This is a genomic window from Rhizobium sp. BK376, assembly GCF_004341625.1.
GTDB lineage: Bacteria > Pseudomonadota > Alphaproteobacteria > Rhizobiales > Rhizobiaceae > Rhizobium.
On sequence record NZ_SLZG01000002.1, the window covers coordinates 678821 to 736491 of the forward strand.

50 protein-coding genes (2 of these 50 running past the window's edge) are annotated in these 57671 nt (G+C 59.4%); 26 read left to right on the forward strand and 24 right to left on the reverse strand.

Going from position 1 to position 57671, the window contains the following annotated elements; translation table 11 throughout:
- Nucleotides 1-454, reverse strand: partial view of a LysR family transcriptional regulator gene (locus tag EV561_RS07780; protein ID WP_132519503.1) — the 5' portion only. It extends 431 nt beyond the left edge of the window; only the first 454 of its 885 coding nucleotides appear in the window; it begins with the start codon at nucleotides 452-454; its stop codon lies off the left edge, out of view.
- Between the two features lie 93 nt (nucleotides 455-547).
- On the opposite strand from EV561_RS07780, the gene EV561_RS07785 reads away from it, so the two are divergent.
- Nucleotides 548-1516, forward strand: coding sequence for an SDR family NAD(P)-dependent oxidoreductase (locus EV561_RS07785; protein WP_132519506.1), 969 nt, complete (start codon nucleotides 548-550; stop codon nucleotides 1514-1516).
- Between the two features lie 550 nt (nucleotides 1517-2066).
- On the opposite strand, the gene EV561_RS07790 is transcribed toward EV561_RS07785, so the two are convergent.
- The 5 genes from EV561_RS07790 to trxB form a co-directional block, all read right to left on the reverse strand.
- Entirely contained in the window at nucleotides 2067-3179 is a 1113-nt protein-coding gene (locus tag EV561_RS07790; RefSeq protein ID WP_132519509.1) for an alkene reductase, read from the reverse strand.
- Nucleotides 3180-3232: 53 nt separating this feature from the next.
- Nucleotides 3233-4393, reverse strand: a complete 1161-nt coding sequence (locus tag EV561_RS07795; RefSeq protein WP_132519512.1) for an MFS transporter — start codon at nucleotides 4391-4393, stop codon at nucleotides 3233-3235.
- A gap of 1 nt (nucleotide 4394) precedes the next feature.
- The gene (locus tag EV561_RS07800; protein WP_132519515.1) at nucleotides 4395-4688 is read right to left on the reverse strand and encodes a metalloregulator ArsR/SmtB family transcription factor; all 294 of its coding nucleotides are present in this window, start codon (nucleotides 4686-4688) and stop codon (nucleotides 4395-4397) included.
- Between the two features lie 562 nt (nucleotides 4689-5250).
- Nucleotides 5251-6147: a LysR family transcriptional regulator VtlR gene (locus tag EV561_RS07805; RefSeq protein ID WP_132519518.1), complete on the reverse strand. Its 897-nt coding sequence runs from the start codon at nucleotides 6145-6147 to the stop codon at nucleotides 5251-5253.
- Between the two features lie 23 nt (nucleotides 6148-6170).
- Nucleotides 6171-7145 carry a thioredoxin-disulfide reductase gene (gene trxB, locus EV561_RS07810; RefSeq protein WP_132519521.1) on the reverse strand — a complete coding sequence of 325 codons (975 nt, stop codon included), beginning with the start codon at nucleotides 7143-7145 and terminating at the stop codon, nucleotides 6171-6173.
- 238 nt (nucleotides 7146-7383) lie between these two features.
- On the opposite strand from trxB, the gene EV561_RS07815 reads away from it, so the two are divergent.
- The 3 genes from EV561_RS07815 to EV561_RS07825 are packed head-to-tail and all read left to right on the forward strand — an operon-like array spanning nucleotide 7384 to nucleotide 9760.
- Nucleotides 7384-7851, forward strand: coding sequence for an Lrp/AsnC family transcriptional regulator (locus EV561_RS07815; protein ID WP_132519524.1), 468 nt, complete (start codon nucleotides 7384-7386; stop codon nucleotides 7849-7851).
- A 4-nt stretch (nucleotides 7852-7855) separates the two neighbouring features.
- The gene (locus EV561_RS07820) at nucleotides 7856-8788 is read left to right on the forward strand and encodes a glycosyl transferase (protein WP_132519527.1); all 933 of its coding nucleotides are present in this window, start codon (nucleotides 7856-7858) and stop codon (nucleotides 8786-8788) included.
- A gap of 60 nt (nucleotides 8789-8848) precedes the next feature.
- Nucleotides 8849-9760, forward strand: a complete 912-nt coding sequence (locus tag EV561_RS07825; protein ID WP_132519530.1) for a glycosyltransferase family 92 protein — start codon at nucleotides 8849-8851, stop codon at nucleotides 9758-9760.
- Between the two features lie 6 nt (nucleotides 9761-9766).
- Here EV561_RS07825 and EV561_RS07830 read toward each other — a convergent pair whose 3' ends face one another.
- The 3 genes from EV561_RS07830 to EV561_RS07840 form a co-directional block, all read right to left on the reverse strand.
- On the reverse strand, nucleotides 9767-10834 hold the full coding sequence (locus EV561_RS07830; protein WP_165927771.1) for a glycosyltransferase family 4 protein: 1068 nt from the start codon (nucleotides 10832-10834) through the stop codon (nucleotides 9767-9769).
- Between the two features lie 30 nt (nucleotides 10835-10864).
- Nucleotides 10865-11341 (reverse strand): transcription elongation factor GreA, encoded by a 477-nt coding sequence (greA, locus tag EV561_RS07835; RefSeq protein WP_132519536.1) that lies wholly within the window; start codon nucleotides 11339-11341, stop codon nucleotides 10865-10867.
- 216 nt (nucleotides 11342-11557) lie between these two features.
- Nucleotides 11558-12628 carry a serine hydrolase gene (locus EV561_RS07840; RefSeq protein WP_132519539.1) on the reverse strand — a complete coding sequence of 357 codons (1071 nt, stop codon included), beginning with the start codon at nucleotides 12626-12628 and terminating at the stop codon, nucleotides 11558-11560.
- Between the two features lie 79 nt (nucleotides 12629-12707).
- Here EV561_RS07840 and EV561_RS07845 point away from each other — a divergent pair, with 79 nt between their 5' ends.
- The 3 genes from EV561_RS07845 to EV561_RS07855 all read left to right on the forward strand — a co-directional run bounded on the left by EV561_RS07845 (nucleotide 12708) and on the right by EV561_RS07855 (nucleotide 16526).
- Nucleotides 12708-13940, forward strand: coding sequence for a putative DNA modification/repair radical SAM protein (locus tag EV561_RS07845; protein WP_132519542.1), 1233 nt, complete (start codon nucleotides 12708-12710; stop codon nucleotides 13938-13940).
- Entirely contained in the window at nucleotides 13940-15391 is a 1452-nt protein-coding gene (locus tag EV561_RS07850) for a UdgX family uracil-DNA binding protein (RefSeq protein WP_132519545.1), read from the forward strand. Before EV561_RS07845 ends, EV561_RS07850 begins: the two co-directional genes overlap by 1 nt.
- Before the next feature lie 154 nt (nucleotides 15392-15545).
- Nucleotides 15546-16526 (forward strand): GGDEF domain-containing protein, encoded by a 981-nt coding sequence (locus tag EV561_RS07855; protein WP_245512611.1) that lies wholly within the window; start codon nucleotides 15546-15548, stop codon nucleotides 16524-16526.
- A gap of 19 nt (nucleotides 16527-16545) precedes the next feature.
- Here the strand turns inward: EV561_RS07855 and EV561_RS07860 are convergent, their stop codons facing one another.
- The 5 genes from EV561_RS07860 to EV561_RS07880 all read right to left on the reverse strand — a co-directional run bounded on the left by EV561_RS07860 (nucleotide 16546) and on the right by EV561_RS07880 (nucleotide 24452).
- Complete coding sequence (locus tag EV561_RS07860; protein ID WP_132519548.1) at nucleotides 16546-17784, reverse strand: DUF2235 domain-containing protein; 1239 nt, start codon at nucleotides 17782-17784, stop codon at nucleotides 16546-16548.
- A gap of 103 nt (nucleotides 17785-17887) precedes the next feature.
- Complete coding sequence (gene carB / locus EV561_RS07865; protein WP_132519551.1) at nucleotides 17888-21385, reverse strand: carbamoyl-phosphate synthase large subunit; 3498 nt, start codon at nucleotides 21383-21385, stop codon at nucleotides 17888-17890.
- Between the two features lie 188 nt (nucleotides 21386-21573).
- Nucleotides 21574-22740: a glutathionylspermidine synthase family protein gene (locus EV561_RS07870; RefSeq protein WP_132519554.1), complete on the reverse strand. Its 1167-nt coding sequence runs from the start codon at nucleotides 22738-22740 to the stop codon at nucleotides 21574-21576.
- Nucleotides 22741-22755: 15 nt separating this feature from the next.
- On the reverse strand, nucleotides 22756-23337 hold the full coding sequence (locus tag EV561_RS07875; protein ID WP_132519557.1) for a DUF1190 domain-containing protein: 582 nt from the start codon (nucleotides 23335-23337) through the stop codon (nucleotides 22756-22758).
- A 95-nt stretch (nucleotides 23338-23432) separates the two neighbouring features.
- On the reverse strand, nucleotides 23433-24452 hold the full coding sequence (locus tag EV561_RS07880; protein WP_132519560.1) for a zinc-dependent alcohol dehydrogenase family protein: 1020 nt from the start codon (nucleotides 24450-24452) through the stop codon (nucleotides 23433-23435).
- Nucleotides 24453-24807: 355 nt separating this feature from the next.
- Here EV561_RS07880 and EV561_RS07885 point away from each other — a divergent pair, with 355 nt between their 5' ends.
- Both EV561_RS07885 and EV561_RS07890 read left to right on the forward strand, forming a co-directional pair.
- Nucleotides 24808-25788: a phosphatase PAP2 family protein gene (locus EV561_RS07885; protein ID WP_165927766.1), complete on the forward strand. Its 981-nt coding sequence runs from the start codon at nucleotides 24808-24810 to the stop codon at nucleotides 25786-25788.
- 141 nt (nucleotides 25789-25929) lie between these two features.
- Nucleotides 25930-26868: a neutral zinc metallopeptidase gene (locus EV561_RS07890; RefSeq protein ID WP_132519566.1), complete on the forward strand. Its 939-nt coding sequence runs from the start codon at nucleotides 25930-25932 to the stop codon at nucleotides 26866-26868.
- A 247-nt stretch (nucleotides 26869-27115) separates the two neighbouring features.
- On the opposite strand, the gene EV561_RS07895 is transcribed toward EV561_RS07890, so the two are convergent.
- The gene (locus EV561_RS07895) at nucleotides 27116-28111 is read right to left on the reverse strand and encodes an aldo/keto reductase (RefSeq protein WP_132519569.1); all 996 of its coding nucleotides are present in this window, start codon (nucleotides 28109-28111) and stop codon (nucleotides 27116-27118) included.
- Nucleotides 28112-28226: 115 nt separating this feature from the next.
- Between EV561_RS07895 and EV561_RS07900 the strand changes: the two genes are divergently transcribed.
- From EV561_RS07900 to EV561_RS07910, 3 genes are all read left to right on the forward strand, one after another.
- Nucleotides 28227-29165 (forward strand): LysR family transcriptional regulator, encoded by a 939-nt coding sequence (locus EV561_RS07900; protein WP_132519572.1) that lies wholly within the window; start codon nucleotides 28227-28229, stop codon nucleotides 29163-29165.
- Nucleotides 29166-29293: 128 nt separating this feature from the next.
- Nucleotides 29294-30535: a TCR/Tet family MFS transporter gene (locus EV561_RS07905; protein ID WP_132519575.1), complete on the forward strand. Its 1242-nt coding sequence runs from the start codon at nucleotides 29294-29296 to the stop codon at nucleotides 30533-30535.
- 149 nt (nucleotides 30536-30684) lie between these two features.
- The gene (locus EV561_RS07910; RefSeq protein WP_132519578.1) at nucleotides 30685-32082 is read left to right on the forward strand and encodes an MATE family efflux transporter; all 1398 of its coding nucleotides are present in this window, start codon (nucleotides 30685-30687) and stop codon (nucleotides 32080-32082) included.
- A gap of 18 nt (nucleotides 32083-32100) precedes the next feature.
- Here EV561_RS07910 and EV561_RS07915 read toward each other — a convergent pair whose 3' ends face one another.
- Both EV561_RS07915 and carA read right to left on the reverse strand, forming a co-directional pair.
- The gene (locus tag EV561_RS07915; protein ID WP_132519581.1) at nucleotides 32101-32412 is read right to left on the reverse strand and encodes an antibiotic biosynthesis monooxygenase; all 312 of its coding nucleotides are present in this window, start codon (nucleotides 32410-32412) and stop codon (nucleotides 32101-32103) included.
- A 174-nt stretch (nucleotides 32413-32586) separates the two neighbouring features.
- Nucleotides 32587-33792 (reverse strand): glutamine-hydrolyzing carbamoyl-phosphate synthase small subunit, encoded by a 1206-nt coding sequence (gene carA / locus EV561_RS07920; RefSeq protein WP_132519933.1) that lies wholly within the window; start codon nucleotides 33790-33792, stop codon nucleotides 32587-32589.
- A gap of 312 nt (nucleotides 33793-34104) precedes the next feature.
- Between carA and EV561_RS07925 the strand changes: the two genes are divergently transcribed.
- Nucleotides 34105-34557 (forward strand): GatB/YqeY domain-containing protein, encoded by a 453-nt coding sequence (locus EV561_RS07925; RefSeq protein WP_132519584.1) that lies wholly within the window; start codon nucleotides 34105-34107, stop codon nucleotides 34555-34557.
- On the opposite strand, the gene EV561_RS07930 is transcribed toward EV561_RS07925, so the two are convergent.
- Nucleotides 34538-35458 (reverse strand): hypothetical protein, encoded by a 921-nt coding sequence (locus EV561_RS07930; protein WP_245512613.1) that lies wholly within the window; start codon nucleotides 35456-35458, stop codon nucleotides 34538-34540. The genes EV561_RS07925 and EV561_RS07930 overlap by 20 nt on opposite strands.
- 264 nt (nucleotides 35459-35722) lie before the next feature.
- Complete coding sequence (locus tag EV561_RS07935) at nucleotides 35723-35989, reverse strand: DUF1344 domain-containing protein (RefSeq protein ID WP_132519587.1); 267 nt, start codon at nucleotides 35987-35989, stop codon at nucleotides 35723-35725.
- Between the two features lie 595 nt (nucleotides 35990-36584).
- Here EV561_RS07935 and dnaG point away from each other — a divergent pair.
- Both dnaG and recQ read left to right on the forward strand, forming a co-directional pair.
- Entirely contained in the window at nucleotides 36585-38600 is a 2016-nt protein-coding gene (gene dnaG, locus EV561_RS07940) for a DNA primase (RefSeq protein WP_132519590.1), read from the forward strand.
- Between the two features lie 505 nt (nucleotides 38601-39105).
- On the forward strand, nucleotides 39106-41010 hold the full coding sequence (gene recQ, locus EV561_RS07945) for a DNA helicase RecQ (protein ID WP_132519593.1): 1905 nt from the start codon (nucleotides 39106-39108) through the stop codon (nucleotides 41008-41010).
- A 29-nt stretch (nucleotides 41011-41039) separates the two neighbouring features.
- Here recQ and EV561_RS07950 read toward each other — a convergent pair whose 3' ends face one another.
- Nucleotides 41040-42077, reverse strand: coding sequence for an acyltransferase (locus EV561_RS07950; RefSeq protein ID WP_165927767.1), 1038 nt, complete (start codon nucleotides 42075-42077; stop codon nucleotides 41040-41042).
- Nucleotides 42078-42127: 50 nt separating this feature from the next.
- The gene (locus tag EV561_RS07955; RefSeq protein ID WP_132519599.1) at nucleotides 42128-43171 is read right to left on the reverse strand and encodes an SGNH/GDSL hydrolase family protein; all 1044 of its coding nucleotides are present in this window, start codon (nucleotides 43169-43171) and stop codon (nucleotides 42128-42130) included.
- A 371-nt stretch (nucleotides 43172-43542) separates the two neighbouring features.
- Between EV561_RS07955 and EV561_RS07960 the strand changes: the two genes are divergently transcribed.
- The 8 genes from EV561_RS07960 (at nucleotide 43543) to panE (ending at nucleotide 52161) form a co-directional block, all read left to right on the forward strand.
- Entirely contained in the window at nucleotides 43543-44730 is a 1188-nt protein-coding gene (locus EV561_RS07960) for a glycine C-acetyltransferase (RefSeq protein ID WP_132519602.1), read from the forward strand.
- Between the two features lie 36 nt (nucleotides 44731-44766).
- Nucleotides 44767-45804: an L-threonine 3-dehydrogenase gene (gene tdh, locus EV561_RS07965; RefSeq protein ID WP_132519605.1), complete on the forward strand. Its 1038-nt coding sequence runs from the start codon at nucleotides 44767-44769 to the stop codon at nucleotides 45802-45804.
- An 11-nt stretch (nucleotides 45805-45815) separates the two neighbouring features.
- Nucleotides 45816-46163 (forward strand): GFA family protein, encoded by a 348-nt coding sequence (locus EV561_RS07970; RefSeq protein WP_132519608.1) that lies wholly within the window; start codon nucleotides 45816-45818, stop codon nucleotides 46161-46163.
- A 466-nt stretch (nucleotides 46164-46629) separates the two neighbouring features.
- Entirely contained in the window at nucleotides 46630-48690 is a 2061-nt protein-coding gene (gene rpoD / locus EV561_RS07975; protein WP_132519611.1) for an RNA polymerase sigma factor RpoD, read from the forward strand.
- A gap of 311 nt (nucleotides 48691-49001) precedes the next feature.
- On the forward strand, nucleotides 49002-50321 hold the full coding sequence (locus EV561_RS07980) for a DUF930 domain-containing protein (RefSeq protein WP_165927769.1): 1320 nt from the start codon (nucleotides 49002-49004) through the stop codon (nucleotides 50319-50321).
- 121 nt (nucleotides 50322-50442) lie between these two features.
- Nucleotides 50443-50604, forward strand: coding sequence for a hypothetical protein (locus tag EV561_RS37095; protein ID WP_165927770.1), 162 nt, complete (start codon nucleotides 50443-50445; stop codon nucleotides 50602-50604).
- A 143-nt stretch (nucleotides 50605-50747) separates the two neighbouring features.
- Nucleotides 50748-51038, forward strand: coding sequence for a GYD domain-containing protein (locus EV561_RS07985; RefSeq protein ID WP_132519617.1), 291 nt, complete (start codon nucleotides 50748-50750; stop codon nucleotides 51036-51038).
- A 184-nt stretch (nucleotides 51039-51222) separates the two neighbouring features.
- Nucleotides 51223-52161 (forward strand): 2-dehydropantoate 2-reductase, encoded by a 939-nt coding sequence (gene panE, locus EV561_RS07990; protein ID WP_132519620.1) that lies wholly within the window; start codon nucleotides 51223-51225, stop codon nucleotides 52159-52161.
- Between the two features lie 46 nt (nucleotides 52162-52207).
- On the opposite strand, the gene EV561_RS07995 is transcribed toward panE, so the two are convergent.
- A complete protein-coding gene (locus EV561_RS07995) occupies nucleotides 52208-53185 on the reverse strand; it encodes a zinc-binding dehydrogenase (protein WP_132519623.1) in 978 nt (325 codons plus the stop codon).
- 98 nt (nucleotides 53186-53283) lie between these two features.
- On the opposite strand from EV561_RS07995, the gene EV561_RS08000 reads away from it, so the two are divergent.
- Nucleotides 53284-54219 carry a LysR family transcriptional regulator gene (locus EV561_RS08000; protein WP_348633726.1) on the forward strand — a complete coding sequence of 312 codons (936 nt, stop codon included), beginning with the start codon at nucleotides 53284-53286 and terminating at the stop codon, nucleotides 54217-54219.
- Between the two features lie 93 nt (nucleotides 54220-54312).
- Nucleotides 54313-55539 (forward strand): MFS transporter, encoded by a 1227-nt coding sequence (locus EV561_RS08005; RefSeq protein WP_132519629.1) that lies wholly within the window; start codon nucleotides 54313-54315, stop codon nucleotides 55537-55539.
- On the opposite strand, the gene EV561_RS08010 is transcribed toward EV561_RS08005, so the two are convergent.
- A complete protein-coding gene (locus EV561_RS08010; protein WP_132519632.1) occupies nucleotides 55531-56457 on the reverse strand; it encodes an AraC family transcriptional regulator in 927 nt (308 codons plus the stop codon). The two genes, EV561_RS08005 and EV561_RS08010, sit on opposite strands and share 9 nt — an antisense overlap.
- Before the next feature lie 166 nt (nucleotides 56458-56623).
- Between EV561_RS08010 and EV561_RS08015 the strand changes: the two genes are divergently transcribed.
- Complete coding sequence (locus tag EV561_RS08015) at nucleotides 56624-57403, forward strand: SDR family oxidoreductase (RefSeq protein ID WP_132519635.1); 780 nt, start codon at nucleotides 56624-56626, stop codon at nucleotides 57401-57403.
- A gap of 91 nt (nucleotides 57404-57494) precedes the next feature.
- Here EV561_RS08015 and EV561_RS08020 read toward each other — a convergent pair whose 3' ends face one another.
- Nucleotides 57495-57671, reverse strand: the final stretch of a protein-coding gene (locus tag EV561_RS08020) for a VOC family protein (protein ID WP_132519638.1). Its footprint extends 276 nt past the window's final position; 177 of the gene's 453 nt are visible here — the last part of the coding sequence; its start codon lies off the right edge, out of view; the stop codon is at nucleotides 57495-57497.

A 57671-nucleotide genomic window follows, 5' to 3' on the forward strand; every position in this document is an offset into this window, starting at 1 on the left:
ATGGCTCGACCATGCGCACCGCGATATCAGCCTCGCGCTGCAGGAGGTCTTCAAGATTGTCGGAGGCCGACAGTTCGATCGTCAGGCCTGGATGCGCTCTCTGCAGCTTTGCCAGGATGGGCGGCAATATTTCGACGCCGACCACTTCGCTGGCGCTGATGCGGACGGTCCCGCCGATCCCTTCATTGCCGCCGGATGCAGCCCGCAACAGCGCGGCGGTCGTGCTTTCCAGCATCTCGGCATAAGGCTTCAGCGCAAGGGCGGCATCGGTCGGAAGCAATCCCTGTTGCGAGCGGGTGAAGAGCTCGGTTCCGAGTGCTTTTTCAAGCGCCTCCACGTGGCGGCCGATGGTCGGCTGCGTCAGACCGAGGTCACGTGCCGCACCCGACAGCGAGCCTTGCCGCAGCACGGCGAGGAGGGTGCGATAATAGTCCCAGTTCGGTTCGTTGATCATACATTTTTGTATACTTACTGCACGCATTTCGTCAATTTCGTTTATCGGGCGCGTACGGCATAGTCTGCTCATCGATTTACCAAGGAGTTGATCATGACCGATACGGCAGAGAAGACGGCATTGATACTGGGCGCGACCGGCGGCATCGGCGGGGCGATTGCTCGGAAGCTGCTGGCCAAGGGATGGCGCATCCGCGCGCTCAATCGGGACGCAGCGAAGGCGGCGCAGAAGGCGCCTGATTTCGAATGGATCCAGGGCGATGCCATGAATGCCGGCGATGTTCTGAGGGCTGCGCAAGGCGCGGAACTAATCGTCCATGGGGTCAATCCGCCCGGCTACCGGGATTGGGAGAAGCTGGTTCTGCCGATGCTCGACAACACGGTTGCCGCCGCTCGCGTTGTCGGCGCGCGGATCGTTCTTCCCGGCACGGTCTATAATTTCGGCCCCGACGCCTTTCCCGTTCTGACGGAGGAAAGCCCGCAGCATCCCGTGACCAAGAAGGGGAGGATCCGCGTCGAGATGGAGAAGCGGCTGAAAGTAGCCGCCGAGAATGGCAATAGCGTCATCATCGTGCGGGCCGGCGATTTCTTCGGTCCCGGCGCCACGGGCAATAGCTGGTTCTCGGCGATGGTGACGCCGGGCAAGCCGGTCAAGACGATCAAGAACCCGACGCGCTATGGCATCGGCCATCAATGGGCCTATCTGCCTGATGTGGCAGAGACGGTGGTGCGGCTAGTCGAACGGGCCGATCAACTGCCTGCCTTCGCGGTCTATCACATGGACGGCCATTTCGATCACGACGGCAAGCAGATCGTCGAGGCGATCAAGAGGGTGACCGGTAGCACAGCAAAGATCACTGCCTTTCCCTGGTGGATCGTCCCCTTGGCAGCGCCCTTCGTCACGTTGATGCGCGAGGTCAAGGAGATGCGCTACCTCTGGACCGAGAAGATGCGGATGAAGAACGATCGTCTAGTGGCGACGCTCGGAGAGGAGCCTCATACCGATCTCGACGAAGGCGTGCGCCAGGCGCTCATTTCGCTCGGGTGCCTTCCGGCAAGGTGAGGCGCCGATAGGAGAGGGCGGCACACAGGCCCCGCTACCACGAAAGGCTTCTAGTTTTCACCCGATGCGAAATCGAATAACATCCCGTCGTCAGAGATTGTAAAAGAGGGCAATAGGGATGTCGTTGCAGCCGATTCACCACGGGCTCACGAGGGCAGTTGCCTTGGGCATCCTGATTATTCTTCCGGCTGTCGTCTTGGTGTCCTGCTCGACGGCCAGCCGCCAATCAACTGCGGCTGCAAGCAAATCGACCGAAACCGATAAAGAAAAAGCCGCCGCCCGTCAGCGATGGGCAGACAGGGTGCAGCGAGACAACAGTTTGGATTCGAGCGGATCGCAACCGGGTTACTACGGGTCGTCTTTCGGCCCACGAATCACCTGGTGATCAAGGCTGAGCCGGCCCCAGTGGACGCTCGATGCTCTGAGATGTCTTCCTTAGAAACGCTCCCAATAAAATCGCCGGCAACGCTTGCGTTGCCGGCGGCTGTTGATCGCCGCCCGATCAGAGGCTGAACCGGGAGGCGACTTTGTGTCTTGGTGGGCGCGCAGATCAGGCCGCGTCCAAAGCCGGATAGTCCGTATAGCCCTTGGCGCCTTGACCACCATAGAGGTTGGCCGAGTCCACCGCGGTCAGCGGTGCATTTTCCTTCAGGCGACGGACCAGATCCGGATTGGCGATGAACGGCTTTCCGAAGGCGACGACGTCGGCCTTGCCGCTGTCGATGGCAGCAACCGCCATGTCCTTGTCATAGCCATTGTTGGTCATCCAGGCGGCCTTGCCGCCGGCTGCCTTGTAGGCTGCGTGGAGCGCGTCATAATCGAAGGGCAGGAAGTCGCGTGCGCCGCCGGTCTGGCCTTCGACGATATGGATGTAGGACAGGCCGTATTTGGCCAGGCCTTCGACGACATAGGTGAAGAGCTGCTGCGGGTCGGCGTCGGAAACATCGCCCGATGGCGTTACCGGGGAGATACGGATCGCGGTGCGGCCTGCACCGATCTCCTTCGTGACGGCATCGACGACCTCGAAGAGCAAGCGGGCGCGGTTTTCGATCGAGCCGCCATACTGGTCGGTACGGTCGTTGACGTTGGAGCGCAGGAACTGGTCGAGCAGGTAGCCGTTGGCACCATGAATTTCGACACCGTCGAAGCCGGCTTCGTCGATCGCCGCACGGGCTGCCTTGCGGTAATCTTCAACGATGCCCGGAATCTCGGAGGTTTCCAGCGCGCGGGGTTCGGAAACGTCAGCGAAGCCGCCGGTGCCGTCGGCGTTGACAAGGTAGGTCTTGGCATTGGCGCGCTTATTGGTCGATGAGACCGGCTTGCCGTCGTTCGGCTGCAGCGTCGTGTGGGAAATACGGCCGACGTGCCACATCTGGACGACGATCTTGCCGCCGGCAGCGTGAACGGCGTCGGTGACCTTTTTCCAGCCTGCCAGTGCTTCCTTGGTGTAGAGGCCGGGAACGTCGGCATAGCCTTGGCCCTGATGCGTGATCGCCGTTGCTTCGGTGATGATCAGGCCGGCCGTTGCGCGCTGGCGATAGTATTCGACGTTCAACTCGTTTGGAACGGCATTCGGGGAGCGGTTGCGGGTCAACGGCGCCATGACGACACGGTTGGTGAGGGAAATATCGCCGAGCATAATCGGCTCGAAAAGCTTGGTCATAAGCTGTCCTTTCAGGTTTTCGATTGGAAGGGGTAGGAGGGGGTAGGAGGTGATCAGGAGGGAAGCGTCGCCTTCGAGCGGACGGTTACGAATGTCAGGCCGACGAAGACGAGCCCGATGACGGCCATAGCGGCGCTGGCGATCGGGACCTCCGAAAGAGAATAGCCGCGGTTCAGAACCGTGCCGCCCACCCAGGCACCGAGCGCATTGCCAATATTGAAGGCGCCGATGTTGATGGTGGAAACGAGGTTCGGCGCGTCCTTGCCGAAAGTGACGACGCTGATCTGTAGCGCCGGCACTGCGGCAAATGTCGCGATGGCCCATATGAAGAGAGTGATCTCGGCCGGGACAACGGCGCGGCTCGTTAGCGTGAAGACGGCGGCCGTCAGGGCCATGGCAGCAAAGACGCCGGCAAGCGTCGCATCCAGCCGCCAGTCTGCGAGCTTGCCGCCGACAAGATTGCCGATCGTCAGGCCGATGCCGATGAGGAACAGGGTCCAGGTAACACCATCCGGAGAGACGCCGGTAACATCACGCAGCAGCGGTGCGATATAGGTGAAGAGCGCGAACATGGCAGAGGAGAAGGACACAGTCGTCAGCAGCGCAAGCAGAAGACCGGAGCCGCGCAGCGCCGAAACCTCGTGCATCAGATTGCGCTGACGGGCTTCCTCGCCCTTCGGCAAGACCAGCATCAAACCGGCGATGGACGCGACACCCAGCAGTGTGACGACCCAAAAGGGTGCACGCCATCCATAGGCCTGGCCGATGGCTGTGCCGGCAGGCACGCCCAGCACGTTTGCAAGCGTCAGACCGGTGAACATCAAGGCGAGGGCACGGGCCTTGCGGTCTTCGGTGACGAGGTTCGCTGCGACAACCGAGCCGATGCCGAAGAAGGCGCCGTGGCAAAGTGCTGTGACCACGCGGGCGATCATCAGGACCCAATAGTTAGGGGAGATCGCACAGAGCAGGTTCCCGAGAATGAACAAGCCCATCAGAAAGATGAGGGTCGTTCGCTGGCGCAGATGCGACGTGGAAATCGCCATGATGGGGGCGCCAATCGCAACCGCGAGCGCATAACCCGTCACGAGCCAGCCGGCCTGTGGAATGGTGATGGCAAGATCGGTGGAGACCTCGGGCAACAGGCCCATGATGACGAATTCGGTTGTCCCGATCGCGAAGGAGCTGAGCGCCAGCACCAGGAGAGCAACAGGCATATCAAAGTTCCTTTTGCAGGCAGGCGAGGAATTCAGCGATGACTTCCTCATTGCGCTTGTAAAAAACCCATTGGCCGACGCGCTTGGTCGTCACCAGCCCGGCGCGGTGAAGGATGCCGAGATGGGAGGACATGGTGGATTGGGAGAGACCGCAGCGCTCGAACTGGCTGGCACAGACGCCCATGTCGAGCGGATGCTCCTGGTCAGCAAAATGCTCTTCCGGGTTCTTGAGCCAGTTGAGGATATCCAACCGCACCGGATTGGAAAGCGCCTTCAGAATTTCGTCCCTGTCCATGGCAAACGTCCATTACATCGAAATTTCTCGATACATGTATCGACGCTTTTCGATATATCAAGGGGCGAAAGCGCGATTGGACGAGAAATTCTTCCGGAGCATAGCTTCGCATAAATTTTGAGCAAAAAAAGAGGGCCACCGGAGTAAACCAGGGCCCTATAGGTATGAAGGTCAAAAACCTCCAGAGGGGAACAGCTGCTGCGGTGGAACTGGGAGGAAAGCCACCATGTGCATCAGCTATGTGCGGTATGATCTTTTATTGTGCAGTGCGCAATGCTTTTTTGTGCAGGGCAGCTATGCATTTGGGCGCTCAGGCCGAAACAGGAAAAAAAAAGGGCCGCTGGAATAACCAGGGCCCGTATAGGTGTGAAGGTTAAAACCTCCAGAGGGGAACAGCTGCTGCGGTGGAACTGGGAGGAAAGCCACCATGTGCATCAGCTGAGTGCGATATGGTGTTTTAATGTGCAGCTAACAATGTCGTAGAATGCATGGCAGCCATGCATTGACTGCAACGCAATGTCGCAGTCACACAAGCCGTTGATATATCAGGATGTTTCTGAGGTCAGAAATTCCAGTTGCGTGCTTTTGCAACGACAAAGTCACGGAAGACCTTGAGCTTCGCCGCATTTTTCATCTCATCCGGATAGCAGAAGTAGGTATCGAAGGATGGGACATCGGCGTTGATTGCAAGCTGGATTAGCCCTGGGTCGCGGCCAACGATGTAGTCCGGCAGGCAGGCGATGCCAATGCCGAGAAGGCAGGCGCGCTTGATCGAGGTCTGGCTGTTGATCTGAAGATGTGGAGGCCGCTTGTTGTCGGACGACCGGCCGGCAATCTCCAGCCAGTTGACGTCGAGCAGGTAGTTCGGCGCAGGTTCGCCGAAGCTGATGATACGGTGATCGTCGAGATCCTCGACCGACTGCGGCTCGCCGTAGCGGTTGATATAGGACGGCGCCGCATAGACGTGCATGTGCACGGTGAAGAGCTTGCGCTGGATCAGGTCCGACTGCTGCGGCTGGCGCAGACGGATGGCGCAGTCGGCATGACGCATGTTCACATCCAGCTCCTCGTTGTCGAGGATGAGCTGGATCTGCATGTCGGGATAAAGCTGCAGAAATTCCTGCACCTTGTCGGTCAGCCAGCCCTGGCCGAGACCGACCGTCGTGGTCACACGCAATTTGCCGCTCGGTTTTTCCGTCGTCTCGGTCAGCTGCATCTTGACCGTCTCGAGCTTCAGAAGAACGTCATGGGCGGTGCGGTAAAGCAACTCGCCCTGTTCCGTTAGGATAAGACCGCGCGCGTGGCGATGAAAGAGCTTGATGCCGACATCCTGCTCCAGGGCGCTGACCTGCCGGCTGATGGCGGACTGGGACAGGTGAAGCTTGTCGGCTGCATGTGTAAACGAGCCTGCCTCGGCAGCTGCGTGAAAAATACGCAGCTTGTCCCAGTCCAACGGCATTCCTGTGCCCCTCATCGTCTATATTACTCCGCTGCGACGGCAACGGGCATATGCCCGGCCAGATAACGTTCTGCTTCGAGTGCGGCCATGCATCCCATGCCGGCTGCGGTGATGGCCTGACGGAACGTGTCGTCCGTCACGTCGCCGGCCGCGTAGATGCCTTCGACGCTGGTCGCTGTCGAATCCGGGGCGGTCCAGAGATAGCCGTTGTCCTTCAGCTTCAGCTTGCCCTTGAAGAGTTCGGTGGCTGGCGCATGGCCGATCGCGACGAAGACGCCGTCGATGACAACATCGGCGACCGCGCCTGTCGTCAGGTCGCGCAGGCGCGCGCCGCTCACGGATGGAGGCATCGGGGGCTTGGCCGGCGTGCCGGTGATTTCGGCAACTTCGGTATTCCAGAGCACCTTGACGTTTGCCTTGGCGAAAAGCCGTTCCTGCAAGATCTTTTCCGCGCGGAAGGAATCGCGGCGGTGAACGACCGTCACCGACTTGGTGATGTTCGAAAGATAGAGCGCTTCCTCGACGGCGCTGTTGCCGCCGCCGACCACGATCACGTCCTTGTTGCGATAGAAGAAGCCATCGCAGGTGGCGCAGGCCGAGACGCCGAAGCCCTGGAAGTGCTGCTCACTCTCGATGCCGAGCCACTTTGCCTTGGCGCCGGTCGCGATGATCAGCGTATCGGCGGTCCAAGTGGTGCCGGAATCCGTGCGCACGACGAAGGGGCGCTGATGTGTGTCGACTTCGGTGACGAGGTCGTTGACGATTTCGGTGCCGACATGCTTGGCCTGCTGCAGCATCTGTTCCATCAGCCAGGGACCCTGGATGGGATCGGCGAAGCCAGGATAGTTTTCCACGTCGGTCGTGATCATGAGCTGGCCACCCTGTTCGAGGCCGGCGATCAGAACGGGTTGCAGCATGGCGCGGGCGGCATAAACGGCAGCCGTATAGCCGGCTGGACCGGAACCGATGATCAGCACCTTGGTATGGCGGGCAGGCATGTCATGTCCTTTCGATGACGCGTTTCGCGAAGGTGGGCGCCTATTTGGGATTCAGCAATCTCGCGATCCGCCGCCCCATTTAGGATTGTCGAGTGCAATTATTCAAGGGCAGCTTTGCATTGCTAACAAAGCAAATGTGTAGCGTGTGTAAGAATCGGTTACCACAATGAAACTTTCTTGCGAATTCTTCCACTTTATATAGAAGGCGCGAGAGGGGAATTAAAGGAAGGCAATCACCGTGCTGCGGGCCGAACTCGACGCCATCGATATAAAAATCCTCCGCGAACTGCAACGTGACGGGCGCATGACAAATGTCGAGCTTGCCGACCGCGTTGGGATCTCGGCTCCACCTTGTTTGCGTCGCGTTCGCAAGCTGGAAGAGGCCGGCGTCATCGAAGGCTATCACGCGATGTTGAACAGCCCCAAGCTGGGCTTCGACCTTGTCGCCTTCTGCATGGTCGGCCTGAAGCACCAGTCGGAGGCCAATCTGAAGGCCTTCGCAAACGCCACCTCGGAATGGCCGCTCGTGCGTCAGGCATGGATGGTGTCCGGCGACAGCGATTTCCTGCTGCATTGCGTTGCGGAAAACCTCACCCGCTTCCAGGATTTCGTTATCGAGGTGCTGACGGCGAACGAGCATGTCGACACCGTGCGCACCATGCTGACCATTCGGCAGGTGAAGAAGTTGGGGCTGGTGGAGCTTTAGAAGCATGGCGCCTTCCGACCGTCCCTGGCATCGATCGCTGGTCAAGACTGGCGCACGTGTCCTGCTTGGCGGTTCGCTTGCTCATATGCAGGATTGGTTTCCCGGGCTGTCCATCGAGCGTAGTGCGGGAACGGGAAGGGGCGAGGTTCGCTACAAGGGCGAGACGGTCGCCTCCCTTCTCGGGGCAGACGCGTTGCGCGAGCGCGCCAACGGCTCGATCTACATCATCGGCTCCGGCCCTTCGGTCAATGATTGCGATCTGACACGGCTTCCAGATGGCAGCGCCATTCTGCTCAACGGCGCGATCAACCTGATCGGGTCGCCGATCGGAACACCGCTTGGCGTCGCCGTCGAGGACGAGCGTTTCATCTGGCGGCATTTCGATCTCCTGAAGCAGAAGGTCGTGCCCGGGACGATCTGCCTGCTCTCCGTGTCAGTGCTTCGCGCGATCTGCGAGAACGATCGCGGCTTTCTCGCCGACAAGCGCGTGATCTTAATAGACGATATCCGCAAACCCTATGGTGCCAAGCGCCTGTCGATGCAGGACTTGCAACGCCTGGACTTCGTGCGATGCAACGATGGCCTGACGGCCGGGTTTTCGTTGCAGCCGGATCGTGGCGTGGTGCTGGGAGGATCGGTCGCGATTTCTGCGCTGCAATTCGCCCTATATTGCCGACCGCGGACCATCGGTCTCATCGGCATCGACATTTCCAACGCGCGTGGCCCGCGCTTCTACGAGAGCGTTGGCGAATCCGCTTTTTCGGGCATCGCCCAGGCCGAGGCACGTATCGTTGACCACATCACGCTTGCTCGCTCGATCGCCGCTGAAATGGGTATCGCGCTCGTGAACCATTCGCCGGTTTCGGTGCTGCTCAAATATGGTTTCGGGTATGACGACCAGTTTGCCCGCGCAAGGGCAAGCGCCGGATCGCATTGAATTTAAAGCCTTTTAGCCGGGCGATACGGCAGGCGTCGGAATGTAGGAAAGGCAGCCTTCATGCGCTGGTTCAAAACCAAGAAATCCGCAATCAAGAAGCTCGCCATTCGGCCGCCGAAACCCGAGCCGGAGCGTCAGGGCATTGCCATTGCCGTCTGCGTCAAAGATGAGGCGAACTATATCGAGGAATGGGTCCGCTTTCACAGGGCTGTCGGCATTTGCCACTTTATCGTTTACGACAATGGCTCTTCGGACCAGACCTGTGCCCTTCTTCGTCAGGCCCTCGACGCCGATATGTTGACCATCGTCCCCTGGGCGGGGCAGATAAGCGATGCCGGAGAGGATCGGTTGATCGACGGGCAGGTCGTGGCCTTCGCCCATGCGATCCTCAATTTCGGTGGCGCCTTTCGCCGCATGGCATTTGTCGATGCCGACGAGTTTCTCCTGCCGATGCGAGGCAAGACCGTCGAGGAGGCGCTTGCCGCGGTCGGCGATTTCCCGAATGTTTCCTTGCCGTGGCACATGTTCGGGACGAGCGGGCACAAGACGAAGCCTAAAGGTCCGCTAGCGCTGAACTACACCAAACGAGCATCGGATCCGCTCAGCAATGAAGAGCATGTCACCAATTTCAAATGCATCGTCGATCCCTGCGAGGTGATCGAAGTCAGCGTGCATCAGTTCAAGACACGTGAATTCGGCGATCTGACTGCCAACGATGCCGGCAAACGCTTTTCGCGCCGTGCGCGCAAGTCGCGTGAGTTCTATTCCAATCGTTTCCTGCAACTCAATCACTACTACAGCAAGTCCGAGGAGGAGTTGCGGGCCAAGATGGCGCGAGGATCGGCCTATGCGGTTTCCAAACAGCAGCTCGAGGAAAAGATGCTGACGACGATGCGGCATATCGAGGCCGATGTCGTCGAGGACCGCGCGATGATCGAATTCCTGGAACGCAACGGAATCGACCTTAGATAATAGCCGTCAGCGGTTTTCGATGAGGCGGGGGCCGAGAAGAGTTTGATAGACTTCTCCGATCGCCATCGCTTCCTTTTCGAGCGCGAAGTTGCTGCGCACGTGCAGGACGGCATTTTCGCCCTGGCGCAAAGCCTCATCGGGATCGGCAAGATAGGTAGCAATCGCCTTCGTCAGCGCCCCACCGTCGTCCGGCGGCACGATGGCGCCGGTTTCGCCGGGAACGATCATTTCGGCATAGGCGCCGGCGGTTGTTGCGACGACGGCCGTGCGCGAGGCCATCGCTTCCAGTGGCGTCAGGCCGAAGCCTTCGTTGCGGGATGGGGCGACGTAGAGCGTGGCGCGGCGATACCAGGGGCGGATATCATCGACCTCGCCAAGAAAACGGATACGGTCGGAAAGGCCCGCGGCGGCGACACTCTTTACCAACTCTTCGCCGAAAGCCCGGTGCTCGGCCGTGACCCTGCCGCAGACGATCGCGGTCCAATCAGGATATTGCGGCAGGAGCTCGATCATCGCCTTGACGAAGAGGTCCGTGCCCTTTTGATGGCGGACGCGGCCGAAGCAGCCGATGAGATATCTGCCCGGCAGTCCCGTCGCGGCCATGCGGTCGTCAGCCGTCTCGGGCGGATGAAACAGTTTCAGATCGACGCCATGCTGGATGACGGTGTGCGGCACCTGCAAGAAGGCGCCCGAGCCTGCGCTGGTTGCGATGACCGCGTCCATGCGACGGATCAACCAACGGGTATAATGTGAGTGCTTGCGTTGCGCGGCCGAGGTGAACAGCAGTTTCAATGGCATGCGCAGCACTGCCTTCATGAGCCACCCGGCAAGCATCTCGTTGTTGCGACGCGCATGCCAGACGCGGACGCGATGGCGGCGCGGATGCATCCAGAGGCCGGGCAGCCGGCTCCAGCCGAGCTTGGGCAGGTTTTCCGGCAGACCGGGGCCGAGGGTCACGATGCGGCAGCCGAATTCGATCTGTTTCGGGATCAGCTGCACGATCGTAGAGGTAACGCCGGATAGCCGGCGCTTGAAATTGGGCGCGATGACTTCGATTTCGCTGATGTCGCCCAAGTGCGACGGATCGCGATCACGCACGGACAATCAACCCCAGGAGACGGAGAGGATCTCGTAAGCCTTGGCGCCGCCGGGCGCATTGACCTCGATGGAATCGCCGACTTCCTTGCCGATCAGCGCGCGGGCGATCGGGGAGGAAATGGAGATGCGGCCCTGCTTCACATCGGCCTCCTGGTCGCCGACGATCTGATAGGTCTTTTCTTCTTCCGTGTCCTCGTCGACCAGTTTCACCCTGGCGCCGAACTTGATCTTATCGCCGGACATCTTGGAAAGGTCGATCACCTCGGCACGGGCCGTCAAGTCTTCCAGTTCACTGATGCGGCCTTCGTTATGGCTCTGAGCTTCCTTGGCGGCATGGTACTCAGCATTTTCCGAGAGGTCGCCATGGGCGCGGGCTTCGGCAATTGCCTCGATGATTCGCGGGCGCTCTTCCTGCTGACGCCAGCGCAGCTCTTCCTGCAGCTTGACGAACCCGCCCTGTGTCATCGGTACCTTTTCAACCATTTCCTTATCCTTCACTCCCTGTGCTGCGCTCTCGCAGACACAAAAGAAAACAGGTCCCGAAGCGGAACTTCGGAACCGTGCAAATTGGTCATTCGCCGGAATATAGCAGATCGACTCAACCGATTTCCAGAAAATTCGCATTGAGTTCACTGAAGCTCAGTTGGGTACGTTGCTTCTCCAATAAAAGGGATGAGACAAATTTCCTGCTATTCGAGATCATTCCGACTTGCCGGTCAGTGGCCGACTTTCGTGACGGGCCAGCATTTCGGATCCGTAACGCGTTACAGGCCCCTGGATTGGCCTGAGTATCAGCTTGCCACCGAGAAGTTTGTTCTGAAGCGTTTCCAATTGTTCATCCGTTGGGCCGTTGTTCGTATCGGCGACCGTATGGACAATTACGGTGCCCAACAGCGGAAAGACCATCAGATACTGGTTGCCGAGGCCTGATGCCCAATAGAAGGAATGATCCGCGCAGCCTGAGTTATCTTCAGACGAGTCCAGTCGATATTTGCCGATCCACCAGCTGTAACCGTATCCGATAGCCGGCCCCGGATGGGCGTAGGCGGTCGCGCTCGCACGAATCCATTCGGCCGGGATCAATTGCCGATCCTGCCACTGACCCTCTCGCTGAAACAAAAGCCCCACCCTGGCGAGATCGCGCGGCGACATTCGAATTTTGTAGGCTGGATGCAACGATTGCGGACCGGTCTTGAAATAGAAGTGATCGCGACGGAAATCCTGCATCTGCAGAGGTGTCGCGATCCGTTCGTCGAAATCGTCGGCCAATGGAATGCCGGTCAGTTGCCGCACGGCGACGCCCAAGACGTTGAAATCCCAATTGTTATAGAACCAATATTCGCCTCGCTGATATCGTCCCCGAGCCGGGGGAATGGAAGGGCCTTGATCGACCGCAGCGTGGTAGACACCAGATCTTGATGTCAGCAGGTCGGCGATCGTCGCCTGCTTTTCCTGCTGCGTCAGAACGGGTTCGCAATCATCAATGCCAAGCTCCGCTATGGTGGTTCGCAGATCGATCGTTCCTTCTGCGACATGAATGCCGATCAATGCACTCAGAAGGCTTTTGCGCATCGAGGCGATACCGCCGGTATATGACACCGCTCCCCACTCGCTGGCCACGATGCCGTCTTGCACGACGAAGATCGCGCTGGTTCCGATGGTGGCGGCGAAATCATAGGCGGCTTCAAGCTGCGCGCCGGACCAGCCAACGGCTTCGGGCGAGGCGGCATAGGTCCAATTTTCGGCTGGGTATGCGATGTCTGCCGTCACGAATCATCTCCATCCGATTTCCTCCCAACATTATGCTCTTCATTGACTTCCGTATCTGGAACATATAGAGAACATACGCATGAAGAAGTCGCTTAAAGAACGCCTCGCTATTCTTTCGGATGCTGCCAAATATGACGCCTCTTGCGCGTCGAGTGGGACGGAAAAGCGCAATTCCTCGATGTCGGGCGGACTTGGCTCTACGGAGGGTTCGGGCATCTGTCATGCCTATGCGCCGGACGGGCGCTGCATCTCGCTGTTGAAAATACTGCTCACCAATTTCTGCATCTACGACTGCGCCTATTGCATCAATCGATCCTCCAGCAATGTCGAGCGGGCCCGCTTCACGCCGGAGGAAGTGGTCTGGCTGACGCTGGAATTCTATCGACGGAATTATATCGAAGGGCTGTTTCTATCGTCTGGTATCATCCGTTCCTCTGATCACACGATGGAGGAGATGGTGCGGATCGCCCGCGAGCTTCGCACCACCCACAATTTCCGTGGTTACATTCATCTGAAGTCCATTCCCGAAGCGTCGGCCAAGCTGGTCGAGGAGGCGGGGCTTTATGCCGATCGTCTTTCGCTCAATATCGAGCTGCCGACGGACAAGGGAATTGCGCGTCTCGCACCCGAGAAGAAGCCGTCAGGCATTCGCCGCGCCATGGGCGAGCTTCGGCTGAAAATCGAGGAGGCAGGGGAGCCGACATTGAGGAGCAAGAGCCGCAAGCGGTTTGCGCCCGCGGGCCAGAGCACACAAATGATCGTCGGTGCCGACGGTGCCAATGACGCGACCATCCTTGGCACCAGTGCCCGGCTTTATGGCAGCTATGGCCTGAAGCGCGTCTATTACTCCGCCTTCAGCCCCATTCCTGACTCGTCTAAGAACCTGCCGCTGATCAAGCCGCCGTTGATGCGCGAACACCGGCTCTATCAGGCCGATTGGCTCTATCGCTTCTATGGTTTCGGCATCGAGGAGATCACGGCAACGCGGCAGGACGGCATGCTCGATCTTGACCTTGATCCCAAGCTTGCCTGGGCGCTTGGCCATCGCGCGGATTTTCCTGTCGACGTCAACAAAGCCGACCGCGAGAGGTTGCTGCGCGTGCCGGGCCTTGGCACCAAGACGGTCAAGGCCATCCTTTCCGGTCGTCGTTTCCGGCGCCTTCGCCTCGAAGATCTCGCGCGGCTTGGCGTGTCGATCAAGAAGGTACAGTCTTTCATTGCCGCCGAGGGGTGGACGCCGCGTAGGTTGCTTGATCGCTCGGATTTGCGCGCGATGTTCGAGCCGCAGCCCCAGCAGTTGACGCTGCTCTGATGCACAGGATCATGCTGGAGGGCAGGGGAGATTTGGCCGAGTGGCGTGATGCTGCCCGCGGCCTTGCCATGGCGGGCGTGCCTCCCGAGGAAGTGGAATGGGTGGAAAAGGGCGCCGACAAGCAGCTCTTCTGGGAGCACGATGCGGCACCGCCACTGGCCGGCTCGCGACAAATGACGGTGCCTCCGGTCTTTATCGAGCTTGCCGAGTCCGTGATCTGCCATTCTGATCCGGCCCGGTTCGGACTGCTTTATCGCCTGCTATGGCGATTGCAGGTCGATCGTCGCCTGCTCGATGTGGCATCTGACGAGGATGTGTCTCTCGCGCGGCTGATGGCGAAGAGTGTCTCCCGTGATGCGCACAAGATGACGGCTTTCGTTCGCTTCAAGGAGATCAAGGCGGAGGCTGAGAACGGGCGGCGGGGGTTCGCTGCCTGGTTCGAACCTGACCATCATATCGTTGCGCGGAAAGCGCCGTTCTTTCAGCGTCGCTTTGCCGACATGGACTGGATTATCGCCACGCCGAAGGGGTCGGCTGCCTGGGACGGACAAAAGCTGACTGTCAGCACAGAGCCATGCATCAAACCGGATCTCGCTGACGAGACGGATGAACTCTGGCGCACCTACTATGCGAGCATCTTCAATCCCGCGCGGCTGAAGGTAAAGGCGATGCAGGCGGAAATGCCGAAGAAATACTGGAAGAACCTGCCGGAGGCATCGCTCATTCCGGGCCTGGTTGCAGATGCCGAGGCGAAGGTTCTGGACATGGCAAAACGTCAGGCGACGGAACCGTTGCCATTCCATCAGCGATTGCAGGAGGCTGCGGCGCGTGTACCGGCCGCGCCTCAACCCCTTAGCGGGACGCTGGAAGCGCTTCGCGAAGAGGCGCGCCATTGCACGCGCTGCGAACTTTACTGCCACGCGACACAGACGGTCTTCGGCGAGGGACCGGCGGATGCGCAGGTCATGTTCGTCGGCGAACAGCCCGGCGATCAGGAAGATCTGGCCGGTCGTCCCTTCGTCGGCCCGGCCGGCAAGTTGTTCGATCAGGTTCTTTCGGAAACGGGCATCGAACGGCAGGCGCTTTACATAACGGGCGCGGTGAAGCACTTCAAATATGAGCCGCGCGGCAAGCGCCGTATCCACCAAAGGCCGAATTTGGGTGAGGTGAAGCGCTGTCGCTGGTGGCTGAACCTTGAGATCGAGCTGATAAAGCCGAAGCTGGTGGTCGCCATGGGTGCCACGGCCCTATTTGCGTTGACCGATTCCAAAATGCGCCTATCCGACATTCGCGGGAGTACAATTCCTCTGGCCGAGGACAGAATGCTCTTTGTGACGGTGCATCCGTCTTATCTCCTGCGTATTCCGGATGAAGACAGGAAAGCGGAGGAGTTGACGCGGTTTCATGCGGATATGACCGCAGTGCGTCAGCTTATGCAGTCATTCTCGTGAGTAGCTTCTATAGGTAAGATAACAACGTCAGTCGAAACGGATGAAATTTGGAAGGCTTTGCTAGCTGGTATTTCAGTATCATTGAATCGCTCATTTCAGGAACATCTTAATATCTTCACTATAGTCTCGCTTGCGCTGCTGTATCGGGGCTAACATGGAAGACAAGGAAATCATCGAGCCGAGCGTATTGGCATCCATGCTGATGCGGCTATTCGAGTTCGCGCCGATCGCGATGGCAATCACGACCAGCGATACGAAAACTTCCAGCTATGCCAAGGTCAACGATGCCTATCTGAAGCTGACGGGTCTGCGTTGGGAGGATATCTGCGGCAAGAGACTGATTTCCAAGGGATCGGCGATCGACAGCCCGGCGCGCGACCGCAGGCACAGACTGCTTGCGGAGGAAGGTTCCTACGTTCTCGAAGAGGTCGATATCCGTCATGCCGACGGTACGATCATTCCAACGCTCATTTCGGCGCAACGGACGGTCATAGACGGCGTGTCGTTCGATGTGGAAGTGATCCTCGACGTATCGACGCGTGTGCGCCATCAGCGCGAGATGGAGCTAGCGCTCCTGGAATCGGCGCGTACCGATTTTCTTACCGGCCTTCCCAATCGAGCAGGCTTCGAGGTCGAAGTGACGGAGCGCCTCTCGCTGGAGCGGACGGGAACGAGCGACTTGGCACTGGTCTATATCGACTTGAACGGTTTCAAGCCGGTCAATGACACGATGGGACATGCCGCCGGTGACGAGGTGTTGAAGACGATCGCCAGCCGGTTGCGCGAGAATTTCAGGAGTGGAGACTATATCGCCCGCGTCGGCGGAGACGAATTCGTTATCCTTCTGGATGTCGAAACGCCCAAGATGGCAGGCCTCTTGCACGACCTTGAGGTTGCGGCAGAACGGATATTCAAGCCAATTGCGGTCGAAGGTCTTGTTGCTGACGTTGGCGCCGCCGTCGGCGTTGCTTTCCTGCAGCCGGACGATACGAGCGTCTCCTTCACCAAGCGCGCCGACAGCTACATGTACATTGCGAAGTCGACCCGCCAACGTATCGCAATCGTTGCTCTCGGTGCCGCCATGAGCGAGATGGCGACAGCGGTGCTCGCGGAGCGCCGTTCTGACGTCGCCTGATCTTTCCGGCGCCGGCTCATCAATAAGGTTCCACCTCGTATTGTTCCGGCAGGTTCGGCGGCTTGTAGGGATCGCCGACGTAGTTTTCATCGAGGCGATCGACCACGGATTGGTGGATTAGCGCGCCGTCAGGAATGAAGCGATGGTCGGCCATCGGCAGGTAGATGCCTGTCGTGTCGCCGCGCTTGCGCCATGAGGTGATCGGCGTCCGGCGCGGCACATATTCCAGCAACCGCCAGGCCCAGTTCATGGCATCGTGCAGCGCCGCGCCGATGCCGGGCTGGACATAGGGCTTGGACGGATCCTTGCCGAGGACGACCTGATCGACGGCATCGTCGTCGTAGTGGAGGCCGCAGGGCTTGGTTTCCTGGATCATCCAGACGAGCGGTATCTTGATCTGCCGGCTCTCAGCCTCTGGATAGCCGCCACCGACATCGCCATGGACGCCGGCGAACCAGACTTGCTTCAGATCCTGCGGCGGCGCTGATGTCGCCGGTCGGAAGGGGCCGCCCCAATATTCCTGGCCAGGCGTCCATGGCAGCGGAGTGAACATGGTCCGCCGCTCGTCGATGGCGAAGGCCTGCCGAACGATCCCGACGCTCGGGTTCTTGTTGGTAAAGGGCAGGGTTTCCAATTGCGGCGCCCATTTGCCCGCTTCGATAACGGAGGAAACCGTATCGAAGAGCCCGAGCAACTTGATCGGCGGGCGAAAAGTCTGCAGCGTCCGCTCGTAGAGTCGCATGGCCTCGAAGGCTGACGGCGCCTTGTGCAGTTTCGCCGAGAAATCCCCGCCGCCGCGATGCTGCTCGGCCTTCGGGATACCCTTGTAGGCACGGTAGGCATAATCGACGAGATTGAGGTGGTAGGGGTTCATAAGCCCCAGCGCGTGGATAAAACCCGCCAGCACCCGGGCGGTATAGGCGCCGCGACTGAAGCCGAAGATATAGAGGCGGTCATGATCGGGCGTATGGCCCTCGGCGTCGACAGGATTGTGCCGATAGTTCTCGACGATGAAACGATAGGCTTCCTTGACGTTCTGATCGATGCCCCAGCCGGTCGCAAGGCCCCAGATTTCAACGGTCTTGCGATAGGCGTTCGACCAGGAATCGGCTGCGCCGAAGGTGCCTACACCGGGGTCGTAATAGACGATTTGTTCCTCGTCGCGCTTCAGAACGCCGAAGAGCCTCAGAATATTGGTGCGATCCCTCGAGATTTCGTTCGACGTTCCGTCGAACAGAATGACGATGTTTTTCGGCATGCTGCTCCCCTCGGATAAACCTCGGGTAGAAGTTTAGCATGGTCTGGAGCGCGTTGTAATTTGGGGTCGTGGATTGTGGGGGGCGCAGCGCGCCCCAGCCACATCAGAAATAGGCCTGCAACGGCTGCACTTCGAGATTGCCGGCCTTCAGCGCCTTGATCGCCATGGCTGCAGCTTCGGCGCCGGCCATGGTCGTGTAATAGGGCACCTTCTGCATCAAGGTGGCGCGACGCAGCGACTTGGAGTCCGAGATCGCCTTGTTGCTGTCGGTCGTGTTGATGACCAGCTGGACCTGACGGTTGCGGATGGCGTCCTCGATATGCGGGCGGCCTTCGAGCACCTTGTTGATCTTGGTGGCTGCGATGCCGTTTTCGGCGAGGAAGCGCTGTGTGCCGCCGGTTGCGAGAACCTTGAAACCCAGCTCGGTCAGCATACGGATCGCCGGCAGGACGCGCGGCTTGTCGTCGTCGCGGACTGATACGAAGACCGTTCCGTCGCGCGGCAGTTCGACGCCGGCGCCGAGCTGGCTCTTGGCGAAGGCCAGCGCGAAATCCGTGTCGAGGCCGATGACTTCGCCGGTTGAGCGCATTTCCGGGCCGAGCAGCGTGTCGACGCCGGGGAAGCGGGCGAAGGGGAAGACGGCTTCCTTGACGGCGATGTGCTTCAAGTTGCGGGGATCGGGCTTATTGCCATAGGCGGCGAAGGCCGCATCCAGCTTTTCGCCGGCCATTGCGCGTGCTGCGATCTTGGCGATCGGCGCGCCGATGGTCTTGGCGACGAAGGGCACGGTACGGGAGGCGCGGGGGTTGACTTCCAGCACGTAAACGGTGCCGTCCTTGATTGCGAACTGGACGTTCATCAGGCCGACGACGTTCAGTGCCTTGGCCATGGCCTTCGCCTGACGCTCGAGTTCATCCAGCATCTCCTTCGACAGCGTGCGTGGCGGCAGCGAGCAGGCGCTGTCGCCGGAGTGAATGCCGGCTTCCTCGATATGCTCCATAATGCCGGCGACATAGGCGTCCGTGCCGTCGGAGAGGCAGTCGACGTCGACTTCGATGGCGTTGCTCAGGTAGCTATCGAAAAGCAGCGGGTTCTTGCCGAGAAGCGTGTTGATCTGACCGGTCTTGTCGTTCGGGTAGCGCTGCTTGATGTCTTCAGGCACCAGCTCCGGAACCGTGTCCAGAAGATAGGTCTGCAGCATCGATTCCGAGTGGATGATCTGCATGGCGCGGCCGCCGAGAACGTAGGAGGGGCGAACGACCAGCGGGAAGCCGATTTCAGTCGCGACAAGGCGGGCCTGCTCGACGGAATAGGCGATGCCGTTATTCGGCTGGTTGAGGTCGAGCTTCATCAGGAGCTTCTGGAAGCGGTCGCGGTCTTCGGCCAGGTCGATCATATCAGGCGCGGTGCCGAGGATCGGAATGCCGTTCTTTTCCAGCGCTTCCGCGAGTTTCAGCGGAGTCTGGCCGCCGAACTGGACGATGACGCCGACGACTTCGCCATTTTCCTGCTCTGCGCGCAGGATCTCGATGACATCTTCGGCCGTCAGCGGTTCGAAGTAAAGGCGATCGGATGTGTCGTAGTCGGTCGAGACCGTCTCCGGATTGCAGTTGATCATGATTGCTTCATAGCCAGCGTCGCGCAGCGCGAAGGCGGCATGGCAGCAGCAGTAATCGAACTCGATGCCCTGGCCGATACGGTTCGGACCGCCGCCGAGGATGACGACCTTCTTGCGGTCGGAAATCTGTGCTTCCGAGCGCGCGGCGCCGAGGAAGGGCGTCTCATAGGTCGAGTACATATAGGCGGTCGGCGAGGCGAATTCGGCGGCGCAGGTGTCAATGCGCTTGAAAACGGGGCGAACGTTCAGGCTGTTGCGCAGCTCGGCCACTTCCTTCGGGCGCTTGCCGGTGAGGGTCGCGAGGCGGGTGTCGGAGAAGCCCATGGCCTTCAGCATGCGCAGGTTTGCGGCATCGGTCGGCAGGCCATGCTCGCGGATGCGGGCTTCCATGTCGACGATCGCCTTGAACTGGGCGAGGAACCAGGGGTCGATCTTGCAGCCCTCATGCACCTCTTCAATCGAGAGACCCATGCGCAGCGCCTGGGCGACCATGCGCAGACGGTCCGGCGTCGGCGTGCCGATCGCGGCGCGGATGGCATTCTGGCTGCCTTCGCCTTCTTCCATGCCGGGGATCTCGATCTCGTCGAGGCCGGTCAGGCCGGTTTCGAGACCGCGAAGGGCCTTCTGCAGCGACTCGGCAAAGGTGCGGCCGATCGCCATGACTTCACCGACCGACTTCATCGCTGTCGTCAGGACAGGCGAGGCGCCCGGGAACTTCTCGAAGGCGAAGCGCGGGATCTTCGTCACGACATAGTCGATGGATGGTTCGAAGGAGGCCGGGGTCGCGCCGCCGGTAATGTCGTTTTCAAGTTCGTCCAGCGTGTAGCCGATGGCGAGCTTGGCCGCGACCTTGGCGATCGGGAAGCCTGTTGCCTTCGAGGCGAGAGCGGACGAGCGCGAGACGCGTGGGTTCATTTCGATGACGACGAGGCGGCCGTCCGCCGGGTTGACGGCGAACTGGACGTTCGAGCCGCCGGTCTCGACGCCGATCTCGCGCAGAACCGCGATCGAGGCGTTGCGCATCATCTGGTATTCCTTGTCCGTCAGGGTCAAGGCAGGCGCGACGGTGATCGAGTCGCCGGTGTGGACGCCCATCGGATCGATGTTTTCGATCGAGCAGATGATGATGCAGTTGTCCGCCTTGTCGCGGACGACTTCCATCTCATATTCCTTCCAGCCGAGCACCGACTCCTCGATCAGCACTTCCGTCGTCGGGGACGCATCGAGACCGCCGCCGATGATTTCGAAGAATTCCGAGCGGTTATAGGCAATGCCGCCGCCGGTGCCGCCCATGGTGAAGGACGGGCGGATGATGGCGGGCAAGCCGACGACATCGATCGCCTGCGCAGCGATTGCCATGGCATGGCTGATATAGCGCTGCTTGCGGTCGGTCTCGCCGAGGTTCCATTCGTTTTCGAGCGCATCGAGCGCCTTGTCGAGCTCCTTCGCGTTTTCCGGGCCTGACAGGCTTTCGCGCAGCTTGGCGCGTTCGGCCTCATGGGTCTTGCGGTCGGCGTCCTTGATATCGGTGGCGTTTGCCAGCATCGAGCGCGGTGTTTCCAGACCGATGCGGTTCATTGCCTCGCGGAAGAGGGCGCGGTCTTCGGCCATATCGATTGCGGCGGGCTTTGCGCCGATCATCTCGACATTGTAGCGGTCGAGCACGCCCATGCGCTTGAGGGAAAGCGCGGTGTTCAGCGCCGTCTGGCCGCCCATGGTCGGGAGCAGCGCATCCGGGCGCTCCTTCGCAATGATCTTGGCAACGACTTCAGGCGTGATCGGCTCGACATAGGTCGCGTCCGCCAGGCCCGGATCGGTCATGATCGTTGCCGGGTTGGAGTTGACGAGGATGACGCGGTAGCCTTCCTCTCGCAGCGCTTTGCAGGCCTGGGTGCCGGAATAGTCGAACTCGCATGCCTGGCCAATGACGATCGGTCCCGCGCCGATGATGAGGATCGATTTGATGTCTTGGCGCTTCGGCATGGGCGATATCCGTTTCTAGCTGCGCAGAAAGCCGGCCAGGGTGGGAGATCACCGGGTCGGGTCGCGCATGGAGGGTCTTTTCAGGCTAGAAGCGGCTTATAGGCAAATGTTTTTGCAAACGGAACCCCATAAATTGCGCCGCCGACAGGAATCTGCCTTTGCGCGGCCCTCAATGGCCTCGGCGCGATTTACGCGCCGAGTATATAATGCGGCACGAAACGAGAGCTGTTTTTCGTCACCGGCGTATCGTCCTCGCGAATCCCGATGCCGGCCGACTTGCCGGCGACGATCCAGGATCCGATCACGGCCCAGTCGTCGCCGAAGCGCGGCAGCATGTGGAGCGCCTGAACCACATAGCCTTCTTCGCCATAGGGGCCTTCCACCGAATAGGCGTTCTCGCCACCGCGCACCAGCGTCACGTTTGCACCTTCGCGAGACAAAAGCGGCTTCCGCGCATGGGCATCTCCAAGACGCCTTGCCCGCGGATCATCCTCAAAATAGGCCGGTAGCAGATTGGGGTGATCGGGAAAGATCTCCCAGAGCACCGGCAGCAGGCCCTTGTTCGACAGCGTCAATTTCCACAAGGGTTCCATGATACGCGTCGATGTCAGCGGCAGGTGATGGCCAAAGGGCTCGCGCACCATGGATTCGAGCGGATATAGCTTGAACAGCCGCTTGATCCGTCGCCGGCGAAGATCCCTGAACCAATGGTCGGCATCGACGCCGACCTGCCGCATGTCGATCCTCGTCGTTCTCCAGCCGGCCTGGGTGGCACAATCCATCAGATAGTCGATCGTCACGAGATCTTCTTCGGAATCCAAAATTCCGGCGAAATGCATGCGGCCAAGCCAGGTCTTCACGCTGCGTAGAGCGTTGATCAGTCTCTCATGGATAGAGTTGAACTGGTCTGCCGTCGCCGGCAGATGTCCGCGAGACTTCATGTCCTCGAGCCAACGCCATTGAAAGACGGCGCTTTCGAAGAGGCTCGTCGGGGTATCGGCGTTGAATTCCAATAGCTTCGCCGGACCATTGCCGTCAAAGGCTAGGTCGAAGCGGCCATAGAGATCATAGTCGCGCCGCTTCCACGAGGCGCTCACTGCGTCGTGGTAGTCGTCGGGGATTGCCATTCGGCGCATCAGGCCGCGATCGGCGGAGATGTGATCGACGGCGCGGTAGCACATTGACATCAATTCCTCCGACGGTGCTTCGAGTTCCTCCTCGATTTCCGTCAGGGTGAATTCGTAGGCATGCCGTTCGTCCCAATAGCGCTCGCCGTATATGGAGTGGATGGTGAAGCCACAGACTTCTGCATCGGCCTTCCAGTCAGGCCGTTCCGTCATCTCGACGCGTTTCATAACCGTAACCCCGCCTCACTCGCCGCCGCCGCCGTGGCCGCCACCTTCGCCGCCGCCGAAACCGAAGCCGCCTCTTGCGATGCCAGAGGAGAAGTCGCTATTGCCGCCGCCATATCCTCCGCCAGAGCCGTTATTCCCCGACGACTGATCCTGCTGCAGACTAGCCAACTTTACCTCAACATGGCCGGGCCGGTCCGCGATGAGCGTGCCTGCATCGTCGCGAAAGCTGCTCCGGTTGACTTTCCGATAGAGCGCGCGAGAAGGCAGCGCTTCGCCCTCCTGGGTGTGCGTGCCCATGAGATAGCCGCTGAGTTTCGGGATGAAGAGGCCGCCGGGCGTGTGAGCCGCAGTGACCGGCTGACATTGGTCGATCCCATAATTCGCCTGGCAAGCGTCCAGGCTGGAAAAGGCGGGAGCATTCGTATCATGGTCCTTCAGCGCAACCGCGTAATCAGCCACGCATTTATCGGCATCATATTTGGCGCTGGCAATGCAGTTGTCGGCGTCGACATAGACATCGGATTGCACTTTTTCGCCGCAACTCGTCAGAGCCGCCGTGCCCATCAGCAACAGCGGAACAGTCACAGATCGTTTCATCAAACCCTCATGCGGCGCGCGGTATCGCGTCGACCGCCAATTGCGAGATATGCGCGAATTATTTGGTCATGCGCAATCGATTTTTCAACGGGGGGTTACGGTAGAACGAGTACGCGTATCTCGCCGGACCGCGCAGGACGGCCGATTGCGTCGGGCGCCTCGTCGAGCGAAATAGTGCGCGAGATCAGCGGTGCGACCTGGATCGCGCCCGAAGCGATGAGGTCGGCGGCGCGGGCGTGGGTGAAGGGGTTGACGAAGGAGCCGATGATCTTCAGTTCGCGGAAGAGGATGTCGAAAGGCTCGATCTCGATCTTTGTGCCTTGCGGCATGACGCCCAGGATAACGACGGTGCCGCCGGTTCTTGCCATGCGCACGGATTGCTCGACCGTTTCGCGCACTCCGGCACATTCGATGACGACGTCGGCGCCGCCGGGCAAGAGGCCGCTGGCACCATTGATGGCAGCGATCGGATCGTGTCCGGTGGGATCGAGGGTTGCGGTTGCGCCCAGCCGCTCGGCGAGCGCTCGCTTTTCCGGATGTCGGGTGACGAGGACGACGCGGCTCGCGCCGGCAAGACGCGCCAGTTGGACGACAAGCAGGCCGATGACACCACCGCCGAGCACGACGACGGAGTCTCCCGTCTTGATCTCCGCGAGATCGATGCCATGCAGGCAACAGGCGAGGGGTTCGCAGAAGGTGCCGTGGAGCGGGTCGAGATCGAGCGGCAATTCGACGGCCTGGTTCTGCGGGAGGATGACATATTCGGCAAAGCCACCATCCCGATGGATGCCGATCGCCTGGAGCTTTTCACAGAGGTTGACGCGGCCACGGCGACACTGGCTGCAGCGGCCGCAGGCGATGTTCGGATCGCCGGTGACGCGCATGCCAACCCGAAAATCCGCTACGCCTTCACCGATCTCTGCGACGATGCCCGAGAATTCGTGTCCGAGGGTGACGGGCGGCGCTGCAGGAAATTCACCGAGATAGAGATGCCGATCCGTCCCGCATATGCCGCAGGCCTCGATGCGCACGAGCATCTGGCCCGGACCCGGAGAGGGTTTTTCGATATCGCGCGCAAATAGTTGTCCGACGGCTTCCAGGCGCACGGCTCTCATAGGCTACCTCCCAACTCTCTCCTGACTTCATGGAGATCGAAATTTCGGCGGTGGTCAAGCTCGCGATCGTCTTTATGGTCCGCATGCGCTACCGGTGATGGAGGTGCAAAGCAGTTAAGCCACCATTAATGGTAATGCGTGATACTATATTGCAATCGTAGCGAGATTTTCGTTCAGTCGACGTGAGAATATACGCGATAGATTGAGGGCGAGGGGCTGAATGGGCAATCCAGCGCTATGGCGAAGCCAATTGATGATTTGGGCCAAGGATTGTGTCCGAGAAACTTGGCAGAAGATCCGTGCGGATCTGCCGGCTTATACTTTCATCGCTATTTATACTGTTATCGGGCTGATCTTGCTTGAGACAGCCGGCCATCCGGAATTGTCCGCATATCAGATCTATTTCAATCAGTGGACTACCCTCTTCCTTTTCTCCTTGCCGACGATGACGATCGCTATCGAGCTCGCGGTCGTCATTAAAAGGTTTGACAAGCGCCGCCGACTGGCGCTTCGGCACGCATTTTCGCCGGCGCGCATTGCCCGGCTGTTATCCGGAATGTTGCTTCTCATGGGAATGATGTTTTTTCAGGGCACATTTACGTCTGTGAAGAACATCCTGCCGATTTTGCGTGGCGGTTTCCTCTATGATCGGGTCCAGGCCGACCTGGATAAAATGCTTCACTTCGGCAATGAGCCCTGGCGTCTTCTTTATGCTTTCGGTCGCAGCGATCTCGTCTTGAAGCTCCTGGAATTGAACTATGACGTCTTCTGGTTCATCGTATGTTTCCTGACCCTGTTCCTCGTCGTGACCTCGCCGAAGGCAGAGGCAATCCGTTTCCGTTATATCGCGATGTTTATGGTTGTCTGGGTGGTCTGCGGCAATCTTCTCGCAGCTGTCTTCATCTCGGCAGGACCAGCTTTCTATGGAGACGTGACCGGTGATACGGATCGCTTCGCCGATCAGATGGCATTCCTCGCGACCAGTTCGTCATCGCACTCGGCCGTTGCCGTTCAGAGGTATCTCTGGTCCCTCTATGCCCACGGGGTTGCCGGTTTTGGATCCGGGATATCCGCATTTCCAAGCATTCATGTCGGTCTGGTAACGATGAACGCTTTCTTCGCTGCTGAAGTGTCGCGGCGCTTGGGCATCGCCGCCTTCTGCTATGCGTTTTTTGTGGCGGCAAGCTCTATCTATCTCGGCTGGCATTATGCAATCGACGGATATGTTTCCATGATTGTGGTCGGTCTTTGCCATTTTGCGGTCAAGTGGCTTATGGCACTTCGTTGGCGTGGTCGGTCGGAGGAGACGGCTGCCGCTGTTCGACATGGCATTTGAGATCGGGATTGATATTTTTTCCTCAGGCTCAGCTTGCGAAAAGCCGTCAATCCGATAGGGCTGCTGGAATTCTGTCACCCTCAGGATATATAAGTACCTTCTAAGACCCTTTCGGGTTCAGCACACGCCGGGGAGGTGCAAATGGAATGGAAGGGACGTCGGCAATCCGACAATATTGAGGATGATCGCAGCGTATCGCCTGGCGGCGGGCTGGGGGATGATCCCTTCCGACGCGGCGGTTTCGGCTTTCCCGGCGGCGGTGGCGGAGGAATGCGGCGTGTCGGCGGCGGCATGAGCATCGGCACGATTATCTTCTTCGTCGTCATCTATCTGGTGCTGAAAGCCATGGGTATCGACGTGCTGCAGATCCTCGACGAGGGCGGCGGCACGATCGGCGGCTCCGGCTACGAGCAGAGCAATTCGGTACCGAATAATGGGGCGACGGACGAGACGAAAGCTTTTGTCGCTACGGTTCTGGCGGAAACGGAAGACACCTGGAACGGCATCTTCAAGGCGAGCGGACAGACCTACGAGGAGCCGAAGCTCGTGCTCTTTTCCGGTCATATCGATTCCGCCTGTGGCTTGGCGTCTGCGGCAACCGGGCCGTTCTATTGCCCGAGCGACCGCAAGGTCTATCTCGACATGGCCTTTTTCCAGCAGATGAAGAACCAGCTCGGCGCCGATGGCGATTTCGCCCAGGCCTATGTAGTGGCGCATGAAGTCGGCCATCACGTCCAGAATCTTCTCGGCATCCTGCCCAAGGTCAACCAGATGCGGCAGCGGATGAGCGAGGCAGATTCCAACGCGATGTCGGTTCGTGTCGAACTGCAGGCGGACTGCTTTGCCGGTATCTGGGGCAAATATACCCAGCAGAAGGGCATTCTCGACCCCGGCGACCTGGAAGAGGCGCTGAATGCGGCCCAGCAGATCGGCGACGACACACTGCAGAGAAAGGCTCAGGGCTATGTCGTTCCCGAGAGCTTCAATCACGGCACGTCGGCACAGCGCGTGAAGTGGTTCAAGCAGGGCTTCGATACCGGCAAGGTCAATGCCTGCGATACGTTCTCGAATCCGGTGTAGGCGACCGTCGTTTCGGGGCGAGGGTAGCGAGCTTGTTACGCCGCTGTTCTTGCTCCTGGGCCTTGCTTTTGGCTGGATTCCTGTGCTTGTCACAGGAATCCAGCCACGGCGCGTCTGCGCCGTGAATGACTTTGCCAGATCCTCAAGAGTTTCCCGCGCCCAAGGACTTGGGCGCACTGGATTCCTGTGACAAGCACAGGAATGAGGGGTGGGAGCGGCGCTCCGGGCAAAGCGGCAGAGAAGCCTCCTACTTCTCGCTGTCCATATGTGCGAGCTGCGCATCGGGATAGCGATTGCCGGCTGCGGCATCCCTTGGGACGGCTTTTTCGATTGCGGCAAAATCCTCGGGAGACAGGTGAACAGATTGTGACCCTAGCGCTTCGGTCAGCCGATCCCGGCGGCGTGCGCCGATGAGGGGGATGATGTCATCGCCGCGGGAGGCGACCCAGGCGATGGCGATCTGGGCGACCGAAGCGCCCTTGGCGTCGGCGATCTTTCGCAGCGCTTCGACCAAGGCGAGGTTCTGGTCAATATTGGCGTCCTGGAAGCGCGGGCTGAAGGCGCGGAAATCGCCTTTCTGTTTCCCGTCGCCTTTCTGCCAGTGACCGCTGATCAGACCGCGCGACAGAACGCCATAGGCGGTGATGTCGATGCCGAGGTCGCGGCAGGTCGGCAGGATATTGTCCTCGATGCCGCGGGAGATCAGCGAATATTCTATCTGCAGGTCGACGATCGGATGAACTGCTGCGGCGCGACGAATGGTGTCGGCGCCGACCTCGGAAAGGCCGATATGCCTGATATAGCCGGCCTTGATGAGATCGGTGATGGTGCCGACGGTCTCTTCGATTGGTACATTCGGATCGAGGCGGGCCGGGCGGTAGATATCGATATGGTCGACGCCGAGGCGTTGCAGGGTGTAGGCGAGGAAGTTCTTGATGGCCGCCGGGCGCGAATCGTAACCCGACCAGGCGCCGGCCGGATCGCGCAGAGCGCCGAACTTGACGCTGATCAGGAAATCGTCGCGGTTCAGGCCCTTGATCGCTTCGCCGATCAGCATCTCGTTGTGGCCCATGCCGTAGAAGTCGCCGGTATCGAGCAGGTTGATGCCCGCATCGAGTGCAGCGTGGATCGTGGCGATGCTTTCGGCGCGGTCGGATGGTCCGTACATGCCGGACATGCCCATGCAGCCGAGGCCGATGGCGGAAACCTCAGGCCCGGTCTTGCCCAATCGATGCATCTTCATTTGCCTTCTCCTTCGTTATCGGCGCCACGGCGGCGTCTTTGGAACTGGTTTTACCCCAAGATATTTTGTGCGATAATTCGGATCGAATTGAACGAGTTGTACGGAATTTTGCACAATGAGCGACTTGCCCCTTGCCGATCTCGATGCATTCACCATCGTCGCCCGCGAGCGCAGCTTTCGCGAGGCCGCCCGCAAACGGGGCGTCTCGGCCTCGTCCCTTAGCGAGGCGTTGCGACGGCTTGAAGAACGCCTGGGCGTGCGTCTCCTTAACCGCACGACCCGAAGCGTCACGCCGACGGAAGCAGGCGAACGGTTGATCGAACGGCTTTCGCCCGCCATCGGGGAAATTGCCGCTGCACTCGACGATATCAATAGCTTCCGCGACAGCCTCGCCGGCACATTGCGGCTCAATGTCCCGAATGTCGCGGCCATCGTCTTCTTACCCGATCTCGTCAACCGCTTCCTGAAGGCCTATCCCGGCATAGTGCTGGAGATCGTCGCCGAGGACAGTTTTATCGATGTGCTGGCGGCCGGATATGATGCCGGGGTCCGTTACGACGAGCGGCTGGAGCGCGACATGATTGCGGTGCCGATCGGGCCTCGGCAACAGCGCTACATAACGGCTGCATCTCCGGCCTATCTCGAGGCGAATGGCGAACCCAAGCATCCGCGCGATATCCTCAACCATCGCTGCATTCGTCATCGTTTCGTCAGCGGCAACGTGCTGGCCTGGGAGTTCGAGCGGGATGGGCAGGTGGTGATGATTTCGCCGCCGACCAGCCTAGCCGCCAATTCCGTCGATATCGAGCGCAGCGCCGCGGTCGCTGGACTTGGGATCATCCGCACTTTCGAGGAGTTCCTGGCTCCTGCGCTTGCCAGCGGCGAGCTGGTGCGGATATTGCCGGAATGGGAGACGGTGTTCTCCGGCCCGTTTCTCTATTATGCGAGCCGCCGACATATGCCTGCGCCGCTGCGCGCCTTCGTCGATTTCCTGCGGCTGGAACAGCGCGCTGCCGGCCGGCGTTCTGCGGTCGAGGATCAGCAAAATAACTAGGCCGATCAATAAGTTTGAAATGTTCACGGATTGTTTCTGTGTTCATCTTTCAGTATTGAAGTCTTAACGCGAACCGTTCCCGTTCTGTCTCTTCATGGAGGCGGAGCCCATCAAAAGGCAAAAGCTCCATGATCGATCCGAAATTCGTCCGCCGAGGCCTCTTCCTCGTCTTTGTCATCCTCTTTCTCGACATTATCGGCATCGCCATCATCATGCCGGTGCTGCCGGCCTATCTGGAGCAACTGACAGGCGGCACGATCAGCTCTGCGGCCGTCGATGGCGGCTGGCTGCTTCTGGCCTATGCTGGAATGCAGTTCCTTTGTGCGCCACTGATCGGCAATCTCAGCGACCGCTTTGGCCGCCGGCCGATCCTGCTCGTCTCGGTTCTGACCTTTGCGATCGATAATTTCATCTGCGCCGTCGCGACGAGTTTCTGGATGCTGTTTGTCGGGCGCATTCTGGCGGGCATCAGCGGCGGTAGCTTTGCGACATGCTCGGCCTACATTGCCGACATCAGCAACGAGGAAAACCGGGCGAAGAATTTCGGGTTGATCGGCATCGCCTTCGGCGTCGGCTTCACGCTCGGTCCCGTCATAGGCGGTGTTCTCGGCGAGTTCGGGCCACGCGTTCCTTTCTTCGGCGCGGCGGCGCTTTCCTTCGTCAACTTCGTCGCCGCCTGCTTCCTGCTTCCGGAAACGCTGGAAGCGAAGAACCGCCGCAGCTTCGAATGGAGCCGGGCCAATCCGCTCGGCGCGCTGAAGCAGATGCGCAATTATGTCGGTATCGGCTGGGTTTGCCTGGTCATGTTCCTCTATTGGCTGGCTCATGCGGTCTATCCATCGGTTTGGTCCTTCGTTTCGTCCTATCGCTATGGCTGGAGCGAAGGCGAAATCGGCCTGTCGCTCGGAATCTACGGTATCGGCGCGGCCGTGGTCATGGGGCTGGTGCTGCCCCGGCTTGTCCCGCTGCTCGGAGAGTGGAAGACGGCGGTGCTGGGTCTGCTGTTTTCCGCGGCCGGGCTGACAGGCTATGCTTTTGCCTGGGAAGGGTGGGTCGTCTATCTCGTCATCGTCGGGACAGTCATCGAGAATGTTGCCGACGCCCCGCTGCGCAGTATCGCTGCCGGCAAGGTTCCCGCATCCGCGCAGGGCGAATTACAGGGTGCGCTCACCAGCCTCAGCAGCATCACCACGATTATCGGGCCGCTGATCTTCACGCAACTCTTCGGCTACTTCACTTCGGCAGAGGCCCCAGTCACTTTTGCCGGCGCGCCCTATCTCATGGCGGCGATCTTCATTCTGGCGGCTGTCGCAATCTTTTCGGCCAGGGTTCGAGTGACGCAACAGAAGAGCGAATTCGAGATCGCCTAAAAACACATCAGATTTTTTGATAGCTTGATGAATTCTTCGGCAATTAGCCGCTCCGGACTGGCTTTCGCGGGTTGTTTCAGGTAAGTCCACTATCTTCGCGCGCCACGCGGTGGGGCGATTTGCGCGCACTTTAAAGACGAGATTCCGATATGGATACGCCGGTGGATGCGCGCTTCGTCGCGCAAGACTATAGCAATTCTTGGCCTGCGCATTTCCGCGCCACGCTTGCGCTCGGCATCCCGCTGATCGGTGCGCAGCTGGCCCAGCTCGGTATCAACACGACCGACGTCATGATCGTCGGCCGTCTCGGCGCCGAGCAGCTTGCGGCCATGGTGCTGTCGGCGCAGTTCCTGTTTACGATCCTGATCTTCGGTTCGGGCTTCCCGATTGCTGTTATTCCCATGGTAGCACAGGCCTTTGGCAGCGGCGACGTGACCTCCGTGCGCCGGTCGCTGCGCATGGGCCTCTGGGTCGTGATCGCCTATTGGCTGCTGATGCAGCCGGTATTCTACAATGCCGAATCCATTCTGCTGGCTGTCGGACAGAAGCCCGATGTGGCGAAGCTTGCCGCCGGTTATATCGCCATCGGCCATTACGCCGTGCTGCCGGGCCTGCTCTATAACGTGCTGCGGGCTCTAGTCAGCGCGATCGGCCGGGCAGGGGTCATCCTTTACGTCACGATCGCCATGCTGGTGATGAATGCCGTGCTCGCCTATATCGTCGTGCTCGGTCATTTCGGCCTGCCGAGCTACGGCCTGAAGGGTGCTGCCACGGTTTCGCTTGTGGTCCAGACGGTAGGTTTCCTCTTCATCGTCGCCTTCGTGCAGGCGAGGGCTGAGACTCGTCGCTACGAGATATTCGTGCGGTTCTGGCGGCCGGATTGGCATGCCTTCTGGGAGGTCATCCGGCTCGGCCTGCCGATCAGCGTGACCATCCTTGCCGAAGTCAGCCTCTTTACGGCTGCTTCGCTGATGATGGGACATATCGGCACGATCGAGCTTGCTGCGCATGGTATTGCTCTGCAATGGGCGTCGATCGCCTTCATGATCCCGCTCGGCCTGTCGCAGGCCGCAACGGTGCGCGTCGGCGTCGCACATGGGCGGGGTGATATCGAAGGCCTGACGCGGGCGTCGATTGCGGTCTTGATCGTTTCCTGCGCGGTCACGCTCGGCGGCAGCATCCTCTTTGCGACCAAGCCGGAGTTTCTTGGAAGCTGGTTCCTCGACGTCAACTCGCCGGAGGCGCCGCAGGTCTTGGCCTACGCTGCGCCGCTGATCGTCGTTGCCGGCCTCTTCCAGCTCGTCGATGGCCTGCAGGCGATCGCCAACGGCCTTCTGCGCGGGCTGAAGGATGCGCGCGTGCCGATGATCATGGCGCTGATCGCCTATTGGCCGATCGGCTTCTTCCTGGCTTGGCTGCTGGCTTTTCCGCTCGGCTTCGGGGGCATCGGCATCTGGTTCGGCTTCCTGCTGGGCCTCGCCTCGGCGGCCGTCATGTTGTGCGCGCGCTTTTACATACTCTTGCGCGAGGAGCGTAAGGCCGGCTGATGCCGGCCTTCACGTCGATCAGGCGGCATAGCGATAGTTACCGAGTTCCATGCGGATATCGAGGCGACGGAAGAGTTCCTGCGGATCGCAATTTGCTTGGCGATGTGATGCCATGACCGCCGCCTTGGCGGGCTCCATCACTTCGGCATTCTCCCATTCGGCGATCGTCACGATGTTGAATTCGTCAGGACCCGCATCGTTTTCCAGAATGGCATCCCAAATGAAGCCGCGCTGCTCGCGCAGCACGGAGTGGACCCTGTTGATATTCTTCAGGAACTCATCGCGGGCGGGTGCCGGGACGACGAACCTGTCGAGCCTGTAACGGACGATCTCATTTCATTGCCTTTCGTCATGGGTCACTGCACCTCCGGATGGCGGTTTGCTCTCACGACGAGCGGTCTACTTCCTCAAGTTTGGTTGAGGTCAAGATCATTTTATTCCGCGAATGAAAAAAGCCCGGCGAAGATATCTCCGCCGGGCTTTGTCCGTTCCGAAATCAGATGCTTACCGCTCTGCCAGAGCCGCTTCGCCCTTCTTCTCGCGCACGAGATTGATGAAGCGGCGGAAGAGGTAGTGGCTATCCTGCGGGCCGGGAGAGGCTTCCGGATGATGCTGGACGGAGAAGACCGGCTTGCCGGTCAGGCGAAGACCGCAATTGGAGCCGTCGAAGAGAGAAACGTGAGTCTCCTCAACACCTTCGGGGAGCGAATTCGAGTCGACCGCGAAGCCGTGGTTCATTGATACGATCTCGACCTTGCCGGTCGTGTGGTCCTTGACAGGATGGTTGGCGCCGTGATGGCCCTGATGCATCTTTGCGGTCTTGCCGCCGACTGCGAGGCCGAGCATCTGGTGGCCAAGGCAGATGCCGAAGAGCGGGATGTCGGTCTTGATCAGGTCCTTGATGACAGGCACGGCATATTCGCCCGTTGCCGCCGGATCGCCCGGGCCGTTGGACAGGAAGATGCCATCCGGATTGAGCGACAGCACGTCTTCGGTGCTCGACGTCGCCGGCAGAACGGTCACCTTGCAGTCGAGGCCGGCGAAGAGGCGCAGGATGTTGCGCTTGACGCCGTAGTCGAGGCAAACGACGTGATACTTGGCGTCATCGGATCCAAGCGTCCCGTAACCTTCGTTCCAGACCCACGGCGTCTGTGCCCATTGCGAAGACTGGCCCGAGGAGGCGACCTTCGCGAGGTCGAGGCCCTCGAGACCGCTCCAGGCCTTGGCTTCCGCCTTTAGCGTGTCCAGATCGAAGACGCCGCTCGGGTCATGGGCGATGACTGCGTTCGGCATGCCGTTCTCGCGGATCCAGGCGGTCAGCGCGCGTGTGTCGATGCCGCACATGCCGATGATGCCGCGGGCTTTCAGCCATGCGTCGAGATGCTTGATGGCGCGGTAGTTGGACGGATCGGTCATCTCGGCTTTGAAGATGACGCCGACGGCGCCGTGGCGTGCGGCAGGCGTCAGGTCCTCGACGTCTTCCTCGTTGGTGCCGACATTGCCGATATGCGGGAAGGTGAAGGTGACGATCTGGCCGAGATAGGACGGGTCCGTCAGGATTTCCTCATAGCCGGTCAGCGCCGTGTTGAAGCAGACTTCGGCCTGGACCTTGCCGGTCGCGCCGATGCCCTTGCCTTCGATCACTGTGCCGTCTGCGAGGACGAGCATGGCGGTAGGCTTTTCGGTGGTCCAGGGGGCGGTTGCGGTCATGGTCATCCCGTTTCCGGCGATCGCGGCCGCCTTGCAAAGGTCGGGTTCGTTCGCCATTTTGGTTCGCGGACAGGGGCGCGCAACAATGGTCGCGTGTCGGCCCTGATGTCGATTTTCGTGCAGGTGCCGGTAAATAGCCAAACCTGGCCCGCCGGTCAATTGCTGCTATGCAGATGAAACCGGGTTCCTGTCGATTCAATGCGGCATATTGCGCCATTTTATTTGATTGTGCCGGGCGGGCTGGTCTAAGACGCTCGCAAATGAAAAGCATTGCCGGCTGCTTCGAAGCACGGCCTGCCAAGGAGAACAAGAATGATCCGCGAAACCCTCTCCAACGCCCAGAAGGAAGCGATGAAAGCCAAGGATACGGCGCGGCTTTCCACCGTCCGTCTCATCCTTGCCGGCATCAAAGATCGGGACATCGCCAATCGAGGCGCCGGCAAGGAGCAGGCGAGCGAAGACGAAATCCTGCAGCTGCTGGCAAAGATGATCAAGCAACGCGAAGAGTCTGCCAAGGTCTACACGGATGGCGGTCGGCCTGAGCTTGCCGAAAAGGAGCGCGAGGAAATCACGGTCATCCAGGGCTTCATGCCGGAGCAGCTATCCGACGACAAGGTGCGCGAAATCTGCGCAGCTGTTGTCACAGAGCTCGGGGCACAGGGCCTGAAGGACATGGGCAAGTGCGTAGCGGTTCTAAAAGAGCGCTGTGCAGGGCAGATCGATTTCGCCAAGGCTTCCGCCATCCTCAAGGATCTGCTGAAGTAAAGCGATGCGGACCGGCCTCGTCGGAGGCCGGTCGCACATCCGTGCCATGCGAAGCGTTCGACGTTGCCTCGTAGGCCGCATCGATCACCGCGAATTTTGCGGCCTGATAATTCCAGTATTCGGACACGAAACCGCGCGACAGCCAGAAGCTGCTGCGCCCGGGGGATCCTTCCCAGCCGACGCTTCCCATCTGTGCGGCCTGCTTCAGCAGCCGCTTCAGATGCGTGTTGGAAATCATGAACTGGTCGCGAATGTCCTTCATGGAAATCCGGCCGATGGCGATTCGCTCCAGCGACGGCTCCACGCTCTCGACCTTCGAGACGAGATAATCCATCACCACGCCACCTGAATTCGCCCAGTTGAACAGATTGAACGTCGGGCCCGGATTTCTGATGGCCTGGCTGGCGAATATGGCCGCTGCTATCCGCGGCTGTAGACCCGCGATCATCTGAGGATTTGCCTGAAGATTGTCCGCGCGGTTGCCGCCATCCAGCAAGTCGAGGATAAACAGGTGAGTGCTGATCCATCGCCCGAGGTGCGTTATGGTGTAATCAGTGGGGACCAGCAAGCGCGTGCGCCGGTCCGGAAGATCCTGCAAAGGCTGCAGAAATTTATAGGCCAGCATTTCCTGGACGAAAGCGACGGCCGTGTTGCGGCTGGCGATTCGATGGATGAGAACGGAATCGACGAAGCGGGCTGCATAAAGGCCGGAATTCGGCTCGCCGGGCATGCCGTAATGCAGCGCAAAACCGGCATGGGCCATCAACCAGCGCTGCTGGGCTGCGAAGATGGAAGCGATACGCGGACTTTCATTGTAGATTGCGATCAATTCATGAGCGCAACGCAGAATAGCTGCAAGAAACTTTTCGTTGGAAGCAAGCTCTTCTGCGGCGATCGGCATTGATGTTATTCCAGATGAGAGGCCGAATTCATGATGTGAGGACGGCTTTTATCAACGGATTCGCTTGAAAAGCAACAGATCACTTAAATGCCAAAGTAAACCTGAAAATCAAAGAAGGCAGGAACTGGGGGAGTTCCTGCCTTCTTGCGCTTTGCATGCGTCTGATGACGCAGGGTGGGGCCCAAAATCAGACGTTGATTGCAAAGGCACCCAAGTGAGGCGGCGCCGGGGGTAGGGATGGTGCCTCACTTGGGGATGGGTGAATTACTTGACGATCTTGACGCTATGGGCCCAATCGGTGCCCTTGGATTTCTGCCAAGATATTTGAACTTTATCGCCGGTCTTTACGTCCGGGGTCTTTGCGTTTTTCGGCAGGTGGTAGACCGTGCCGTTGTCGAGTGCGATTGTCATTGCCGATGCGTCGTAAGTCTTGACGGTGCCTGTTGTCGTGTGGCTCGCCATCGCCGCCGAACCGTAGGTCGCGGTGGCAAAGAGGGCTGCGGCAGCAAAGGGTACGAGAAGAATGCGCATCACAACTCTCCTAAACAGTAAGCCCGCATGTTTGGCTTCCAGTTCGGCAGGCTGTCCGGGCATGTCGCGTCGCGAAACCTAAGTAAGTCCCGCCGGCATGTCCCAGCCTGTGAGACAAAAACTATTGCGCCGCAAAATAATATTCAAATTACAAAAAAATAATGTTTAGCCGGGAGCGTCGCCGCAAATGCGCCACCAAAAAATTGGGCTGGCGGCAAGGTCACTCCGATTTGAAGCCTTTTCGGTCGCTGCTTCTGCGGCCAGACCGATGCTGAAGCAACTGTATCCATTTGGTTTTTTGCTACTATTGTTCCGCCGGGCAACGGCGGATTACGCCCGTGGCGCGAGTCTGAAATCTCCTCCAGTTGCCTCGGGAAGACGGGCAACGTTCTGGTCGTGCGGGTCTGGTAAGGCGGTCTTCACGATACGGTGAACGACTAAGGCTTCTGGTTTGGCCTCGCACGTCGCAGAGACTGCGGCGCCCCGGCATATGCGCTACGCCGTAGGTCAACCCTGTGGAAAGCGGTTATCCTGACGCTCATTGATAGCAAAGCACGGCTTTCCTGCTTATATGGATGCTAGCCCAGAGGTATGCATGCGATTTCCCAATTCATTTCTCGACGAGATTCGTGACCGCGTTCCGATATCGGACGTGATCGGTCGTCGTGTGACCTGGGATCGCCGCAAGACCAATGTGCCGCGCGGCGATTACTGGGCCTGCTGCCCCTTCCACGGCGAGAAGTCGCCGAGCTTTCACTGTGAGGATCGCAAGGGTCGCTATCATTGCTTCGGCTGCGGCGTTACCGGAGATCACTTCCGCTTCCTCACAGAACTCGAAGGCCTGAGTTTTCCGGAGGCTGTGCAGCAGATTGCCGATATGGCGGGCGTCGCCATGCCGATCGCCGATCCCGTTGCCGAGAAGCGGGAGAAGGAACGCACGTCGCTGCTCGATGTCATGGAAATGGCGACACAGTTCTTCCAGGATCAGTTGCAGACGGCAAATGGAGCAAAGGCGCGCGCCTATCTTCGCGACCGCGGACTGACCGGCCGCACCATCGAGACTTTTCGTCTCGGTTATTCGCCGGATAGCCGTAATGCGCTGAAGGAACATTTGGCGGCAAAGGGTGCGTCCAAGGAGCAGATAGAGGCCTGTGGCCTTGTCGTCCACGGCCCCGACATTCCTGTTTCCTACGATCGGTTTCGCGACCGCATCATGTTTCCCATTCTGTCGTCGCGGGAAAAGGTCATCGCCTTCGGCGGACGCGCCATGTCTGCGGATGCGCCGGCGAAATATCTCAACTCCAATGAGACGGAGCTCTTTCACAAGGGCAACGTTCTCTACAATTTCTCCCGTGCGCGCCGCGCCGCACAGGATGCCAGCCGTACCGGTTCCGAGGAGAGCTCTGCCGGCACCATTATCGCCGTTGAAGGCTATATGGATGTGATCGCGCTGCATCAGGCGGGCGTCGAGAATGCGGTTGCGCCGCTCGGTACGGCGTTGACGGAAAACCAGCTTGATCTGCTCTGGAAGATGACGCCGCAACCGGTTCTCTGCTTCGACGGCGATGGCGCCGGCGTTCGCGCAGCCAATCGCGGCGTCGATCTGGCGCTGCCGCATTTGAAGCCCGGCAAGAGCGTGCGTTTTGCGTTGCTTCCCGACGGGAAGGATCCCGACGATCTGGTGCGTCACGAAGGCCGCGCACCTTTCGACAAGGTGATGGCGCAGGCGCGGCCATTGGCCGAGATGGTATGGAACCGCGAGATCGGCAGTGGCCGGTTCGACACGCCCGAAGCCCGCGCGGAGCTCGAGGCGCGGTTGAAGCAGATCGTTGCCGTCATCGCCGACGAAAATGTCCGCCGTCACTACCAGCAGGATATTCGCGACCGGCTGAACGCATTCTTCCAGCCGCAGTTTCAGAACCGCGGCGGTCCACGTGGCGGCGGTTTCGAGCGCAGTGGTAGCGGGCGCGGCTTCAACGGTCGCGGCGGTGAGCGGAGTGGAAATCCGCGTGCTCCGGCATCGACGGCTGCATCGGATCGGCTGGTCCGCTCCAGCATGATCAAGGGTCATCAGGATATTCCGGGCCTGCGAGAGAGTGTTTTGGCGCTGACCGTGGTCAATCACCCCCAGCTTCTCCAGGACGAGTATGACGAGATTGCCGCGATCGACTACCAGAGCCGGGATCTCCAGCGCCTGTGGTCTGCGATGCTTGGCACAGTGGCGACGGTGGCTGCGCCGCATCTGACGCGGGAACATCTGCTCGAAAAGCTGGAAGAGCAGGGGTTTGCCACGCTGCTCAGGGGTCTCGAACAGCAGGTGCGCAACGCCCGCCTTTGGACCGCGACGGAAGATGCGGCCATGGAGGATGCGCGCGAGGGCTATCGTCAGTCGCTCGCGCTGCACAAGCGCTCGAAGGCCCTTAGATGGCAGAAGAATGAGCTTGAGCGCGAGATTGCCGAGGCGACCGAAGAAGCCGATGGGGAAAGGATCGAGCAATTGATGCGGGCGCTTCAGGAAGTGCACCTCGAAGGTCTGCGGCTCGAAAACCAGGAAGCCATCATCGATGGCTTCGGCATCATGTCCGGTCGCGTCAAGGTCGCGGGAAAGTGATGCTGGCGCCAGACGCTTTGGAAATCGCGACAGCCGAATACTGCAAGCCGGCCCCGACTTCTTGAAAGTAGTCAAAGGTTCCTGAGCTTGCGAACGCGCAACAGGAAGGCAAATCGCTTAAGGCTGAAGAGCGACAGTGGGGGGCCGAATTCTCGTTCCAGCTGGTAGAAATGCATGCACGGAGCGTAGTGGGAGAAAATCTGCGCAGGGATAGAGCGATCGACGTTCGAATAAACCGCAATTCGGCGTTTTCGATCTTCGACGGCCATCCGACATTGGACCCCGTCAAAATACAGCGCGCGCAAATCGCCCGACTGAAACTTTGCCTTTGCGATGCCCGCGTATTCGATTGTTTTTGGAGACCCCATAAGCGAGATGCTTTAGTGGATTCGGCTATGACGTCAAGATGCAAGGCGATTTCACCTGTGAGCTTGTCGGGTACGGTATCTTCGACCAAGAGGCATCTTGGAAAGTGTGAGGAAACGATTCCTCGTGGAAGGACGGAATGTCAGAGACAGAGAGATACGATCCGAGCTTTTCGGCGGATGATGCGCTTTTCGGCGAATCCCGTCGGGAGGAAAGGAGTTCGGGAACGCGGCGATCCCTTGAGCGCCCCCTGGATGTCCTCAATCGGATTTACGGATATTCCGCCTTTCGTGGAAAGCAGCAGCAGGTGGTCGAGCATGTCGTTGGCGGCGGCGATGCCGTGGTGCTGTTTCCTACGGGTGCCGGCAAATCGCTCTGCTTCCAGATTCCAGCGCTTTGCCGCGATGGCGTCGGCATCGTCGTTTCGCCGCTGATCGCCCTGATGCGCGACCAGGTCGAGGCGATGAAGCAGCTCGGCATCAGGGCTGCGGCGCTCAATTCCTCCTTGTCGCGCGAGGAATTCCTCGATGTTCGCCGAGCAATCTCCAACGGAGCGCTCGATCTGCTTTATGTGACGCCGGAGCGCATCGTTACAGACGGTTTCCGCGAGATGATCGGCGGGGCGAAGATCGCGCTGTTTGCGATCGACGAGGCGCATTGCGTTTCGCAATGGGGGCATGATTTCCGCCCGGAATACCGTGAACTCGGAAAGCTTGCCGAGCTGCATCCGGGCGTGCCGCGTATCGCGCTGACGGCAACGGCCGATCCGCACACGCGTGACGACATTATCGAGCGGCTGGCTCTGGATCGTGCGGCGGTCTTTACGACCAGCTTCGATCGTCCGAACATTGCGTACGAGATTGTCGAGCGCGATCAGCCGCGCCAGCAGCTGTTGCGGTTTCTCAATGGCCATAAGGGTAACAGCGGCATCGTTTATTGCCTGTCGCGGGCCAAGGTTGAGGACACCTCGGAATGGCTGAACGGGCAGGGCATCCGGTCGCTGCCCTATCATGCCGGCATGGACCGGGCGCTACGCGATGCCAACCAGGATGCCTTCCTGAAGGAGGAAGAGCTCTGCCTCGTTGCGACCGTCGCCTTCGGCATGGGGATCGACAAGCCCAATGTGCGCTATGTCGCCCATCTCGATCTGCCTGGTTCCGTCGAGGCCTATTATCAGGAGACCGGCCGCGCCGGGCGCGATGGCCTGCCGTCGGAGGTCTGGATGGCCTATGGCATGGCCGATGTCATCCAGCGGCGGCGGATGATCGACGAAGGTGGCGCTGCCGAGGAAATCAAGCGGGTGGAGCGCGGCAAGCTGAACGCTTTGCTTGCCATATGCGAAACGGCGGGTTGCCGACGCCAGGCGATCCTTGGGCATTTCGGCGAGGCGCATGGCGGCGGCTGCGGCAATTGCGACACCTGCCTGAAACCGGTCGAGACCTGGGACGGCACGGAAGCGGCAATCAAGGCGCTTGCCGCAGTCTATCGCACCGGCGAGCGTTTCGGCACCGGCCATGTCATCGATGTGCTCATGGGAACGGTCAATGAGAAGACTGAACGCTTCGGTCATGTCTCGATGCCGGTCTTTGGGGCGGGCAAGGACATCGCCTCGCGGACATGGCAATCGATTTTCCGGCAGTTGCTGGCGATGGGGCTGATTGCGATCGACCACAGCGCCTTCGGGGCGATGAAGCTGGAGCCGGAGGCGCGCGCCGTCTTCAAACATGAGCGGCAGGTACTGTTTCGCAAGGACCGGCCGACGTCAGGTCGATCCACGAAAAAGATGGAGCGGACCGAGCGCCGGTCGACGCTGTCAGGTGCCGATGGAACCCTTTTCGAGGCGCTGAGGGCGGAGCGCATGTCGATCGCCAAATCGCTCGGCGTGCCGCCCTATGTCGTCTTTCCCGATACGACGCTGATGGCCTTTGCGACCGAGCGGCCGCGTAGCCGCAAGGAACTGCTCGGCATTTCCGGCGTCGGCCAGTCGAAGCTCGAACGCTATGGCGATGCGTTCCTGGACATCATCCTTTCCCACGACGGGTAGGCCTGAAGCGGTCCAAAGCCGCCGGGAATCTAGTCGCTGCCGGATGACACTTCGACGGCGGGCAGAAGCGCCTTCGGTCGAGGTTTGAGCAGGAACCTTTGCGCTGGTCGTTCAACCAGCTGGTAAAGGGCAAGCGATATAGCCACCGTCCAGATAACAGCGGCACATAAAAGCAGGAATACCAGCCCCAGCGAGGCATCTTTGCTGAGCAGCTTCATCGCGGGCTGGATTGTGTAGGGATGCACCAGATAGAGGGAATAGGAAGCGTCGCCCAGGAGGACAAGCGCAAGGATCAGGCGCGTTTTCTGTACCTTCCAGAACAGGCATCCGATCACAACGAGCGCCGAGAAAATGGCCGGCGGCACAATTCCCGGCAAGACAAGCGATGCGGTAAAATAGGCGATCGGCGCGCAGATAATGCTCATCAAAGCAAGGAGCTGGGAACCGTTCCTGAAGTAGTCCGAACCTGAGAAGATCTCCTGCAGCCCCATTCCAAGAACGAACTCGACGAGAATAGGACTGGTATAGAAGCGCCATTCGGCAGGCCCGTCCGGCCATAGGGAATTGAGCCCTACTAGGAACAGGAGGACGCCCGACGCCAGCCAGGACGCCCCGCGTCCGGAGGCCAGCGCGCACAGGCCGTAAATCAGGTAGAAAAACATTTCGTAGCAGAGGGTCCAGCCCAGGAACAACAGGGGCTGGATGGCGCCGTTGCTCTTTTCATAGGGCACGAACAGGAAGGACCTGATGATCGCCTGCTGCGTCAAGACGGTGGAATTGAGCAAATCCGGCTTCGCCAAGGCAATGATGATAACCGCCAGCGTCAGCAGCCAATAAAGGGGTACGACGCGCGCCACCCTTCGGCGGGCGAAGTCGAGGAAGCCCCGTGCGGGGTTGGTCGTGTAGCTGATGATAAAGCCGCTCAGCACGAAGAATATGTCGACGCCGGCAGCGCCAAGGCCGAATGGATTGGTGGTGAGTTGATATTGGATCTGCAGTCCGCTGCCGACATGGAAAAGCACGACGAAGAACGCCGCCGCAAAACGCAGAACCTGTAGCGACGGCAAGTGTTTTTTTCCGCTTCGAGGTGGTGTTGGCACCTGAAGACCTTGGCCGGTCATGGTGCCGCGCTCCAGTTCAAATCCTTACGCAGCCTGTCCGTCAAGATCTGCGCCATAGCGGCGTGCGTCGGGGGGCTGGGATGCCAGTTGCACCCATAGCTTCCGACGGCGACCCTTAATCGCAGATAGTGCAAACGGGTGTCGCCCGCGGCAATCCGGGAATCGACCACGGCTTTGACCGCCGCTTCCCCAGCAGCGAAATCGGGATCCGAAAGCATCGGTCCGAGAGCGGCATAGATCAGCGCGTCCGGGTGCTCCGTCCTCAGCTTTGAGAGAAGCGCCGCATAGTCTTTCACGAAAGTCGGCGGGCGAAGGCCACTTCCGAAATCATTGGTGCCGAGGTTGACGATGATCGCCTGATAGTCCGGATCGCTCAGCGACGGCGAGCCATTCTTGTCGGTGGGTGTCGCTCGATCGATCAAACCGGCCATCACCTCGCCATCGTCATCAGCGCGAGAGACCCCGATGCCGGATTTCGCCAGCGTCGTTACATCTGAGCCGAGCGTCCGGCCCGTGATGGCTTCGTAAGTCAGATATTGGTTTTCGGCCTCGGCGTTGGCGTCGGGTTTACAGCCCGCGATCTTTGCCTCGACGCCGTAGCCTGCCGAGATCGAATCTCCGACGACCAGCAAACGCCGCGGCGACGGTCGAGATTGCAGAAAGCTGCCGTCTGTCTCCGCTGAAAGGAAGCGAGTGTTTCCGAACAGGCCCTCTGTTCGACGCGTCAATCGTACGGAGTGTTGTCCGTTCGGCAGTCCATCGGCAACGACGTAGAGTTTGCTCCCCTTGGCAAGATCGAGCCGCGAGACATGCCCGTCCACATCCAGCATGACGCTGTTGTTGCCGCTATCTTCCAAGCTCAGTTCAAGAGATGTTCCCCGAAACACCATTTCGAGGCCGCTGCCCGGCCACCCAAACTCCCGGCGATCCTCTGCAACCCGACCTATCCAGCGCGAAGGCGCTGATACCTCTTCGGCTACGGCGGACTGAAGCGAGACCAGAAGCAATAAAGGTGCGTACAAACAAGGAAATATACCCATCAGCGAAAATCTATCTCTGTTTGAAATGCTGATCTTCGTCGGCCGGCCGGTGCTCAAGCGCAACAGGCATGCCGTTGTTGCTGAATGCACGAAATCCTACGTCACCTTACGTGATCCAAGCAGCCAAATCGGCAAGGGGCATTATTCAATTTTTGTACGTGAGCATATACGTCGAGCATAACCTGCTCAGACATGTCGGCGTCGACTGAGCTTCGCCCGCCACGGCATTGCTCCCTCCGGACCGTCCGTCCTGGTATATCTTGAGAACGCCGTTTTCTGCCGCTCGCTATTCGCGACATGGTGGGCGATGATATGGTAGTGGCTGTGGTTACCGGAACAGTTGTATCTCATTATGATAGGCGGCCTTCCTCATGACGTCAGCGTTCATCTCTCATCTGAAATCCGAGCTCATGGGCCTCAAGGAGGCCGGTCTCTTCAAGGCCGAGCGGGTCATCACCTCCAAGCAAGCGGGCGAGATCGCCGTTCTCGGCGGCGCGCGGGTTCTCAATTTCTGCGCCAACAACTATCTCGGCCTTGCCGACAATGAAGAGCTGGCCGACGCGGCGAAGAAGGCGCTCGACCGCTATGGCTACGGCATGGCCTCCGTGCGCTTCATCTGCGGCACGCAGGAGGAGCACAAGCAGCTCGAAGCGCGGATCTCTTCCTTCCTGAAAATGGAGGACACCATCCTCTATTCCTCTTGCTTCGATGCAAATGGCGGGTTGTTCGAGACCCTGCTCGGCGAAGAGGATGCCATCATCTCGGATGCGCTGAACCATGCCTCGATCATCGACGGCGTGCGGCTCTCCAAAGCAAAACGCTTCCGCTATGCCAACAATGATATGGCGGCGCTTGAGGAGGAACTGAAGAAGGCCGAGGGCAGCCGCTTCAAGCTGATCGCGACGGATGGCGTCTTTTCCATGGACGGCATCATCGCCAATCTACAGGGCGTCTGCGATCTCGCGGAGAAATACGGCGCGATGGTCATGGTCGACGATAGCCACGCCGTCGGCTTTGTCGGTGATCACGGTCGCGGATCGGTCGAATATTGCGGCGTCGAAGGCCGCGTGGATATCATCACTGGCACGCTCGGCAAGGCTCTCGGTGGGGCGTCCGGCGGCTATACCTCGGCGAAGGCCGAGATCGTCGAGTGGCTGCGGCAACGCTCGCGGCCCTATCTGTTTTCCAATACGCTGGCGCCTGTCATTGCAGCGGCGTCATTGAAGGTTTTCGAGCTGATCGAAAATGGCGATGCGCTGCGGGACCGGCTTTGCGGCAATGCCGAGTTTTTCCGCTCCGAGATGACCAAGCTCGGCTTCACGCTCGCAGGGGCTGACCATCCGATCATTCCGGTCATGCTCGGCGATGCCAAGCTGGCACAGGACATGGCAGCGCTGATGCTGAAGAAGGGCGTCTACGTCATCGGCTTTTCCTTCCCCGTCGTGCCGAAGGGGCAGGCCCGCATCCGCACGCAGATGTCGGCGGCGCATTCCCGCGCGGATGTCGAACGCGCGGTGGCGGCCTTTGCCGAGGCTGGCCGGGAACTTGGAATCATCTGAAACCGAATCATTTGAATCTCTTGGAGACGGCAGATCATGTCGAACATGATGAAGGCGCTGGTTAAGGCAAAACCCGAAGTCGGGCTCTGGATGGAGAACGTGCCGGTGCCCGAGGTCGGGCCGAACGACGTGCTGATCCGGGTGAAGAAATCCGCGATCTGCGGCACCGACGTGCATATCTGGAACTGGGACAGCTGGGCACAGAAGACCATTCCCGTCCCGATGGTCGTCGGTCACGAATTCTGCGGCGAGATCGCGGAGATCGGTTCGGCCGTGACCAAGTACCATGTCGGCGAGCGGGTGTCGGGCGAGGGGCACATCGTCTGCGGCAAGTGCCGCAATTGCCGCGCCGGCCGTGGCCATCTCTGCCGCAACACGCAGGGCGTCGGCGTCAACCGGCCGGGTTCCTTTGGCGAATTCGTCTGCATTCCGGAATCGAATGTCGTGCCGATCCCAGCCGATATTCCCGACGAGGTCGCGGCGATCTTCGATCCTTTCGGCAATGCCGTCCATACAGCGCTCTCCTTCGATCTGGTCGGCGAAGACGTGCTGGTGACCGGGGCAGGGCCGATCGGCATCATGGGTGCGATGGTCGCCAAACGTTCCGGAGCCCGCAAGGTCGTGATAACGGATATCAATCCGAACCGGCTGGCGCTCGCCCGCAAGGTCGGCATCGATTACGTGGTCGACGCATCGAAGGAAAATCTGGCCGATGTGATGAAATCGATCGGCATGACCGAAGGCTTCGACGTCGGTCTTGAAATGTCGGGGGCGGCCGCCGCCTTTCGCGACATGATCGACAAGATGAACAATGGCGGCAAGATCGCCATTCTCGGCATCGCGCCAGCCGGCTTCGAGATCGACTGGAACAAGGTAATCTTCAAGATGCTTAACCTGAAAGGCATCTATGGTCGCGAAATGTTCGAGACCTGGTACAAGATGATCGCCTTCGTCCAGGGTGGATTGAACGTCTCGCAGGTCATCACCCACCGTATCGGGATCGACGATTTTCGCGAGGGCTTCGAAGCCATGCGCTCGGGCAATTCCGGCAAGGTGGTGATGGACTGGAACTAGTGGAGAGCGGAATGCAATACGAGGGAAGCTGTCATTGCGGCAGGATCGCCTTTGATGTGGAGGGCGAGTTTTTAAGTGGAATGGACTGCAACTGCTCGATCTGCCGCAGGCGCGGCTCCATCCTTGCCTTCGTACCGCGTTCCGATTTCCATTTGAGGACGCCTGAGGAGAATGTCTCCACATATACCTTCAATACGCACACGCTGCAGCATCGTTTCTGCGCGACCTGCGGTGTGGCGCCCTATGCCGAAGGCAAGGGGCCTGATGGCTCGCCGATGGCGGCGATCAATTTGCGCTGTGTTCCGGCCGTTGATCTATCCGAATTGCAGATGACTCACTTCGACGGTGCCAGCCGCTGATATCAGGCGCGGCATTTTGCAGCGGGTAGTGCCCGATGGTTGCCAAAGATCCGCACCACTACCGCCGTCGAGAGAAGGTATTGGTATCAGGACCCTTGTCTTTGTCGGGCGCATTCCTAAATGAGGGAAGCAATCGATAGTGGCGGGCAAGCCTGTGGAAAAGGCTTTTTCTCGTCTTTATCAGGCTTTTTTGCTGGAAAAGCTTGACGAGAACAAAAATTGTGGGAATCACCGTTTGTCTTCGGAATACGGTGAACTACTGGGTCAGGCGGATCACACAACCATGGCCGGAAATCCAAACGCAATCCAGCTTTGCTGTCCGGCGCCGGCGATCGTGGTTAATCGGGAATTAAGGTCATTCCGTTAGGTGGATATGGGTGATTCGAAGCCGGCGCGTCGCGCGCCAGGGCATGCGAGGCCATTCACCGTAGCGAAGTTTAAAGCGTCAGGGAAAGCGACGATATAGATGGCAACCAAAGTCAAAGAAAACGAAGAAGCTGAAGTCGAACGCGACGGCGCCTCCGATGGCCCGCTTCTCGATCTTTCCGATGACGCGGTCAAGAAGATGATCAAGGCCGCGAAGAAGCGCGGCTACGTGACGATGGACGAGCTCAACGCCGTCCTGCCGTCCGAGGAAGTGACATCAGAGCAGATCGAAGACACGATGGCGATGCTGTCCGACATGGGCATCAACGTGATCGAGGATGAAGAGGCCGAAGAAGCCGGTGCTGCGCCTTCGGGCGGCGACGACGACGATTCAGGCGGCGACGAGGACAGCGAGGGCGGCGAACTCGCGCCTTCTTCCGGCACATCGCTTGCGACCAGCAAGAAGAAGGAACCGACGGACCGTACCGACGATCCGGTGCGCATGTATCTGCGCGAAATGGGTTCCGTCGAGCTTCTGTCGCGCGAAGGCGAAATCGCCATCGCAAAGCGCATCGAGGCCGGCCGCGAAACCATGATCGGCGGCCTCTGCGAGAGCCCGTTGACGTTCCAGGCGCTGATCATCTGGCGCGACGAACTCAACGAAGGCACCACGCTGCTGCGCGAGATCATCGATCTCGAAACCACCTATTCTGGTCCGGAAGCGAAGGCTGCTCCGCAGTTCCAGAGCCCGGAAAAGATCGAGGCTGACCGCAAGGCTGCCGAGGAAAAGGAAAAGACCCGGCGCATGCGCACCGGCGACGACGACATCACCGATGTCGGCGGCGAAGGCCTGCCACCCGAGGAAGAGGAAGAGGACGAAGACGAGTCCAGCCTCTCGCTCGCCGCGATGGAAGCCGAGCTTCGCCCGCAGGTGATGCTGACGCTCGACACCATTGCCGAGACCTACAAGAAGCTGCGCAAGCTGCAGGATCAGCAGGTCGAGCAGCGTCTGGCTGCTTCAGGTACGCTTTCGTCTGCGCAGGAGCGCCGCTACAAGGAGCTCAAGGACGAGTTGATCAAGTCGGTCAAGTCGCTTTCGCTGAACCAGAACCGCATCGACCTGCTCGTCGAGCAGCTCTACGACATCAACAAGCGTCTCGTGCAGAACGAAGGCCGCCTGTTGCGTCTGGCTGAATCCTACGGCGTCAAGCGCGACAGCTTCCTGGAGCAGTATAGCGGCGCCGAGCTCGATCCAAACTGGATGAAGTCGATCGGCAACCTGGCTGCCCGCGGCTGGAAGGAATTCGCCAAGAGCGAGAACACGACGATCCGCGATATCCGCCAGGAAATCCAGGATCTCGCTACGGAAACCGGTATTTCGATCACGGAATTCCGCCGCATCGTGCATATGGTGCAGAAGGGCGAGCGCGAAGCGCGCATCGCCAAGAAGGAAATGGTCGAGGCGAACCTTCGTCTCGTCATCTCCATCGCCAAGAAGTACACGAACCGCGGCCTGCAGTTCCTCGACCTCATTCAGGAAGGCAATATCGGCCTGATGAAGGCGGTCGATAAGTTCGAGTATCGCCGTGGTTACAAGTTCTCGACCTATGCGACGTGGTGGATCCGTCAGGCGATCACCCGCTCGATCGCCGACCAGGCCCGCACGATCCGCATTCCGGTGCACATGATCGAAACGATCAACAAGATCGTTCGTACCTCGCGCCAGATGCTGCATGAAATCGGCCGCGAGCCGACGCCGGAAGAACTGGCCGAAAAGCTGGCCATGCCGCTCGAAAAGGTCCGCAAGGTCCTGAAGATTGCCAAGGAGCCGATCTCGCTCGAAACCCCAGTGGGCGACGAAGAAGATTCGCATCTCGGCGATTTCATCGAGGACAAGAACGCGCTACTTCCGATCGACGCCGCCATCCAGGCGAACCTGCGCGAGACGACGACCCGCGTTCTGGCATCGCTGACGCCGCGCGAAGAACGCGTGCTGCGCATGCGCTTCGGCATCGGCATGAACACCGACCACACGCTCGAAGAAGTGGGGCAGCAGTTCTCGGTTACCCGCGAACGTATCCGCCAGATCGAGGCGAAGGCTCTGCGCAAGCTGAAGCATCCGAGCCGGTCCAGAAAGCTGCGCTCGTTCCTCGACAGCTGAGGCCAGCAGGCGCATCACCAGATCAAGCCCGGTCAGCCATGCTGGCCGGGTTTTTGTTTGGATGAGGCAGCTCGGCGCTATATCGGCGATTGCGCACCGCCGCGCCGGCTGACACGATGTTCACGCGATCGTCTCTTTCTGGTTGGGTTTTAGAAGACTATATGCGCAGGATTGAGTTTTCGACTTCTCTTATCCGGCATGACCATGATGAGGCCCATATCATACTGCTTAACGCCGCTTTGGATTTCATGGTTGTCTTCTGAGTGATGGAAAATACTCCCGAAAAACGCCGGGGGAAGTTCGGCAGGATCGTGGCTGCGTCCATCGCGGTCCATCTTGTCGTCGCCGCGTTGATCTTCGTGAGGCTGCCGGACCAGCAGACGCCTGAGAAGGAAGACGCCGTCAACGTCGACTTGGTGCCGCCTCCGGAGGAAAAGAAGCCCGAGCAGCAGGTGGCGCAAAAGGCGCCGGAACAGCCACCGGAAAAGAAGGCCGAGAAGGCGCCTGAGCCGCCTCCGCCACCACCGCCGGCTCCAACGCCCGAAAAACAGGAGGGGCAACAGGCACCGCAGCAACAGCCGCCGCAGGAAAAGGCGGAGGAGAAAAAGCCGGAGCCGCCTCCGCCGCCGCCCGAGCCGGAGGAGAAGCCGCCGGAAAAGGCGCCCGAGCCCCCGAAGCCGCCGGAGCAGAAGCCACCGGAAGCGCCTAAGCCGCCACAAGCGCCAAAGCCTCCGGAAAAGCAGCCGGAGCCACCAAAACCGCCTGAGCCTCAGAAAGAAGAGGCCAAGGCTGAGGAGCCGCCTAAGCCGGAGGAAAAGCAACCGCAGCCGCCGAAGCAGGAGGTGGCGCAGGCGCAACCCGAGCCGCCAATACCCACAGAGCTTCCAGTTCATGAGTACACGGACAAGGATGCCGGGCACAAATCCCCGGATGACAATGCGACGGAAGATTCCGGCGATGCTGATGGCAATGCCAACAAGGTCGCCGAAGCTGCTGGTGGGAAGCTACCGTCAAACATCGACGACGCAGCAAAACCAGGCAAGCAGGCGCAATCTGCAAGCCCTGTGGCAAAGGATATAAATTTACCTGAGACTGATGTGAACGATGTTCATTCGGAAAACGACGCCCCGAATTCAGATGGCGATGGCAGTCTGCATACGAGCTTTGCGACCGAAAAAAAGCTGGAGGATGCGAAGCCGCCAACGGACAACTCCAAGCCAGGAGCAAAGACAGTCTCCTCGGCCGACGCTCAAGATGGTACCGGGCTTAAGCTGAAGACAGCCAAAACGCTATTCTCAACAGAGGAGACGTCTGACCCTACCACCGTAAGGGCGCTTCGCAATCTTCCCAGGGGAACGCGATTTGGAACGCTGTGTTACAATCAGTTGGTCGCTCAACTCACGCAGGCTGAGGGACATTTTCCCACGCAAGTTCCGAATTATCCTGGCGTTTCCGGCAACACACTCAACATCAGCCGGGCTGCCTTCCAAGACCCAACGGGCGTTTGGCGCCGCATGATTTTCAAATGCGAGGTCAATAACGATGCGACCAAGGTCGTATCCTTCTCGTTCGATGTTGGCGGTGCCGTCCCGCGTAGTGAATGGAAGAGCCTTCAGATTCGGGGGGATTAGCCGCAAGTTACCGCCGGAGGATAGACGCCGACTGGCATCCATCTCACCAGCCTTGCGCAAGAACCGACCTCTATTTCTAACCCCACTACCGGGGATGGTTCCGGAAATTGGGGGCAATGACGTGTCTGAAGAGCTTATCCGTTTTCTCGAAAACCAGGACGAATCCGTGAGCGCGATGCTCGTCCAGAACATAGGCGACGAGCTGACCGATATATTGGTCGCGGCGCTCGAAGAAGCGCTTGACGTGCTCGCTGCCGGAGAGCTGCCAACTACCCTGCATTGATTAAGCATTTTCGTACCGGTCCGTTTGCTTGTTTGGTTACGGCGGCAGGTCTATAGTTCCTGTTGCGGGGGCGACGGGAGCCATGAGGCGCCGGACCGACGAACGCACACCGGCGTGGGCTATGCCTCCAGGGGAGGTATGCGATGACCACTTATATCGTGCTGATCAACTGGACTGAGCAAGGCATTAAGAATGTTCGCGAATCGCCGAAGCGGCTCGATGCCGCGCGCAAGATGCTCGGCGAATTGGGTGGGAATTTTCGTGAATTCTATCTGACTATGGGCGAGTATGACATGGTCGCCGTTTGCGAAGCGCCGAACGATACCGTCGTTGCCCGGTTTACGCTTTCTCTCGGAGCTGCTGGCAGTGTCAGGACGAAGACGCTGAAGGCGTTTCCCGAGATGGCATATCGCGACATCATCGGCTCTCTATAGGGATAATATAACTTGCGCCGGGTTTATTCCGAGTTGCATCGCCTTCGTTTTTGCGGCGAGGGCTTCAGCTTCTGACGCATTTGTGAACGCAAGAGGTCATCTGCCGGGGCAGGTGACCTCTTGCGCGCATATAAAAATTTCATGATGATCGTCATCTAAGTAAATGTACGGATTGGTGGATATCATGCGCATTCTCGTGGTCGGTGCCGGCGGCATTGGTGGTTATTTTGGCGGCAGACTGGCAGCGGCCGGTCGGGACGTGACTTTTCTGGTTCGTCCGAAACGAGCCGAGCTCCTGCGCGAGAGCGGCCTGAGCATCCGCAGCCCAAAGGGAGATTTGCATATTGCGCAGCCGAAGCTTGTCACCGCCGATAGCCTGACGGAGACGTTCGACCTCGTTCTGCTTGGCTGCAAGGCCTATGACCTTGACGATGCGATGGCGTCCTTCGCTCCGGCTGTTAGCCCTCAGACGATGATCCTGCCGACGCTGAACGGCATGCGGCACCTGGAACGGCTGGAAGCGCGTTTCGGCGCGGAGGCGGTTCTCGGCGGCGCCTGCTTCATATCGTCGACGATCGCGCCCGATGGCGCCATCCTGCACTTCAACGACCTGCATCGCATTGCCTTCGGCGACCGTAGGGGCGGCATGCCGGCACGGATCGAATCGATTGCCGAGACTTTCTCCAATGCCGGTTTCGATATCGACGCAAGCCCCAATATCCTCCAGGCCATGTGGGACAAATGGGCGTTCATCGCATCGACTGCGGGCATGACCTGCCTGATGCGTGCTGCGATCGGCGACTACGTGGCCGCCGGGGCGTCCGATCTGGTGTTGAGGCTGATCGACGAATGTCTTGACATCGCCGCCGCCAACGGTTTCGCCCCCGGCGAAGCCGCCGTCCAGCGCATCCGCAGCTTCCTGACGACAGCCGGCTCGCCGATCACCGCCTCGATGCTTCGCGATATCGAGGGTAACGGCCGCATCGAAAGCGACCAGATCGTCGGCGATATGCTTGCCCGCGCAGCGCCGGACAAGCGCGGATCCTATACGATGCTCAACATCGTTCTCGCTCATCTTAGAGCGTACGAGGCACAGCGCGAAAGACAGGCTGCGCACGGTTAGCGCAGCCTGTCTTGGATGGTTTCCGATTGGCGGCGTTGGCGCCCGGTCAAAGGGTCACGACGAATTTACCCATCGCCTCGTCTGCCTCCATCAGCCGATGCGCCTCGCGGATATCGTGAAAATCGAAGACTCGCGCAGGGTTGGCCTTGTAAAGGCCGGCTTCCGATCGCTCGACGATGGCTTGCAGGGGGACGTCGTCGAGCTCGTAGCCGGGCGCGCCGAACATGAAGCTGGCAAAGAAGCTGAGCTGAACGCCGCTCGGCATATGTGTGAGCGGATCGAAACCTGCAATTCCACTGCCGCCGCCCAGGAAGCCCGCCATGCAGACATGGCCGCCTCTTCGGACGATCTTGAGCGAGTCCAGCAATGTTGATGTGCCGACGATGTCCAGAACGGCGTCGATGCCGGAAGGGTATTCCTGGCGCAAAGTCTTGGCTAGGAGAGGTTCGTCCAAGAGTACCTGATGAGCGCCAAGCTCTAGAAGTGCGGGGAGCCTCTCAGTCCTCCTGGTTGTTGCTATGATCTTGATATCCTCCACGGTGGCGATGTTGATCGCCGCCTGGCCAAGCGCTGATGTCGCGCCTCTGATAAGCAGGGTCTGTCCAGGGGTCAGCGAGAGATTACGATGCAGGCATGTCCATGCCGTTGCATAGGATTCCGGAAGAGCCGCGAGATCCGACCACGGCAGGGTCGAACGAATAGGAATTACATTCGTCAGCGGCACAAGCGTGCGTTCGGCATAGCTGCCATTGATATTGCGACCCATGCCGCCCATGAGAGCGGCAACACGTGTTCCAACCGCAAATCGGCCGCTCGGATCGTGCAGCACCTCTCCGACACACTCTATGCCGCTGATTTTTGCAACATCACCCCACTTGCCGCTACGCATGTAAGTTTCCGCTCGATTGAGGCCGAACGCACGTACGGCAATGACGACGTATCCCTCTGTGAGTTCAGGATCCGGCTGCTCGGTAATGTCGAGGACATCCGGTCCTCCATATTCTCGGAAGGCAATGGCTTTCATGGCTAGGCTCCTTGTTAACACCAGAGCCTTTCTATCTTGATGCGCTGTAGATATATTGTTCAAAATTACGGCAAACTTTGTAGATAGGATCTACAATAATGGATATCACTCTTCAGCAGCTCAGATGTTTTGATGCGGTGGTCACAGAGGGCAGTTTCCAAGGAGCAGCAGACCGCTTGATGCGCACGCATCCGACCGTGGTTTCAGCCGTCCGCAATCTTGAGGAACAACTTGGATTTTCGCTTCTCGATCGCAGCGGCTACCGCGTCGTGTTGACGGACAGGGGACGGGTCTTTCATGCCAAGGCTCAAGATTTCCTCCGTCAGGCTGCCGGCCTTCGTACGTTTGGAAAACAACTTGCTATGGGCGAGGAGACTGCACTGCGGGTCGTGATCGGCGATTTGTGCCCGCTTGAGCCAACCTTGCAGCTTTTGCGAAACTTCTTCACCGATAATCCAGCCACCCGTCTCGATCTCTATTTCGAAGCGATTTCGGGGCCATGGGAACGGCTGGCGGACGACGAGGCGGATCTGATCCTTCACCACATCGACAAGAGCGATCCGATGATGGAATATATTGATCTGCTGTCGGTCGACATCATTCCTGTCGTGGCAGGAGAGATATTTCCGAATGTACGTCCCGAGACTATCACGCCATCACATCTGCAGGATCTCGCGCAATGCATCATTCGCGATACTGCGCGCCATTCACCGCCAAGGGATTACTATGTCCTTAAGGGTGCGCGACAACTGACGGTGAGCGATCAGCTCATGAAGAAGCAAGTGATCTTGAATGCCATGGGCTGGGGACATATGCCGCGCTTTCTCGTGGAGAAGGAGGTGGGCGATGGCACGTTGGTTGATTTCACCAACGGTGATTTCAAGGGTGGACGCGTAGACCTCGTCGCTGCTCGTCGCCGTGACCGTCCGCATGGACCGGCCGGGGAGCGCCTTTGGCACTATATCCGATCGGAAGTCTCCACTTGGCAAGGGAACGACTGCGACAAATTGTCAACTTCGCAGGTGCAGCATTGACAAGAGTTCTGATGCGGCAGAGCAGGGCTTTATAAGTTTCTTATATCAATTCCGATCCGCCGGCTGCGGCATGGCGGACCCAGGACAGTTCTGATGGACAACTATCAATCCAGACGGGGCAGCGTTTTTCGCCACCCCGGTTATCTAAATTTTGCTGCCTCGCGGGTTTTCTCCTCCATATCTTTTCAATCCGCAACCGTTGCGATGGGCTGGATGATCTACGACCAGACCCACAGCGCGTTCGCGCTCGGTCTCGTCGGCTTCTGCCAGTTCCTGCCCATGGTCATCCTGACCTTCGTGGTAGGCCATGTCGCCGACCGTTTTGATCGGCGGCGGATCGGCCTTGCCTGCCAATTGCTGGAGGGGATCACCTGCCTGATATTGGCCGTCGCGACCTGGCAGCACTGGCTGACGCCAACGGGTATCCTCGCCGCAGTGACCGTGATGGGTGCGGTGGTTTCCTTCGAGCGTCCGACAATGGCGGCGCTGTTGCCGAACGTCGTCGGCCCATCCCTTCTACAGCAGGCCATCGCCACCTCGACATCGATGATGCAGACGGCCTTCATCATCGGCCCTTCGATCGGCGGCCTGCTCTATGGCTTCGATCCGGTAGCGCCCTTCGCCTTTTCTGCCATCTGCTTTGCGATTGCGAGCTTCAACGTCATTTCGATCAAGATGGAGCGGCAGCAGAAGTCAGGACGCGAGCCGGTGACGCTGAAATCGGTCTTTGCAGGGGTTGCCTTCATCCGCAGCAAGCCATTGATGCTCGGCACGATTTCGCTCGATCTTTTCGCCGTGCTGCTCGGCGGTGCCACTGCGCTGCTGCCGATGTTTGCACGCGATATCCTGCATGCCGGTCCCTGGGGGCTCGGTCTTCTGCGCGCCTCTCCGGCGATCGGCGCGCTTGTCATGTCGGTCGTTTTGGCGCGTTGGCCGATCCAGAGCCAGGCGGGCAAGAAGATGCTGATCGCCGTCGCCATCTTCGGCGTGGCGACGATCGTCTTTTCGCTGTCGAGCAACGTTATTCTATCAGTCGGGGCGCTGCTCATCGTCGGCGCGTCGGATACGGTCAGCGTCGTCGTGCGCAGCTCGCTCGTTCAGCTGCTGACGCCGGATGAAATGCGCGGGCGGGTAAACGCGGTCAATTCGCTCTTTATCGGCACGTCCAACCAGTTGGGCGAATTCGAATCCGGCATGCTCGCGGCCGTGCTCGGCCCAATCGTAACGGGCATTGTCGGCGGCGTCGGAACGATCGCGGTCGTGTTGCTCTGGATGCGGCTCTTCCCTGATCTCGGCAAGGTGAAGACGCTGTCAGGCTGACAGCGCAATCGCCTGCAATGAGTAGGCCGGCGCCGTACTGCGCAGCTCGCTGGCATCACGGCGCGGCGGTGCGCCGAACATACGATTATATTCGCGGCTGAACTGCGATGCACTCTCATAGCCTACCTGATGGGCCGCTTCGGCGACGCTTGCCGCTTCGGTTACCAGCAACCGGCGCGCCTCTATCAGCCTCAGATGCTTCTGATACTGGAGCGGGCTCATCGAGGTGATCAGCTTGAAATGCTCATGGAAGGAAGAGGGGCTCATGTTCGCTGCTGCCGCCAGCTCGTTGACGCGGATTGGCTTGGCGAAGTCTTCGCGCAGGATGAAGATGGCGTCGGCGATGCGCTGCATATGGCTGTCTGGCAGCGTCAGCTTGCAGATATCGCCGCCGTGTTCGCCATTCAGCAACCAGAAGCAGATTTCCTGCATGATGGCGGGATAGAGCACGGGGATCGCCTTCGGCGTCCTTGCAAGCCGTATCAAGCGCACCATGCAATCGGCCAGCTGTTCGTCGGCATCCTGTACGAAGATGCCGAGCCGGCTTCGATTGGCAGGTCTCGGTCTTTTCGGCATCTTTCGCATGACATCGCGCAGCACTGCGACGTCGAGTTCCAGCGTGATGCCGATATAGGGCTCCTTTCGGCTTGCCTGGACCACGCGGCCGATACCAGGAAGCTCTATACCGATCACGAGCGACTGCTGCTCTTCATATCTGAGTACCTCGTCACCGAGCATGATCTGCTTTGCGCCCTGCACAACGAAGCAGAGCGACGGCCTATAGACCATATGTCGCGGCAGCGTCTCGGTGCTCGATCGCATGATGTAGAGGGACGGCATCGGCGTGCCGAACAGACCGTCCTCGCCGCCCTCCGCCTCGACAAATTCCCGGACGATATCCTTCAGCTGTGACGACATCTGCGTCCCCCGTCCTTTTCAATGGTTCAGAGATAGGCCCGCCGGCTGTTCTTCGCAAATCGATAATTCGGAGAAATAGGCAGAAACGGCGTGTATTCCGGCATTAAGCGAATGCCTGTCGACGACTAGATTCCGGGTCAGATCACAATCACCAAGGAGACATGTGATGCCTAGCCAAAACAATCCGAGCGCCCAGCCCAAAATCGCCATCATCACCGGCGGTAGCCGTGGCCTCGGCCGCAACACCGCCATTGCGCTTGCGCGGGACGGTGTCGATTCCATCATCACCTATCATTCCAATCGGGAGGAAGCGGAGAAGGTCGTCGCCCTTGTTGCGGAACACGGACGCCGCGCCGTGGCGCTGCAGCTCGATACCGGCAAAGTTTCCGCTTTCGACGGTTTCGTGGAAAAGGTCCGCAGTGCGCTCTCCGAGCTTGGCACGGATCGGTTCGACTATCTCGTCAACAATGCCGGCACGTCGCATCACAACAGCTTCGAAAAGACGACGGAAGCGGAATTGGACAGTCTCTATGAGGTTCATTTCAAGGGCGTGTTCTTCCTGACCCAGAAGCTTCTGACATTGATCAGGGATGGCGGCCGGATCATCAACGTCTCTTCCGGCCTCACCCGCTTCAGCAATCCGGGCAGCGGCTCCTATGCCTCGATGAAGGGCGCGGTGGAGGTTCTCACCCGCTACCTCGCCAAGGAGCTCGGGCCGCGCGGCATCACGGTCAATACCGTTGCTCCCGGCGCCATCGCCACGGATTTCAGCGGTGGCATCGTGCGCGACAATCCCGAGATCAACAAGCGGGTTGCGGATATGACCGCACTTGGCCGTGTCGGCCAGCCGGACGATATCGGCCCGATGATTGCCTCGATGCTGTCAGACGCCAATCGCTGGATCAACGGTCAGCGCGTCGAGGCTTCGGGCGGCATGATGCTCTGACAATGAGGATGGCCGGGCTTGGTCCGGCCCACCCTTGTGTTTTGTTCAATAGTGGCCCGCCTCTCGCCCTGCGCACCAGCGGCGAGGGGCGCTAGCCGCGATAGGCCTTTTCCAGTTCCGCGACATCGAGCTTGACCATCTTCATCATCGCTTCCTGGACGCGATTGGCCTTTACCGAATCTTCGTCGTTCATAAAGCGGATCAGGGCTTCGGGGACGATCTGCCATGACAGGCCGAAACGGTCCTTGAGCCAGCCGCACTGCTGTTC

Excerpts from the sequence above, each read along its gene's own strand:
- panE (WP_132519620.1), top strand. The coding sequence starts at position 51,223 with ATGCGCATTCTCGTGGTCGGTGCCGGCGGCATTGGTGGTTATTTTGGC.
- EV561_RS07820 (WP_132519527.1), top strand. The coding sequence starts at position 7,856 with ATGGCGCCTTCCGACCGTCCCTGGCATCGATCGCTGGTCAAGACTGGC.
- dnaG (WP_132519590.1), top strand. The coding sequence starts at position 36,585 with ATGCGATTTCCCAATTCATTTCTCGACGAGATTCGTGACCGCGTTCCG.
- greA (WP_132519536.1), bottom strand. The coding sequence starts at position 11,341 with ATGGTTGAAAAGGTACCGATGACACAGGGCGGGTTCGTCAAGCTGCAG.
- carB (WP_132519551.1), bottom strand. The coding sequence starts at position 21,385 with ATGCCGAAGCGCCAAGACATCAAATCGATCCTCATCATCGGCGCGGGA.
- tdh (WP_132519605.1), top strand. The coding sequence starts at position 44,767 with ATGTCGAACATGATGAAGGCGCTGGTTAAGGCAAAACCCGAAGTCGGG.
- EV561_RS07855 (WP_245512611.1), top strand. The coding sequence starts at position 15,546 with ATGGAAGACAAGGAAATCATCGAGCCGAGCGTATTGGCATCCATGCTG.
- EV561_RS07860 (WP_132519548.1), bottom strand. The coding sequence starts at position 17,784 with ATGCCGAAAAACATCGTCATTCTGTTCGACGGAACGTCGAACGAAATC.
- EV561_RS07910 (WP_132519578.1), top strand. The coding sequence starts at position 30,685 with ATGGATACGCCGGTGGATGCGCGCTTCGTCGCGCAAGACTATAGCAAT.
- EV561_RS07785 (WP_132519506.1), top strand. The coding sequence starts at position 548 with ATGACCGATACGGCAGAGAAGACGGCATTGATACTGGGCGCGACCGGC.
- EV561_RS07960 (WP_132519602.1), top strand. The coding sequence starts at position 43,543 with ATGACGTCAGCGTTCATCTCTCATCTGAAATCCGAGCTCATGGGCCTC.
- EV561_RS07795 (WP_132519512.1), bottom strand. The coding sequence starts at position 4,393 with ATGCCTGTTGCTCTCCTGGTGCTGGCGCTCAGCTCCTTCGCGATCGGG.
- EV561_RS07790 (WP_132519509.1), bottom strand. The coding sequence starts at position 3,179 with ATGACCAAGCTTTTCGAGCCGATTATGCTCGGCGATATTTCCCTCACC.
- EV561_RS07900 (WP_132519572.1), top strand. The coding sequence starts at position 28,227 with ATGAGCGACTTGCCCCTTGCCGATCTCGATGCATTCACCATCGTCGCC.
- EV561_RS07870 (WP_132519554.1), bottom strand. The coding sequence starts at position 22,740 with ATGAAACGCGTCGAGATGACGGAACGGCCTGACTGGAAGGCCGATGCA.
- rpoD (WP_132519611.1), top strand. The coding sequence starts at position 46,630 with ATGGCAACCAAAGTCAAAGAAAACGAAGAAGCTGAAGTCGAACGCGAC.
- EV561_RS07805 (WP_132519518.1), bottom strand. The coding sequence starts at position 6,147 with ATGCCGTTGGACTGGGACAAGCTGCGTATTTTTCACGCAGCTGCCGAG.
- EV561_RS07880 (WP_132519560.1), bottom strand. The coding sequence starts at position 24,452 with ATGAGAGCCGTGCGCCTGGAAGCCGTCGGACAACTATTTGCGCGCGAT.
- carA (WP_132519933.1), bottom strand. The coding sequence starts at position 33,792 with ATGACCGCAACCGCCCCCTGGACCACCGAAAAGCCTACCGCCATGCTC.
- EV561_RS07925 (WP_132519584.1), top strand. The coding sequence starts at position 34,105 with ATGATCCGCGAAACCCTCTCCAACGCCCAGAAGGAAGCGATGAAAGCC.
- EV561_RS07955 (WP_132519599.1), bottom strand. The coding sequence starts at position 43,171 with ATGGGTATATTTCCTTGTTTGTACGCACCTTTATTGCTTCTGGTCTCG.
- EV561_RS07895 (WP_132519569.1), bottom strand. The coding sequence starts at position 28,111 with ATGAAGATGCATCGATTGGGCAAGACCGGGCCTGAGGTTTCCGCCATC.
- EV561_RS07905 (WP_132519575.1), top strand. The coding sequence starts at position 29,294 with ATGATCGATCCGAAATTCGTCCGCCGAGGCCTCTTCCTCGTCTTTGTC.
- EV561_RS07970 (WP_132519608.1), top strand. The coding sequence starts at position 45,816 with ATGCAATACGAGGGAAGCTGTCATTGCGGCAGGATCGCCTTTGATGTG.
- recQ (WP_132519593.1), top strand. The coding sequence starts at position 39,106 with ATGTCAGAGACAGAGAGATACGATCCGAGCTTTTCGGCGGATGATGCG.
- EV561_RS07985 (WP_132519617.1), top strand. The coding sequence starts at position 50,748 with ATGACCACTTATATCGTGCTGATCAACTGGACTGAGCAAGGCATTAAG.
- EV561_RS07850 (WP_132519545.1), top strand. The coding sequence starts at position 13,940 with ATGCACAGGATCATGCTGGAGGGCAGGGGAGATTTGGCCGAGTGGCGT.
- EV561_RS07875 (WP_132519557.1), bottom strand. The coding sequence starts at position 23,337 with ATGAAACGATCTGTGACTGTTCCGCTGTTGCTGATGGGCACGGCGGCT.
- EV561_RS07825 (WP_132519530.1), top strand. The coding sequence starts at position 8,849 with ATGCGCTGGTTCAAAACCAAGAAATCCGCAATCAAGAAGCTCGCCATT.
- EV561_RS07930 (WP_245512613.1), bottom strand. The coding sequence starts at position 35,458 with ATGCCGATCGCCGCAGAAGAGCTTGCTTCCAACGAAAAGTTTCTTGCA.
- EV561_RS08010 (WP_132519632.1), bottom strand. The coding sequence starts at position 56,457 with ATGTCGTCACAGCTGAAGGATATCGTCCGGGAATTTGTCGAGGCGGAG.
- trxB (WP_132519521.1), bottom strand. The coding sequence starts at position 7,145 with ATGCCTGCCCGCCATACCAAGGTGCTGATCATCGGTTCCGGTCCAGCC.
- EV561_RS08015 (WP_132519635.1), top strand. The coding sequence starts at position 56,624 with ATGCCTAGCCAAAACAATCCGAGCGCCCAGCCCAAAATCGCCATCATC.
- EV561_RS07845 (WP_132519542.1), top strand. The coding sequence starts at position 12,708 with ATGAAGAAGTCGCTTAAAGAACGCCTCGCTATTCTTTCGGATGCTGCC.
- EV561_RS07890 (WP_132519566.1), top strand. The coding sequence starts at position 25,930 with ATGGAATGGAAGGGACGTCGGCAATCCGACAATATTGAGGATGATCGC.
- EV561_RS07800 (WP_132519515.1), bottom strand. The coding sequence starts at position 4,688 with ATGGACAGGGACGAAATTCTGAAGGCGCTTTCCAATCCGGTGCGGTTG.
- EV561_RS08000 (WP_348633726.1), top strand. The coding sequence starts at position 53,284 with ATGGATATCACTCTTCAGCAGCTCAGATGTTTTGATGCGGTGGTCACA.
- EV561_RS08005 (WP_132519629.1), top strand. The coding sequence starts at position 54,313 with ATGGACAACTATCAATCCAGACGGGGCAGCGTTTTTCGCCACCCCGGT.
- EV561_RS07935 (WP_132519587.1), bottom strand. The coding sequence starts at position 35,989 with ATGCGCATTCTTCTCGTACCCTTTGCTGCCGCAGCCCTCTTTGCCACC.
- EV561_RS07995 (WP_132519623.1), bottom strand. The coding sequence starts at position 53,185 with ATGAAAGCCATTGCCTTCCGAGAATATGGAGGACCGGATGTCCTCGAC.